37 protein-coding genes (1 of these 37 only partly in view) are annotated in these 43,508 nt (G+C 37.5%); 13 read left to right on the top strand and 24 right to left on the bottom strand.

Annotated elements, in window-relative coordinates; genetic code table 11:
* Nucleotides 1-248: 248 nt before the first annotated feature.
* Nucleotides 249-971 (bottom strand): GntR family transcriptional regulator, encoded by a 723-nt coding sequence (locus AC3G7N_RS13050; RefSeq protein WP_489422599.1) that lies wholly within the window; start codon nucleotides 969-971, stop codon nucleotides 249-251.
* Nucleotides 972-1,142: 171 nt separating this feature from the next.
* On the opposite strand from AC3G7N_RS13050, the gene AC3G7N_RS13045 reads away from it, so the two are divergent.
* Complete coding sequence (locus tag AC3G7N_RS13045) at nucleotides 1,143-1,343, top strand: carboxymuconolactone decarboxylase family protein (protein WP_489422598.1); 201 nt, start codon at nucleotides 1,143-1,145, stop codon at nucleotides 1,341-1,343.
* Nucleotides 1,344-1,460: 117 nt separating this feature from the next.
* On the opposite strand, the gene AC3G7N_RS13040 is transcribed toward AC3G7N_RS13045, so the two are convergent.
* From AC3G7N_RS13040 to bglX, 15 genes are all read right to left on the bottom strand, one after another.
* Nucleotides 1,461-2,513, bottom strand: coding sequence for a galactitol-1-phosphate 5-dehydrogenase (locus AC3G7N_RS13040; RefSeq protein WP_489422597.1), 1,053 nt, complete (start codon nucleotides 2,511-2,513; stop codon nucleotides 1,461-1,463).
* A 264-nt stretch (nucleotides 2,514-2,777) separates the two neighbouring features.
* Complete coding sequence (gene deoC / locus AC3G7N_RS13035; protein WP_489422596.1) at nucleotides 2,778-3,449, bottom strand: deoxyribose-phosphate aldolase; 672 nt, start codon at nucleotides 3,447-3,449, stop codon at nucleotides 2,778-2,780.
* Between the two features lie 26 nt (nucleotides 3,450-3,475).
* On the bottom strand, nucleotides 3,476-4,507 hold the full coding sequence (locus tag AC3G7N_RS13030; RefSeq protein WP_489422595.1) for a zinc-binding dehydrogenase: 1,032 nt from the start codon (nucleotides 4,505-4,507) through the stop codon (nucleotides 3,476-3,478).
* A 226-nt stretch (nucleotides 4,508-4,733) separates the two neighbouring features.
* On the bottom strand, nucleotides 4,734-5,993 hold the full coding sequence (locus AC3G7N_RS13025; RefSeq protein ID WP_489422594.1) for a galactitol-specific PTS transporter subunit IIC: 1,260 nt from the start codon (nucleotides 5,991-5,993) through the stop codon (nucleotides 4,734-4,736).
* A gap of 78 nt (nucleotides 5,994-6,071) precedes the next feature.
* A complete protein-coding gene (locus AC3G7N_RS13020; RefSeq protein WP_489422593.1) occupies nucleotides 6,072-6,356 on the bottom strand; it encodes a PTS sugar transporter subunit IIB in 285 nt (94 codons plus the stop codon).
* Nucleotides 6,357-6,358: 2 nt separating this feature from the next.
* Entirely contained in the window at nucleotides 6,359-6,844 is a 486-nt protein-coding gene (locus tag AC3G7N_RS13015) for a PTS sugar transporter subunit IIA (RefSeq protein ID WP_489422592.1), read from the bottom strand.
* Between the two features lie 47 nt (nucleotides 6,845-6,891).
* Complete coding sequence (locus AC3G7N_RS13010) at nucleotides 6,892-8,946, bottom strand: BglG family transcription antiterminator (protein WP_489422591.1); 2,055 nt, start codon at nucleotides 8,944-8,946, stop codon at nucleotides 6,892-6,894.
* A gap of 318 nt (nucleotides 8,947-9,264) precedes the next feature.
* A complete protein-coding gene (locus AC3G7N_RS13005; RefSeq protein ID WP_489422590.1) occupies nucleotides 9,265-11,649 on the bottom strand; it encodes a beta-galactosidase in 2,385 nt (794 codons plus the stop codon).
* 54 nt (nucleotides 11,650-11,703) lie between these two features.
* On the bottom strand, nucleotides 11,704-12,864 hold the full coding sequence (locus AC3G7N_RS13000) for an ROK family transcriptional regulator (protein WP_489422589.1): 1,161 nt from the start codon (nucleotides 12,862-12,864) through the stop codon (nucleotides 11,704-11,706).
* A 2-nt stretch (nucleotides 12,865-12,866) separates the two neighbouring features.
* Nucleotides 12,867-13,631 carry a sugar phosphate isomerase/epimerase family protein gene (locus tag AC3G7N_RS12995; protein WP_489422588.1) on the bottom strand — a complete coding sequence of 255 codons (765 nt, stop codon included), beginning with the start codon at nucleotides 13,629-13,631 and terminating at the stop codon, nucleotides 12,867-12,869.
* 25 nt (nucleotides 13,632-13,656) lie between these two features.
* Nucleotides 13,657-14,613 carry a hypothetical protein gene (locus AC3G7N_RS12990; RefSeq protein ID WP_489422587.1) on the bottom strand — a complete coding sequence of 319 codons (957 nt, stop codon included), beginning with the start codon at nucleotides 14,611-14,613 and terminating at the stop codon, nucleotides 13,657-13,659.
* 26 nt (nucleotides 14,614-14,639) lie between these two features.
* A complete protein-coding gene (locus AC3G7N_RS12985) occupies nucleotides 14,640-15,431 on the bottom strand; it encodes a sugar phosphate isomerase/epimerase family protein (protein ID WP_489422602.1) in 792 nt (263 codons plus the stop codon).
* Nucleotides 15,432-15,451: 20 nt separating this feature from the next.
* Complete coding sequence (locus tag AC3G7N_RS12980; protein ID WP_489422586.1) at nucleotides 15,452-16,525, bottom strand: Gfo/Idh/MocA family protein; 1,074 nt, start codon at nucleotides 16,523-16,525, stop codon at nucleotides 15,452-15,454.
* A 150-nt stretch (nucleotides 16,526-16,675) separates the two neighbouring features.
* Nucleotides 16,676-20,011, bottom strand: a complete 3,336-nt coding sequence (locus AC3G7N_RS12975; protein ID WP_489422585.1) for a GH36-type glycosyl hydrolase domain-containing protein — start codon at nucleotides 20,009-20,011, stop codon at nucleotides 16,676-16,678.
* Between the two features lie 17 nt (nucleotides 20,012-20,028).
* The gene (gene bglX / locus AC3G7N_RS12970; protein WP_489422584.1) at nucleotides 20,029-22,194 is read right to left on the bottom strand and encodes a beta-glucosidase BglX; all 2,166 of its coding nucleotides are present in this window, start codon (nucleotides 22,192-22,194) and stop codon (nucleotides 20,029-20,031) included.
* A gap of 515 nt (nucleotides 22,195-22,709) precedes the next feature.
* Here bglX and AC3G7N_RS12965 point away from each other — a divergent pair.
* The 5 genes from AC3G7N_RS12965 to AC3G7N_RS12945 all read left to right on the top strand — a co-directional run bounded on the left by AC3G7N_RS12965 (nucleotide 22,710) and on the right by AC3G7N_RS12945 (nucleotide 27,723).
* Nucleotides 22,710-24,026 (top strand): sugar ABC transporter substrate-binding protein, encoded by a 1,317-nt coding sequence (locus tag AC3G7N_RS12965; protein ID WP_489422583.1) that lies wholly within the window; start codon nucleotides 22,710-22,712, stop codon nucleotides 24,024-24,026.
* 79 nt (nucleotides 24,027-24,105) lie between these two features.
* Complete coding sequence (locus AC3G7N_RS12960) at nucleotides 24,106-24,993, top strand: carbohydrate ABC transporter permease (protein ID WP_489422582.1); 888 nt, start codon at nucleotides 24,106-24,108, stop codon at nucleotides 24,991-24,993.
* 10 nt (nucleotides 24,994-25,003) lie between these two features.
* The gene (locus AC3G7N_RS12955; RefSeq protein WP_489422581.1) at nucleotides 25,004-25,825 is read left to right on the top strand and encodes a carbohydrate ABC transporter permease; all 822 of its coding nucleotides are present in this window, start codon (nucleotides 25,004-25,006) and stop codon (nucleotides 25,823-25,825) included.
* Between the two features lie 54 nt (nucleotides 25,826-25,879).
* Entirely contained in the window at nucleotides 25,880-26,665 is a 786-nt protein-coding gene (locus AC3G7N_RS12950) for an alpha/beta hydrolase (protein WP_489422580.1), read from the top strand.
* A 65-nt stretch (nucleotides 26,666-26,730) separates the two neighbouring features.
* Entirely contained in the window at nucleotides 26,731-27,723 is a 993-nt protein-coding gene (locus AC3G7N_RS12945) for a LacI family DNA-binding transcriptional regulator (protein ID WP_489422579.1), read from the top strand.
* Nucleotides 27,724-27,767: 44 nt separating this feature from the next.
* On the opposite strand, the gene AC3G7N_RS12940 is transcribed toward AC3G7N_RS12945, so the two are convergent.
* The gene (locus tag AC3G7N_RS12940; protein ID WP_489422578.1) at nucleotides 27,768-28,568 is read right to left on the bottom strand and encodes an alpha/beta fold hydrolase; all 801 of its coding nucleotides are present in this window, start codon (nucleotides 28,566-28,568) and stop codon (nucleotides 27,768-27,770) included.
* A gap of 157 nt (nucleotides 28,569-28,725) precedes the next feature.
* On the opposite strand from AC3G7N_RS12940, the gene AC3G7N_RS12935 reads away from it, so the two are divergent.
* From AC3G7N_RS12935 to AC3G7N_RS12925, 3 genes are read left to right on the top strand one after another with little or no spacing between them, the layout of a single operon-like run.
* Nucleotides 28,726-29,979, top strand: a complete 1,254-nt coding sequence (locus tag AC3G7N_RS12935) for a hydroxymethylglutaryl-CoA reductase, degradative (protein ID WP_489422577.1) — start codon at nucleotides 28,726-28,728, stop codon at nucleotides 29,977-29,979.
* 2 nt (nucleotides 29,980-29,981) lie between these two features.
* Entirely contained in the window at nucleotides 29,982-30,254 is a 273-nt protein-coding gene (locus AC3G7N_RS12930; RefSeq protein ID WP_489422576.1) for a hypothetical protein, read from the top strand.
* Nucleotides 30,255-30,256: 2 nt separating this feature from the next.
* Nucleotides 30,257-31,609: a tripartite tricarboxylate transporter permease gene (locus AC3G7N_RS12925; protein WP_489422575.1), complete on the top strand. Its 1,353-nt coding sequence runs from the start codon at nucleotides 30,257-30,259 to the stop codon at nucleotides 31,607-31,609.
* 392 nt (nucleotides 31,610-32,001) lie between these two features.
* On the opposite strand, the gene rpoN is transcribed toward AC3G7N_RS12925, so the two are convergent.
* From rpoN to AC3G7N_RS12890, 7 genes are all read right to left on the bottom strand, one after another.
* On the bottom strand, nucleotides 32,002-33,315 hold the full coding sequence (gene rpoN, locus AC3G7N_RS12920; RefSeq protein WP_489422574.1) for an RNA polymerase factor sigma-54: 1,314 nt from the start codon (nucleotides 33,313-33,315) through the stop codon (nucleotides 32,002-32,004).
* Between the two features lie 145 nt (nucleotides 33,316-33,460).
* Entirely contained in the window at nucleotides 33,461-34,945 is a 1,485-nt protein-coding gene (locus AC3G7N_RS12915; protein WP_489422573.1) for an aldehyde dehydrogenase family protein, read from the bottom strand.
* A 14-nt stretch (nucleotides 34,946-34,959) separates the two neighbouring features.
* Entirely contained in the window at nucleotides 34,960-35,853 is an 894-nt protein-coding gene (dapA, locus tag AC3G7N_RS12910) for a 4-hydroxy-tetrahydrodipicolinate synthase (protein WP_489422572.1), read from the bottom strand.
* A gap of 56 nt (nucleotides 35,854-35,909) precedes the next feature.
* Nucleotides 35,910-37,319 carry a Na+/H+ antiporter NhaC gene (gene nhaC / locus AC3G7N_RS12905; RefSeq protein ID WP_489422571.1) on the bottom strand — a complete coding sequence of 470 codons (1,410 nt, stop codon included), beginning with the start codon at nucleotides 37,317-37,319 and terminating at the stop codon, nucleotides 35,910-35,912.
* A gap of 67 nt (nucleotides 37,320-37,386) precedes the next feature.
* Nucleotides 37,387-38,307, bottom strand: a complete 921-nt coding sequence (locus AC3G7N_RS12900) for a proline racemase family protein (protein ID WP_489422570.1) — start codon at nucleotides 38,305-38,307, stop codon at nucleotides 37,387-37,389.
* Nucleotides 38,308-39,345 (bottom strand): proline racemase family protein, encoded by a 1,038-nt coding sequence (locus tag AC3G7N_RS12895; protein ID WP_489422569.1) that lies wholly within the window; start codon nucleotides 39,343-39,345, stop codon nucleotides 38,308-38,310.
* Entirely contained in the window at nucleotides 39,346-40,527 is a 1,182-nt protein-coding gene (locus tag AC3G7N_RS12890; protein ID WP_489422568.1) for an NAD(P)/FAD-dependent oxidoreductase, read from the bottom strand.
* Nucleotides 40,528-40,685: 158 nt separating this feature from the next.
* Between AC3G7N_RS12890 and AC3G7N_RS12885 the strand changes: the two genes are divergently transcribed.
* From AC3G7N_RS12885 to AC3G7N_RS12870, 4 genes are all read left to right on the top strand, one after another.
* Nucleotides 40,686-42,410 (top strand): sigma-54 interaction domain-containing protein, encoded by a 1,725-nt coding sequence (locus AC3G7N_RS12885; protein WP_489422567.1) that lies wholly within the window; start codon nucleotides 40,686-40,688, stop codon nucleotides 42,408-42,410.
* 65 nt (nucleotides 42,411-42,475) lie between these two features.
* A complete protein-coding gene (locus tag AC3G7N_RS12880) occupies nucleotides 42,476-42,748 on the top strand; it encodes a (2Fe-2S)-binding protein (RefSeq protein WP_489422566.1) in 273 nt (90 codons plus the stop codon).
* A complete protein-coding gene (locus tag AC3G7N_RS12875; protein WP_489422565.1) occupies nucleotides 42,745-43,083 on the top strand; it encodes a (2Fe-2S)-binding protein in 339 nt (112 codons plus the stop codon). Before AC3G7N_RS12880 ends, AC3G7N_RS12875 begins: the two co-directional genes overlap by 4 nt.
* A protein-coding gene (locus AC3G7N_RS12870) for an NAD(P)/FAD-dependent oxidoreductase (RefSeq protein ID WP_489422564.1) crosses the window boundary here: on the top strand, nucleotides 43,076-43,508 show its start. The gene runs 764 nt beyond the window's last position; 433 of the gene's 1,197 nt are visible here — the first part of the coding sequence; its start codon is at nucleotides 43,076-43,078; its stop codon lies beyond the right edge, outside the window. The genes AC3G7N_RS12875 and AC3G7N_RS12870 overlap by 8 nt, the downstream gene beginning before the upstream one ends.

Genomic DNA, 43,508 nt, shown 5'->3' with positions numbered 1-43,508 from the left:
GTGCTTTGCCCGCACGGAAGCGAACTGCTTATGTCTCGAGTGTCTAGGCGCTGGAACTAGACAGATAATCGCCAAGATTTTATACTTTCTTTGCTCTTAAAAAACATCCTGACGTCCGTACCAGTTAAGTTGCAGTAATTTCAGTATACGCAATGCAAAGGTTGTTTTCAATATATTTATTAAATTCAGATATTAAAAATCATAATAGGTATTATTAAAAAGAATTATGACTAACACACGAAGTTGATTCAGCCAAATTTTCGCGATAAATTTATTTTAAATGTATACATATCACTCCGGTAAAATGCTTGCTCCAATTCAATGATTTGTCCTGTTTGATCTTTAATAATCCGCTCCGCTATTATGGCATGAGATTCAGGTGGAACGATTACATATTCCTTATCTTCACTCAGTAATTGGCCACTGCTAATTGTCTGATTAGCCTCAGCAAATTGGATACCCAGTTCATTTTCAACCAAATCATACAATGTAGCATTTTCCAGATCATATTCGACTAATTTTTTTCCTAGCTTTACAGGATAATAATGATGCTCCACTCCAATCGGAATATCATCAGCATAGCGGACCCGTTTAATAAAATAAGCTTCTGCAAAACCTGTACATTCCTGGATATAAGCTGATGGCGTAGTTTTATAATGGGTAATTAATTTTGCCCCAGGCTTTTTTCCCATCTGGAGGATAGTCTCGGTTGTACTGCTTAGGTTACCAAGCCAATCATGAATGGGCTTCAATGAAACGAACGTGCCTTTTCCATGTCTTTTTTCAAGAATTCCTTCCCGAACTAAAAGGTTAATGGCCTCCCTGACTGTACTGCGACTAGTATTGTATTCCTCCATAAATTGCCGCTCACTTGGAAGCTGGTCAGTAAAAATCCCCTCCGCTACTTGTTTCTCTATAATAATTTTCAATTGAATATGTAGAGGTATGGAGCTTTTGTAATCAAGTGACACGTCTATTTTCCCCATTTCCGTAGTTTTATTATAGGATAGCAGAGTTTAGAGCTAAATGGAAAAGAACGGGTATTGTTGGAAGGCGGCGTGACTTCTCTCCTTCGTATTAAATTCACCCAATTCTAAAAATTGTGTTATAACATTGTGGTTCTTGAATACACGGAAGAATTGGTGAAAAACATTCAAATTTCGGATGACTTGTACAACCGCCTCTGCCAACATTTTTCGGAGCAAACAATTATAAGCCTTTGTTTCACAAGCGGCATTTCCGGAATTATTAATCGTATTCACGGGACATTCCAAACAGACGTTGATACCGTAACAAAGGAAAATGACTTTGTTAGAGAAAGTGAGAATGTACTGAAAGATTAATTTAATAATAATTAGGGAGTAGGTATATAATGACATAATGCCAACTCCCTTTTTTATATAAGCACAGAAGAACCACAAAGCAAAAAGCGCCCAGTATGGACGCTTTTTGCTAATTCTTTATCCCAGTTCGGGGTAAAAGAGAACTTTCCCGTAGGAACCTTTTCTATTTATTATATTGTCGAAAGTCTTAGGTCCTTCAGCCAAATGTAATCGGTGGGTAATAATTGGTTTAACATTTAGTTGGCCTGTACTCATATAGTGGACAGTCGTACTCCATTCTTTTCCGGGGAATGGGGAGGAGATAGCATTCCATGACCCTAATACAGATAATTCGTTACGCACAATTTTTTCAAAATAGAATCGTTCAATAGTGATATCTGCATACGGGATACCCATGAATACGACTTCTCCACCCTTTTTAGGCAAAGCAAAAACCTGAGCAGATGTAATTGGTGAACCTGCTGATTCAATTGCAACATCGACACCATTACCATTTGTATGCGCTAAAATCTGTTCATGAGCCAGGGTTTCTAGTGAATTTATTAAAACGTCCGCCCCTACAGCTTTCGCAATTTCAAGCTTGGAGTCATCTATATCAATCGCATAAACTTTTTTTGCTCCAAAGATTTTTGCCCATTGAATTGCCAGCAACCCAATATTACCACATCCCATTACAGCGACTTCTGCACCAGGTTGCATACTAGTACGATAAAAGCCATGAACCACAACTGCTGAAGGTTCAATCAGCGCTGCAGTATCATAATCAACCGTTTCTGGAAGTGGAATAATGTTTTCAACTGGTAATTTCACATATTCTGCATAAGCACCGGGATGCCTGGCGCCTATAACAGTCAGTTTTTCACAGCGTGATAGTTCACCTTTTTGACAGCTCGTGCAACGGCCGCAATAAAAAGTTGGACATCCAGCTACTCGGTCCCCTACTTTAATACCATCTACTCCTGATCCAATCCTTGCTACTTCCCCTGCAAATTCATGACCAAAAGTCATCCCTTCTACATAAGGTCCGAGTTTATTGTATCTGGATATATCTGAACCACATATACCAACAGCTTTCACCTTGAGAATGACATCATTTGCATGTTCAATGGCAGGTTCAGATGATTCTTCAAAACGTATATCCTGTTTTCCATAAAGATTCAGGGATCTCATCTAATCACCCATTCTATAGTGTAGTTAATTATTTATATTAGCTTGTTGATTCATTAGAATCTGATTTCTTTTTGTTGAAAATAAGTTTATATAAAGCGAATCCAACTATTAGTGTGTTAAAAATGACTTGGTATTCAAAATAAAAATCACCTATTATCCTGAAGGGTCCCAACATAAAATCCAGTAGTGTATTTACCATTCTCCACCCTCATTTCTAACGATTAAGCTATTTCACTACATCGTTCATTGTTCCATTCTACTAATCTAGTAAGAAGCATTTGATGTTTCACCGGAAATAATCGCGATAGCACCACTTGCACCAATACGATTTGCACCAGCATTTACAATAGTTACCGCATCCTGATAATTACGAACACCACCGGCAGCCTTCACACCGAAATCTGCTCCAACCACCGAACGTAATAACTGAACATCCTCTACTGTAGCACCGCCGCCGTTAAATCCTGTAGCCGTTTTAACAAAATCAGCGCCAGCTTCTACTATTAAATTAGCAGCAGTGATCTTTTCTTCTTTTGTTAATAATGCTGTTTCAATGATAACCTTCGTAAGTAACCCTTCAGATGCTTTTACAACTTCGCTAATATCGTTTTTCACAACATCAAATTCTTTTGATTTCAGTGCACCTAAATTAATAAGCATGTCTATTTCTTCTGCACCGTTTTTAATCGCTTCTTTTGTTTCTTCTACTTTTGTATAGGTTGTTGCTCCACCTAGTGAAAAACCAATTGGTACTCCAACCTTAATGTTATGAGGAGATAATAGACTGTGAGCATAAGAAACATAGTATGGATTTACGAAAACTGTCTTAAACCCATGCTCAATTGTTTCCCCGCAAAAAGTAGTAATATCCTCTCTGCTTGCTGTTGGTTTTAAAAAGGTATAATCTATCCTATTGATCAAATCTTGTTTGTCCACTTAACATCGCCTCCATTCAAAAAGTCTTATTCTACTGGAGTTAATAATACCTTGATTGCTTCCCCACTTTTAATTGCCTCATATGCCGCGTCCCACTCTGTAATATCAAATTCGTGCGTTACCATTGCTTTGGCATTCACGCTGCCATCATTCATTAATTCAAGAGACGGTTCCCAGTCCGCTGATTTTTGGCTTCTGCTTCCGACAACACGAATTTCTTTTTGAATGATTTTTTCAAGGTCAAATTGAATTTCGGGTTGAGCGAAAAGTCCAACCTGACCATATTGTCCTTTTTTGCGTAACAAATCGAGTCCTTGTTTCGCTGCAGGAACCGCTCCAGAACATTCAAATACAACATCTGCACCATAGCCGTTCGTCAGGCTATTAACGAGTTCCTTAATATCTTGTTCCTGCGTATCTACTGCATAGTCAATGCCTAATTCTTTTGCTTTATCCAGACGTACTTTGTCATTCGTTAAACCAGTAATTAGAACTGTAGCACCACGGCTTTTCGCAACCTGAGCAGTAAATAACCCAATCGGTCCTGGACCAATTACAACAACAATGTCGCCTTGCTTAATATCTGTTTTTGAGACAGCGTGATGTGTACATGCTAGAGGTTCTGTCATCGCTGCTGATTGATAATCCACATTTTCTGGAAGTTTATGAACGCTTCCTTCGCGTGCGATTAAATACTTTGTAAAACCGCCATCCTGCTGTGTTCCTAGTCCCTTTCGGTGGTTACATAAGTTGTAGTCACCAGCTTTGCAATAGTCACATTCCCCGCAAATATAGAAAGTAGTTTCTGACGTTACACGGTCACCTGGTTTAAATTCCATAACACCTTCACCAACTTCAACTACTTCACCAGAAAATTCATGTCCTAATGTAACAGGCACTCCAACTTTGTAGTGGCCTTCATAGGTGTGAATATCAGATCCGCAGATACCTGCATACTTCACTTCAATTTTTACTTGACTTTTACCGGCTTGTGGTTCATTCTTATCCTGAATTTCTAAATTACCAAATCCGAGCTCTGTTTTGACTAACGCTTTCATTTGAACTCCACCCTTCGATTATTGTCTAGCTACAGCACCCAGCGACTAGTGGACTTCCCTCACCTCCGTACGATAAGTCAACATCTGTTCGCTACAAAGGAAGGTCGACTAAAACCGGGCTTGCCGCCCAACGTCGACATCCCCCTTTTGCAGGGGCATGTTTCCTTTATCTCCTGCGGTTCAGTCCAGTCCATACGTCGCTATACGGGCGCTTACGCTTTCTCGATTAGTTAAATAGGCTAAAGAATTTGAAGATTAACCAGTTAACGATATTACCACCCTGATCAATACTTGAAATTTTAGCTGAACCTTCAGGCATATCGAAATTAGAATTAACAGCCATTTCTGTAAAGATTGGTGCAACATCTGTTGCAATATACAGTGATATAGCAATCATAATCGTACCAACAATCACCGAATGAACAATGTTACCTCGAGCAGCACCTACGATAAATGCGACAATAAACGGAATCGTCGCCAAGTCACCAAATGGTAATACAGCGTTACCTGGCAAAATTACTGCCATTACTACTGTGATTGGAACAAGGATGAGTGCTGTTGAAATAACAGCCGGGTGTCCAAGCGCTACCGCTGCATCAAGTCCGATATAGATTTCTCTATCACCGAATCGTTTGTTTAACCATTCACGTGCAGATTCTGATACGGGCATTAACCCTTCCATCAGGATCTTAACCATACGCGGCATTAATACCATAACAGCAGCCATCGCCATCCCAATTTCGATTATTTCACCAGCATTGTATCCTGCCAAAGCACCGATTGCTGCCCCTAAGAACAGTCCGATAAATATGGATTCTCCAAAAATACCAAATCGTTTTTGAATCGTATCTGGATCTGCATTCCAGTTCTTAACACCAGGAATTTTTTGCAGTCCTTTTACTAAGAAAATACCAGGCGCATAAGAAATGGTACTACCAGTTGCGATGGAGACACCTGGTAATTCATAAAATTCACTAACCATAGGTGCAGTCCAGTCAGCGACTTTAAGACACACAATCTGGAACAATACAGCTGCAATCAAACCTTGAATAATGCTGTCTGAAATTGCATAGACCATAGCGGCCATGAATGTATAATGCCAGAAGTTCCAAATATCCACGTTCATTGTTTTCGTTGTTTTTGTAAGAAGCATAACAACGTTTACTACTAGACCAAGTGGAATGATAAATGCTGCTACCACGGATGCCCAAGCAATAGATGATGTCGCAGGCCAACCCACATCAATAACTGTTAGTTCTACTCCTAATCGATCAACCATACCTTGTGCGGCCGGTCCTAAGTTATTAACAAGCAAATCGATAACTAAGAAAATACCGACAAAGGCAACCCCGATTGTTAAACCAGAGCGAAAGGCTTTACCTGGTTTTTGTCCAAAAAATAATCCTAATAAGAATATTGCGACTGGCAGAATTACAGTTGCCCCTAAATCTAAAAATCCTTGTATGAAATCAACAAATCCTTGCATGTTTTGTCACCTCGCATTTTAGTAGTAAACCTCGACTTCTGCTACTACAGAAATCGAGATCCTGAACTTTATAACTTTTTATTTTTGAAGCTCTTCCAAGATTTGTTTTTTTGTATCTTCAGTTCCGATACCTGTTAGGAATGAGCGTGCATTGATTACTGGAAATGGATATTCTTTCTTTGTCATTGCAGTAGTTACGAGTAAATCAGCTGTATCTACATAACCGCCTACTTCGGTAATCTTGATCTGAACTAGATCTAATTTAAGATCATGTTCTTTAGCCATTTCTTCAATTGCACCATTTACAACTGTTGATGTTGCAATACCTGCTCCACATGCTACTAATACTTGTTTCTTTTTCATCCTTACTCACCTCCTTCAAATGCTACAAAATCTAACTTATCTTCTAGTAGATTTTTAATACTAGTTTTTTCTTTCTCATTCACTAAGTACTTCAATGTGTCCGGGTCTTGAAAAACCTGCATCAGTTTTTGCAAAAGTGACAGCTGTGAGTGTGCCTCATCCATTGCTAGCATAAAAACGATTCTTACAGGAGTCGTCTCGCTATCATCACCCATAACTCCAAAATCAACAGCATTCTTTAAGACCGCTACACTAATTGTCTTTCTTTTTACATGTTCAACATCTGTATGCGGAATTGCTACAGAAACCCCTGCTGTTGGGAGACCTGTCGCAAATTCACCTTCTCTTTTAATAATTGCAGGAATAAAGCTTTCCTTAACAAGGTCCTTTTCAACTAAGTTGGTACCCATTGCTGTTAACACTTCTTCTTTCGTATCTCCATCTACATCCAATAGAATGATAGATTCATCAAAAAATAACTCGCTCATTTCAACACCTCATTATCCTTATTCTTAGTTGCTCCTCACTCACTCAATCAATCAATGGAATATGATTGTATAATGTCATGAATTTCTTCAATTGAACCAGCATTAATCATACGGTTTCGATCTTTTTCAGAACCAGAAAGCTTCATCAATTGCATTAATGCATGGATATGCTGTTGCTTGTCGACTGCAGCAATCACAATGATCAAATTAATGCTGTAATCGGGGGTGAAGTTAATTCCTTCTTTTAATCGCAGCAAACTCATGCCAACCTCATTAACGCCTTCTTCAGGAGCTGCGTGCGGGATTGCTATATTAGGCCCAATGACGATATATGGATCCTGGTCATAATGATTAATCATTGCTTCCACATAAGCTCGATCAATTTTACCGATTTCAACTAATGGCTGGGCACTTACCCGAATTGCTTCTTCCCAGGTTTTAACAGAATTTCTTACTGTTATATTCTGTAGTGGAATTAATTCATCTAAATTAATATCCTTCAGGTCAACATCTTGTTTTACAGATGATCCCTCATCCCGGTTAATATACATCTGCAGTTCTTCTGTTAAAGCCTTTTCATTTTCTATTACTGCATGATTATTTATGATATCGATTAAATGATTAACATGAATGTCATTTGGAATATACCCATGTAACTCGAGCATTACCTGTTTTCGCAGACGGTATTTTTCTTCACGTCCGAGAAATGCTCTCGAAATAAATAACTTCTTCTCCGTTTCCAGGAAGGTTGGTGAAAATACAATATCGTAATCAAAACGGTAATTCAGGAATTCACGTACTGATAATGAATCCAAAAAAACAAACTCTGGAAATAACTCCCTTAATTCGTTAAACATTAATTTTGAGACTGACACGCCCTGGGGACAAACCACAATTGCCTTCACCTTTTTTTCAATACTGTCACCTTGCCTGGTCATCCACCCACCAATCAGCATCGTGATATAGGTAGTCTCGCTTTCAGGAATTTCATTTCCTATTAAATCTACAAGCGGTCCGATCGATCGCTTTACAAGGTGATGTAATTCCTTGAACTCTTTATTTAAAGATTCTTGAACAGAAACCGTTCCTGTAAGCTGATATTTAATACGATAATAGGCAGGTTTAATGTGCTGCAGGAGTTTGTCCAGCAGCTGCTCCCGATCCTGCAAATAAATACAAGCGCTCTTTTCGAACAAACGCAGCATATTATCAGTTGCTGGAACTAAGTTTGGGATAGATTCCTCCATTAAGAATTCTGACGAGTATACATTTGTCGTCAATAAATGCAACGTAATGAATAAACGCTCCGCAACTGGTATTTCTTTGAAATCATATAAGATTTCCTCTGTTGCTTGATATTCCTTTGTATCCGATAATTCCTCGTATTCAATGGAAAACGAATTTATTTCATTCCCTTTTTCTATTCTACGTAAAATTAAAATTAGAACGTAAGGCATCGTTTCCATTTTTTCATCCGTGAATTTCAAATTTAATTTATTCTCTACTTTTTCAATTCGCTTGGTGAATTCCTCTACTTCTTCACGATGTATACTAGCTACTTCTTTTATTCTGTTTTTACCATGATTCATTTGCAACAATTGATAGGTTACATCAATAAGTAATTTTCGTACCTGGAACTCCTTACCTTCTATTAAGTAACCAGACCTTCTCGAATATCGAATAGACAAGTCAAAATCGTCTAAGTAACCTTGTACGTGTTTCAAATCACTAAGAACAGTATTTTTACTAACATCCAGTTCTATCGTAAAATGACTAAGCGATAGCTCTTCCCCGTAACTCAAAAGCATCATGATAATCAGATGGATACGTTGATTCTCAGAAAGAAGACTTGTGTCAACGGAAACGCTTTTTTCCTCACCATTAAGACGAGTGAAAACAGATTGACTAATAATGAAATGACCCTGCCTTGTTCTTTCTATTACTGGAAGGTTTTTGGTCATGAGCCAATCATTTATCTTATTGAAACTATAACCAAGCTGTCTACGAGTTACGTTATACTTTTTTTCCAAAGCCGTACTAGTAATGCTCGGATTGCTAACTAGTTCATCCAAGATTTTCTTACTTCGATCATTAAGTGCCACTCGTAATCGCTCCTTCACTAGTAATTGTAACACCACATAACCGCACGATGAATGCGTTTTCATCGCAAATTGATGAACAGTTGATGTACAACATTGTGATTTACATAAAAAAATCCATACAAATACATTTTGTTCCCTAGTATGTGCAAGATGCTATTTATAGTTGCGTTTCCATGAGAAAAAACCATTATAATCCTGCTAAACCTTACTCACGTATTAGACTTATACCAAAAAATCCACACTAATTAATACAACCAGAAAAGGAACCGGAAATTAATCCGATTCCTAATTATAGGTGACATAATGAAATCAAAAAGACTAAGAACTTTGAGTATGATTCATGTGAGTAAAATGAATCGTTTCCTCTTCATTCACCGAGGATATTTTCACTTTACAAACTCCTTTGGAAGTAGTCTTTTCCACCTGAACACCACTTTCATCCACGGGAATCCATTGATTTGAATGAAATAAAAACTCTTCTTGATTCTGCTTAATCTTTATTTTTAGCGATAATTCTGTATCCGAATGATTAAGCCCAATTATTTCCCCAGTTCCATATAGTATGGTTAGATCATTTGTAATTTTTATATTCACTGGGAGCATCAAACCACTTTTTGATGGAATTGTAATTTTCTTACCATTGAAAAGTGCTTTTCCATCATAATGAATCGGGGTAACCTTTTTATATTCATCAAAGTTATTTAAAAACACAAATAATCCGCCATCTCGTAACACCCTAACTGAAATATCCAGTTCATCTACTAAGGTAAAACTACTTTGCACTTCAATTTTTGCAGCTAAATCCTTATAAATTTGGTTTTTATATTCGTATTCATTTTCCATACTAACGCCTAACATTACAATTTTTCCTTTGCCTAAGATCTTTTCAAATGCTACAGTTGAATTATTAGGGTCTTCAGACCAACCGAAGGCTCCTTCTTGTACATCATACATTTCCATACTATTAATTTTAACGCTATCAACATTACCAATCTGAACAAATCCGCGACATTTTGAATCTTTTATTTCAACACTTATATAATCTTTCAATAATGTACATTTTTCATTGTTCATATTTTTTGTTGGTATTACTGGGAACATGACTAATTTCCCGCCATCTTCCAAATAGCTAATTAATTTTTGCTGTATAACCTCATCCATCCATTTCATAGAGAACATCCATAAAGAAGGGACTTCAGAAACATTTATTTTTTCTTCCTCTAATAGGTTTAACCCCTCAAAAATGATGTTATTTAATCTTAATCCTCTTGCAAATCCATTAAATATATTGGCATCTCTTTCCTGGTGTAACGTTTTAACCATATGTGAAGTGAACTGATCACTATACTCCGTCATATAGTAGTCAGGATAAAAAGCAAAATGAGTGTTTATTTCCTGCTGAGCGTGAACCAACTGCTTCTGAAAAACATTAAACATTTGACCTAAGTGTTGTATGATACCAAAGTGTGGTCGTTTGTTTCCTTCTAATGACAAAGGTGCCTGCCAATCATGGCGTTTACCTAATAAGCCCATATTCTCATAATTTTCCCCACCAACAAACATATAATAGTTAGCGGCATTCATCCCATTTGCAACACAAAGTCTCGTAGTCAAATCAAATGTACATGGCTGAAGCCTTGGTTTATCCGGAATGGTACCACCTTGGAATTCAGCCGAAAAAAGGGGCTGCTCTTTCCATTGAATAGCTTTCGTGAAGGCATTCGCAAGAACGATATCAATAAAATTGTCGTATTCAATATTTCCGATATAGTAGTCACCAGCTAATAGTACGTCATCCATTTTTGCTACTTCTAACAGTTGAGAAATTCCAATTGGATACATTGTCCCTCTTTTTAAAATATCAACAGTATGAAACCCATGAATATTAACGACGTAAGGTACACAAATTCCTTCATCATTAGCGAGGTGTTTCAAATGCTCGAGATAACTAAGATAATGTTCTCTCATAAACAAACTGTATTCATTTTTTAATACAATGCTGTAATGTTCTTCTGGAGATTTTAACTTAGTTTGAATAAATTCGTCTATAGCCTTTACACGAACGCGGAAAGTCTTATTAAACTCATCTAGCGTATATTTATTTTCTAAGTAATTTTTAAACTGTTTTAGTGTCTCATCATTATAGTCACCTTGATTTGTAACCCAATGAAACATCCCTACTTCATTATCTAGTTGAAACAGAATTACAGGACCACCATTTTGAATCTGATATGGCTCAATGATGCTACAAACAGAATGATACCAAATAGCCACCTTTTCTAAATAAATAGGATGCATGTAGCTAGCAACTCTCGACGGGTGATTATCCCCATCCTGAGTTTTTGCTACTGCCTCCGGATAATGGTCCAAAAACCATGTAGGCACACCATGATCAATAATTTCAGCCATCACATATGGACCAGGACGAACTAGGCAATACATTCCTTCGTCTTTTACAATTTGAAGAAATGTTTCAAGATCGCGTTCCTCTCTTGATTTCCCTGTTAAATCGATCTTTCCTTCTTCGTGTTCATGGAACATCCATGGTACATAGGTGCTAATCATGTTTATTCCCGCTTCTTTTACTTGTTTGATACGGTTTCTCCATTGGCTTTTTGGCACCCTAAAGTAGTGAAGTTCCGCACCAAAAATCAAAACGTCTTCGCCATTAATGATAAGTCTTTGATCCTTAACCTGAATCATCTTGACCCTCCCTGAATGAACAAACTATTGCATTAATATTTTTTTTCATTTACGTTAAGATTGCTCTTGTATTAGTAAAAAGCCATATATAAATGCCAAACTAGCAGCTCCAATTAACCCAACATCTTCCCCTAATGCCGAAACTTCAATTTTTACATTTTTTTGTCGTGCCAGGAATGATCGTTGATTTACTATACTAGATACTTTTTTGGTAACTGGAAAATCAATACTAGACAGCCTACCACTTATAATCACTTTTGGAACATGAAGCATATTAATCACAGAAGTCAAAGCAGAACCAATTTGCTCACCTGTTTTTTCAAGTTTTTTTATGACATTTTCATCTCCAAACTGCACTTTGCTTTGAAGTTCCGAAAAAGAAAGGTGTAAATGTTCGAGTACAGCTTGTTCAGAAGCATAACGCTCTAAACATCCTTTATTTCCACACCAACAGGCTTCACCTTCGGGGACATAAGTCGTGTGACCAAATTCTCCTGCTCCAGTTATACCTCCACGAAACAACTTATCATTTAAAACAATTCCAGCCCCAATCCCTTGCCCTAAAAAAACTGTTATAAAATCGGAGTGGTATTTACCCTTGCCAAATATTTGCTCAGCCAATGTCATTGCCCGTACGTTATTATCTAAAAAAACAGGTAAATTAAATTGCTTCTCCAGCTCAGCCGCCAAATCAATATCCTTTAACCCTATATGATCCGCATTCAATAACTTACCTGCCTTATAATCGACTAATCCAACGGAACCAATTCCAATAGAATGTATAGAGACATCAACGGTAGTATCTATAAAAGACTGCAATTGCTCGATTAGCAACTTTACAAAAGAATCGTTCGTCAATAATTTTGGAAGTTCTACTTTGATATCTTTCTTCACTTTTCCTTTTAAATCTATTAAGCCCAAGTGAATTTCTGACAAACTGATGTGAATACCAAGGACATGTGTTGAATTCTCATTTAACTCTAGGGCAATGGATCGCCTCCCTGCTCTTGATTCCTCACCTTCGATATTCCCTAGCACATTAACATATCCTGCTTTTATTAGTTCTGAAGTAATATTAGTAATAGTTGCCCGGGTTAGTTTTGTTTTCTCCGCGATTTCCTGCCTGGAAATTGGTTGGTATTTCATTAAAGTTTGTAATACAAGCGATTGATTAAGTTGCTTTGTTCTTGAAGTGTTTTGTCCTACTAACACCATTGTTATCCCACCATTTGTCTCATTTTATGGACTGCTTTTATTACTTCGTTTTTTGTAGATAAGTGTTCAAATTGGAATGTTAATGCAATACCTCTTTCTTCTAGTTTAGAAAAAATAGTACGATAATCTATTTCACCTTCACCAAGTGGTACTTCTAAACGCTGATCTGTTCGATATACACCATCTTTTATATGAGCTCCAATAAATAAATGCCCCCATTTTTTGATTGCTTCAAACGGATCACTCCCATTAACATGCATGTTAGTAGGGTCAAAATTTAACATTAAATTCGAATGATCAACCAAACGATATAATTTTTCGAACCGTTCAAGCGTATTCACAAAACACGGAGCATGGTCAATTTCTATAGCAAACTGCACCCCCTCGTTAGCACATGTTTCAGTGATCTCTCTTGTAAATTCCGCGAGATAGCTCCACGTTTCATGCTGGGATTTGCCTTTGGGAGCATTCATCGTACGGCTAAATAAGGGTATATCCCCCAACATCTGAGCTCCTTCAATTACTTTCTTCAATTTATCACGTGTTTCAACTTGGCTGTTTGGATCGCATAATTCAATTCCTATACCAGCTGTTGTTATTGTAAGTCCATTTGATTCAGCCATTTGCTTCCAGTGCAACGTTTCCTGAGAATCGATTAACTCTGAAGCTGATAATTCAATCGAATCTAGCTCACAACTAACAGCTAACTGCACTTTTTCCTCTATGGTCATGTTTTGTAAATCTGATATTCTCAACCCTAAATTCATTCCTACACCTCCTATATCTTTGTGATTAACAATCTACCTTAGAAAGGCGCAACTCATGTGATCCGTCTTCACGTGTATATTCATAATAATACCAAATTTGATCATGATGTTTTATTGCATCAACGTATCTGACTGCATTACCAAGAGCTGTTTCAATTGCAGGCCCAGAGTGGCTTACTTTCGCAAAAGTTTTCAGGTCAAATGTAACTGCAACCGCAGCTTTTTCTTCATAGTTTTGTTCTACCCCAACGCTTCCGTCCCATAAAACCGTATAACTTTCACCATGTGGAATAATCGAGGTTAATCGAGATTGGTATTGATCCCAACCTGACAATCCCACCGGTAATACAGTATCAGTCCATTTAAAATTTAACCCATCCTGGCTGATCGCTAACCCAGTTGGTGCCACTGCCATTCCTGTATTATGAACATCCCCGGTACTATGCATTTTTTCTTTAGAGATTCCTTCTACCCCTTTCGCATAGACAAAGTACATATAGTATTGATTTTTCACTTGAACGATATAAGGATCCTTCACGCCCTCCGCATTAGGTACATCAGAAGCTGTTAAGATCTTGCGACGTGTATGAACATCAAAACTAGTAGGGCTATCGGATTCTATCACATCAATTCTCCACCTGTTATCAGAAGAATCTACGTAGCTAATATATAGTCTATACAAATGATCATTTACTTTCATTAAAGAGGAACGCTCTATTGAACTTGAATGTAAATCTTTCTTATGGAGAGTCCATACATCTGTAAAGTTTTCCCCGTCCCTACTTTTAGCTATACGTACTTCGAAACCTCTTTCATTTTCTCCAAATCCTCTTGGTTGCCTCACCCTATAATACAAATAAAATGTGCTATCCTTACTATCGAATAAAATGGTAGGTGCCCCTGCCCAATAGCCAGTCCCCGATCCTGTTGGTTCTATTACTGTCTTTCCTTCTTCTGGATTAAATAAGCTAGCTAATTCCATGCTTTTTCCCTCCTGGTATTTTAAAATTAATTTAAGGATTTAATATGTTTTATCGATTCAATAACCATCTCATCTAATGTATCTAACTTCCCGGAATAATCATCGTTCTTCTCCATTTCAACAATATGCCAGCCTGTGTACTCCATTTCACTGGCATAAGATAAGAAAAGTTGATAGTCAATTTCTCCTCCGCCAACTTCGATAAACGTTTTTTTCCGTACATCACGAATGTGGGTGTGGTGAATTCTACCATTATACTTTTTAAAAAAATCTACAGGATCCACCCCGGCAATATACATCCAGCCAACATCTATTGCGAAAAAAACAGTAGTTGGATTTGTCATTTCAATTAAAGCCTTTTCAACTCTAGCTTCATGTAAGAATTCATGATCATGGTTATGGTAAACAAACTCTAGACCGTTAAGATGACATAAGTCTCCTATTTCGTTCAAAAAGTCGACAGCTTTGGTTAGCGTTCTTTCGTTAATATCTTGCTTACAGGCACTGCTTACTATAAGACGTTCAGCTCCAGCCTTGTTTAACCGCTCAACTTCTAATTTAATCTCATCAAAGTTTGGATAGAAATCTGGTTCGAACATCGGAAATCCTGTATGCGCTGCTGCTAATGTTAAATTTTTCCTGGCCAATAATTCATTTACCTCTGCTTCCCTTCCCTTTGGTATAAAACGCAAGCCTGTTTCTATTGCATCAAATCCATTTGCAGCAATCCAGTCCAATAGTTTTATAGTTTTTCGTCCTAAAAGTCCATCCTTTTCTAAAATAGAATTCCACGGAAAAAGATGACAGCCTAATTTCATCCTCACACATTTAGCTCCTTTCATTTATCCTTAAAGTTTAGTTTGATACCTTTTTGATAGGAATCTATAGCTGTTTCAATCACACCTAGAATCTCAGCCCCATAGGAAAAGTCAAGTTCATATGAAATTCCATTATCTATAATGTCGTAAAATTCACGATATTGTTTCCCTCTCGCCAAACCTATAAAACGATGTCGCTCTTCAATCGTTACAGGAGCTAATTCGTTTTCCCATTCTCCTATCTCATTACGTTTGCGTAAGAATACGTTTTCATTTCCATCCATCCAAATAGCAGATTTCGTTCCAACAATTTCTAATCCATGACCATCCGGCGGTAAAATACGTGAGTTATTCAAGTTAACAATGGCGCCATTTTCCAGTTTCCCTATTATCGCGCCAATGTCATCATTCGTTACTTCTCCTGACTCTTTACTGCCTATCTTTTGACGACTTTTTATATAGGTCCCTAACTCAGCTTGTATTTCTTTAAACTTTCCAGCATAGTCTTTTAAAAAGTAGTAAAGTAAGTCCACCTGGTGCACACCGAAATCGGCAGCAGCACCTGCTCCGGACGTTTCCTGCTTCATACGCCACTCTAATTCCAAATTAGAATTTCCGATTCGCCATCCCCCAATACGGTGACGATAAAACACAAGATCGCCAAGCGCACCTGAATCAATAATCTCTTTTATAGCCTGAGCATAAGGGTGATACCTATATTGCATTCCCATATAATTCGGTACATTGGCATCCTTAGCTTCTGCGGACAGTTGCTTAGACTCTTGATAGCTGATAGAAAGGGGCTTCTCACATAACACTGGAATATTCTTTTCAAATGCAGCTCTGATAATTTCTCCATGAGATCGGTTGTCTGTGCATACTACTATCGCATCCACCCGTCCAAGTAGCTCATCTAAACTAGAGCTAATAATATTTTTGGACAGTTCATTCAATCGTACAAAATTCTCAGCGTTATCTCTTACTAGATCATATACTGCTTCCAACTTCCATTCCGGCACAGCTTGTATACCTTTCAAATGATCATTTGCTACGCCTATCGATCTACCTGTCCCTACAATCCCGATTCTTTTCATTCTTTCAACCCCTCCATTTGATTAATTCATTTAATTAATTAATTAATAATTAGTAAAATAATATCTGAATACATACTCTTTGTCAATGTATAGGATTAGTATATAACCCCAGGCCATACTAATCCTTATTATAAATGTGCAAGAAAATGTTTATAAATAAATCTCTATCTTATTTTTCTCGTATATTAATAGCTTTTCCAGTTTATTACGTCCTACAATAAATCCTCCTCCACGATACGGATTAATCACTTCTTCTGTTTTTACCACACTACCATTTACAACTACCTGTTTTTTCTTTTGATTTAGACGGTAAATGAACGTTATTGGTAAATTCATAAATGTAAAGTCAAACTGCAACCCATCCAGTTTTCCCGGAAGGACTGGATCGATAACAAGGTTACCAGCTTCACTACGAATTCCTAATGTATTTGAAATTAGTTGATTCATATAGATGCCTGGTCCGCTTGAATAAATGCGCCACCCACCCTTAACTGGGACAGTGCCTTTTCGTAATTTATCGAAGTGTTCTTGTGCTTCATAACGGGTATTAAATTTGCCATCTGAACTGCTAAAATACGTATTGCTTTGACGGATTTCTGCATTTGGAACGACTTTCTGGATACCGATAGGATTAATGATAGATAAACCATTCCATGTCTCGTCTGAATTCCCTAGCTTTGCCATTGCTTCAACATAACGAATGTGAGCATGGACATATTGCAAGCCTATTTCACGGCCAAAGTTGGCTGCTTGTTCTGCCCGTTTAAAATGGGTACTTACTCCACCTGTATAATTAGCAGGTCGATTCATTAAGCGAACACCATCCGGAAAAGATAGATGTTCTTTAATTATTTGATAATGATGTTCTGCTTGTTCTGAAGTAAAAAGCTCGCTAATAATGCTTTCCTGCATCGGCAATAGGCGATAATCTATACCTGTTTTCATATCAGTTGGGTGTAACATAAGCTCTACTTCGTTTGGATCTTCCATATAGATGAACCCAGGAATAACATCTGACTGTAGAATGTATTTGTTAAAGTCCTGTTTAATCCCTGAAACCAAATCCATAAGTCCATTTGCTTCTTTTTCTTCCACTTCTGTTAATACAGTTGCCATTTTACGAAGGGTTTGATACGTCAATGCCACCGTCCAGCTGCTAATCATATATTTTTTTAATTGTTCATTTGCTGGTTGAAGTGTATCATCCCAGTCCCCGTCATCGTAGGAAGATAAAAACGTGTCATGCAAAAAGTGCTTTTTAATATAGGAAACTTCTTTTTTTACATGATCCAGTATTGTTGCAGTTTCTGTCGTGAAAGCAAAATTACTGCGATTCGTATATGGGACTTTTTCTTTTAATATTGAATAGTCCTGTGTTGCTTCTAAATAGTCGCTGATTGCTTTGAGGGGCCATACAATAATGTCACCATGACTATCTTCTTGCTGAATGGCAGCATATTTATCAAACATGAACCATTGTGGCCAGCTGCCAGTGTCCTCGTATTGATGCGAAAAAACAGTTTTGATAATGTCACGAACAGAGTCATAATTTTGTGTGGCCATAAAGTATTCAGTCGGCCCTTGGCAAACATCACGTGTCCCCCACGCAGCTCCACCATATTGTTCAAGACCATGTGGAACAGAGAAATGAACTAGCATATTATGCGTGTACCACCAGGAAAGTGCGTTAACTTTTTCAAGTTCTTCTGGGTTGCTGTCCTGCTTAGATAATTCGAAACCGCGCATAACATTGCGGTAATATTCACGGTAGCGTTCAATTTCTTTCATGATTTCTCGTTTCTTAAAAGGTTTAGCTTCATTATGAAGAAGTCCTTGAATTGTCATCGTCCATTCTGAGGTGGAACTGATTGTTAACACCACCAGTGAAGCAGCTCCTGATTCGATATTGGAAGCCAATATTTGCTCATTATCAACCTCCATATCTGCACCTGTAACCTGCAAACGATAGGTTAAATCAGGATAGGTTTTTGCGCTATCCGATCCTGTATTTGCAGAAAAGGAAATTGTATTTTCTTCCTTTTCCATTTTATATGGCACTTCATATTCGTTGTTGTTCATGGTCACTTGATTCGAAACAAGATATGCATAAGATTTACCGCTTTTAGACCGCACATGTAATTGTACTTCTGTTGTGTCAACAGTCGTAAAGTTTGAAATAATTAATACATCATTTTCTGTCTTGTAATACCACCGAGCATAGTTAAATCCTAATTCAAACATGGATGGCATGGTTAATAAATGATACGTACCATCTATTTCGACATAAATCCTTTGCCCGGATGTTTTCATAATGTTTAACGGGTTTCGTGCGTTCGTCATCATTTTATTCATGTTTATGTTACCTACTACTAGCTGGGAATTGAACATACCATACATATAGGAGGTTGATGTTATTGTATTTTCCTGTACATTATCATTATGGCCGCTCATTAATATATGACCATGTGGACGTTCGACAAGCTCTTCCTTTTTCTTCAAAATCACATGCTCATACGTTTTCGTAAAGAAAGAATGCAAAGATGCTTGATCACGTTCCTCCAAATGACGGTCAGGAAAATAGGCGTCGATTTCCTTTTCTGTCATTTCCAATGTTTGGAGAGGATCTCCAATAGAAGAAGATATGCGCACCCTATCTATAGACTTACCGTGAATTTTATCTATTCCTTTTCTTTGCTGCCACGCTTCCGATATCTCATTTTCATATTCTAATACAGTTATTGCGTCAGAATGATTTTGCTTAAATAGTCCATAAAACACAAATTGCTCATTACCTGCTAACTTCACTCGTTTTGATTGCAAAGCTGTATAGGCAAATTCATATTGATAAACTTCGTTAGCTAGCATATCTTTTGTTAATACTTCAGGCTTATTTGTTGTTTTGTAAGATAGGCCAAAAAATTGAAACCCATCCGTAGAATAACCGACCGATTTACCTAATGAGCCTTGTTGTAAGTAAGGAAACCCCTTCTGCTGAGGTTGATTCTGGCGTGTACAAACAACAAAACCCCTTTTTTCATCGTCAAAAACAGTATGATCCATGTATTGGGACATATATGCTTCGTTTGATCGAACTGCCCCTTTATCAGCAAGACCTAGATCTTGACCGTAAATAACATCAACCTCTACATCATTTCCATCCAGTGTGATGTCCCAAAACCATATCCCCTTCTCTGTCATATGGAAAGTAACTTGATAGTATACACCATCAGTTGACCCTTCCCACATTACTTGTGAATCAAAAATGGACAAATTGCTGTTGGAGTGGACCCCAATTAACGGAACTACTTTTATTCCATTATCGTGGTGAAGACGTAAATAGATATTATTTAAAGCTCCATCTATTGGATTGGACATCCATTGATTAATCATGGTATTTTTATGTGTTATTTCATAGATATCACCACTATTTAGGAAAGTAAAGTTAACATCTCCCGCTTGGATTAAAAATTTGGATTTTGTAGTCATAAAGTAGTCTCCTTCTATTAGTTATTTAATTTGAAAGGCAGAGCTGTTACATTCGTACTGCTATTTCCAACGTAAACAATGAATTTACCATTATCACTTTTATATTGAAGATCTGCATGATGGTAACGTAGCTGTTCCTCTGTTAAGGTGAATGATACTTCTTTTGTATCTCCTGGATTTAATGAAATCCTTTGGAAGCCTTTCAATTCTTTCAATGGACGTACAACTTCCCCTACTACATCTTGAACAAAAAGCTGTACGACTTCTTCTCCCGCAACATCACCAGTATTTGTGACGTTTACAGATACAGTAATTGCTTGCTCATCTGTCATTGTTTCTGAAGAAAGTCTCAGGTCATTAAACGTAAATGCCGTATAGCTTAAACCATAACCAAATGGAAATAGAGCCTCGTTTGGACAATCTAAATATTGGGAGACGAATCTTTTCTGTGCATCAGGAGCACCTTTCGGACGGCCAGTATTGAAGTTATTATAGTAAACTGGAACTTGACCAACTGAATAAGGAAATGACATCGTTAGTTTGCCAGATGGATTCACGTCTCCATATAACAAGTCCGCAATTGCAACTCCACCCTCCGTTCCAGGATACCAAGCTTCTAATACAGCATCTGTTTTATCAAAAACACCATGCAAATCAAGAGGACGACCATTAAATAGGACAGCAATCGTTGGTTTGTCTAATTGGTTTATTTTTTCTATTAAATGAAGCTGTGCCTCTGGTAATTTGATAGTTGACCGAGATCCTGCTTCTCCGCTCATTTCTGAGTCTTCGCCAAGTGCTAATACGATAATATCGCATTGTTTTGCAACTTCTAGCGCTTCCACTAGGTCATCTTCTGTCCCTGATTCTATATCACAACCTTTAGCAATAGTTAGTTGTGATGTACCTATTTTCGTTTTCATACCTTCATACATTGTTACAGCATCATTTTTTGAACCTAACCATGACCATGGACCAAGAATATCGTTATTTTCAGCAAATGGTCCGATTAACGCGACTTTTTGTATTGCTTGAAGGGGTAAAACATCTTCATTTTTCAACAATACACAGGACTTTGCTGCCAATTCACGTGCCGTTTGTCTATGGGATTCACACATAACAATTTCTTTTTCACGTTTTTCATTTGCACCACGATACGGGTTTTCAAATAAGCCTAGCTTTTGCTTTAATTGTAAGATACGAAGGACAGATTCGTTGATTATTGATTCATCTACATCACCATTTTCAACCAACTTTTTCAAGTTTCTCACATAACATGTGGTCATCATTTCAATATCCACACCAGCATTTATAGCTTTACGTGCTGCTTCTGATTCATCTTCAGCAACCCCATGTGGTATTAATTCTTTAACAGCACCCCAATCAGAGATAATAACCCCGTCAAAGTTCCATTCATCACGGAGTAAATCACGCATTAATTGCTTATTCCCAGTTGCAGGAATCCCATCTACTGTATTAAATGCGGTCATAACCATTTCACTACCGGCATCAAGTGCAGCCTTATATGCTGGTAAATATGATTCCCTTATTTGACGTTCAGACATATTCACCGTGTTATAGTCACGCCCGCCCTCTGGAGCACCATATGCCGCAAAATGTTTGACACAAGAAGCCACCCGGTCATAATCATTTGTTAAATTCGCACCTTGAAAACCCTGTACTTGTGCCTTGCCAAATTCACTATTTAAATAAGAATCTTCTCCTGTAGACTCCATTACCCTTCCCCAGCGAGGGTCACGTACCAGATCAACCATTGGGGCAAAGGTAACGTGAATACCAGAAACCGCTGCTTCTTTAGCAGCGATTTCCGCACTTCTTTTAGCTAAATCCAAATCCCAGGAGCATCCTATAGCTAACGGAACAGGAAAAATGGTTTTATATCCGTGAACAACATCCGACATAAACAGCAACGGGATACCTAATCTGTTTTCCTTTAGATGTTGTTCTTGTATCGTGCTAATTTCTTTTGCACCAGATGCACCCAACACAGAACCAGTATTATGTATCATATTATCTGTAATTCCCATTTCTTTCATTGGTCCCGTTATCTGTCCTTGTTTTGAAGCTCCTTTGAAAAAAGGTGTAGCTAATTGCATGAGCTGAGCGATTTTTTCATCAATTGTCATTTGTTTTACTAAGTTTCCAAGAAAGTTCTTATCCATTTTCATTCCTCCAAAATAAAATAAAAATAATTCAGTAACAGAAATTTTCTTTCTCAACTGAATGTCAGTCCGTGCTTGTTCCAATAATGAAAATTATATAACCCTAATAAAATTAGTTATTGCAATCGGTTTCACAACTAATATAATCTATTTATAGAAACGTTTCAATGAAAAAGAAGAGAAAATTTCATTTGTAGGCGTTACTCTCTATTTGCCATATTTGTTTACATGAATGAATAGCCCCATAAACTTCTTATACGAAAAGGTAACCAGAATGATTCTGACCCCAAAGTTTAAGCGCAATAAAGCGCCATCTAATGCTATATCTTTTAACCTATTTATAACAAAATAATAAAATTTTAAATCTTTCACAAGTATAGTTTCCAATATTTTTCTAAAAATTTAAAAATAGTATTGAAAACGCATACAAAATTGAATATAATAAAAAGGTGAAACGTTTCGCCTTAAAGTTTTAACTGATTGCAATGGAAATATGATGTTATTTTTGTTCCACCATGTTCCGCCATATTAATCAGTTCTTTTCAATTCAGGCAGTAAAGGTTATCGTTTTTTTAGAATCTAATAATAAACAAAGGGGTGTAGATGCAATGATGATGATGAAAAAAACAGGATTTTTGGCTGCGATGATGGTTGGTCTTTTGCTTGTTCTCGGTGCTTGTTCATCAGATGAGGCTGATTCAGAGGACACATTAAAGGTATGGACAATGACACCGGCACTTGAGGAGTTTGTGAAAGAATATGAAACTGAAAGTGGGGTGACTGTCGAGGTTCAAGCGATTCCGTGGGAAAATGCACATGATAAGTTATTAACAGCTGTCGCATCTGGAGATGGTCCAGACGTATTGCAAATTGGTACCACATGGGTTGCAGAATTCGCAGAAGCTGGTACTTTTCTCGACTTAACAGAGTATATTGCTGATTACGAAAACTTTAATCCAGATAACTTTTTCGAAAGCGCGATAGAGACTACTCAGTATAATGACCAAACAATTGGTATACCTTGGTACGTGGACACGCGTGTGCTTTTTTATCGGACAGACTTGTTAGCTGATGTAGGTTATCCTGACGGTCCGGATACATGGGAAGATTTAGTGGATGCTTCGAGACAGCTTGCAGCACGCGGAGAGGATCAATATGCTATTGATATACCACAAACTGATCCACAGTTCCCATTTATGCTCGCTTGGGAACAGGGTTGGGATTATAAAATTGGTGAAGGGGCAGCCAATTTTGAAGGCCAAGCTTTTAAAGACGCAGTAGAACTATATAGTCTCTTTTTTGAAGAAGAACTAACTCAGTTAGAAGCAGGAAAAGAACTCACCCAAGCATTTAGTGATGGTTCGAAACCGATGTTTTTCAGTGGACCTTGGACTATCCAAACAATTAAGGACGGAGCGCCAGAATTAGATGGCAAGTGGAATGTACGAGTAATGCCTAAAGCTGAAAATAATAATTCGATGATCGGCGGATCACACTTAGCTGTCTTCAACAACTCGGATAAAGTTGATCAAGCACTCGATTTTATCAACTGGATGGCTAAACCAGAAACACAAGTTGCTTGGTTTGAAGCAAATGGTGAACTACCTGCCAATGTGAACTCTTGGGAAAATCCTGCATTGACTGATGATCCAATGGTTGCCACATTTGGAAAGCAATTAGAGTCAACTAGGGCGGTACCACTCATTCCAGAATATGAAAGAATGGCGCAGGAATTATTGAATACATTACAACAAATTATTCGTGGTGATGCGGAAATAGATCCAGCATTAACGAATTATCGTGACAAGGTGACAAGCATTCTATCAGAATAACAATGATTAAACAAGTGAGGGTGCACGCATTATTACGCTTGCACCCTCCTTTATTTTATATGGTTATGGGAGGGCTTTGATGAACAAATTTAAAACCAAGATAACGCCGTTCTTTTTTATAGGACCAGCTGTACTATTACTAATTGTTTTTTCTTTTTTACCGATTATTGTGGCGCTTGGTATCAGTTTTACGGACATGAATTTGACTGGGTTAGCCAACTGGTCACAAATTAGCTTTATTGGGCTGGATAATTATGTGGAACTTTTCCAGGATAAAGTTTTTCTGAAATCAATTGGGAATACGTTTTTTTATGTCATCATTGGTGTACCCCTTGCAGTTGCAAGTTCATTCTTGATTGCATTGTTATTAACCTTTGTTAGTAGTTGGTTGTCTTCTACTTTTCGGGTTATTTACTACATGCCATCCGTAACTAATATAGTTGCGATTGCTGTGGTATGGGGTTTTTTGTACAATCAGGAATATGGTTTATTTAATTATATACTCTCTTTAATTGATGTGGATGCAGTGCCATGGCTAGAAGACCCGTTTATAGCAAAACTTTCTCTTATTTTGATGGCGGTTTGGAAAAGTAATGGAGTAAGTATGCTTATCTTCCTAGCAGCATTGCAATCAATTCCAAGAATGTACTATGAGGCAGCAGATATTGACGGAGCCAACAGATGGCAAAAGTTGACTAAAATTACTATTCCTTCTATGAGCTTTGCAACCTTTTTTGTTACAGTTACGACTTTAATTGGTTGGTTACAATTTTTCGAGGAGCCGTTTGTCATGACGAACGGGGGCCCGCTGAACGGTACAAATTCTATTGCCTTGTTCATTTATCAGGAAGGTTTTCAATATAGTGAATTCGGCTATGGTGCTGCTGCATCGTTCATACTTTTTGCAATTGTTATTATTGCTACTCTTGTTCAATTTAAATTTAAGAAAACAGACCAAACTATGTGAGGTGACTGCTATGCAATTACAGAATAATTTTGAGAAAACAATTATAACCTTTATACTTTTTGTTGGTGGTATGCTAGTCTCACTGCCGTTTATTTGGATGATTCTTAGCTCATTTAAAACAGATAGAGAAGTATTAAGTATACCGCCAACATTGATTCCGAATAACCCAACTTTTCAACATTATATTGAACTCTTTCAAAACCTTAACTTTGATGTTTACTTGATTAACACGCTGATTATTGTCTTTTTCTCTATGTTTGGACTAATGTTCAACACAATGGCTGGTTACGGATTCGGCAAATTTCAGTTCCGAGGCAAGGAAACGTGGTTTATTATTGTTTTAATGACTATGATGCTCCCTGGTCAAGTGACAATGATTCCGACATACTTAATTCTTAATGAAATGAATTTGACAAACACGATGGCAGGGATTATATTTCCTGGGCTAATTGCTGCATTCAATATTTTTCTAATTCGACAGTTTATGGTAACGATACCTGACGATTTGATTGAAGCAGCACGACTGGATGGTGCTGGTGAATTTTACATCTTTTTCAAATTGATTTTACCACTGTCTAAGCCAATTCTAGCGGTGCAAGTCATTTTAACTTTTATTGGCTCTTGGAATAGCTTTTTATGGCCTTTGATCGTTGCTAATGATCAATCACTTTATACGTTATCCGTCGGATTGGCACTTTTACAAGATCAAAATGTTACCAACTATGGACTACAAATGGCGGGCTCAGCAATCATGGTCCTCCCAATAATTATTATGTTTATCATATTCCAGAAATATATTGTTGAAGGATTTAATGTCTCTGGCATCAAATAATTCTGTCATATTAAAGGATTTAATTAAATTATTAATAAATATGGAGTGTGAGAAATGGCGCTTATTCAATGTGAACTATTTTCAGATGTTCTATCAAAAAGTGTCTCCATGACTGTGATTTTACCACAAAGATCATTTGCAGAAGAGAATAAGATATTTTTAGATAGGAAGTACCCAACTTTATATCTTCTTCATGGATTTAGTGATAATCATTCAGTATGGACGAGAAATACGTCTCTAGAGCGTTATGTTTCAGATCTTGAAATTGCCATCATCATACCCTCTGTCGATAATAGTTACTACACAGATATGAAGTACGGAAATAGTTATTGGACGTTTCTTACAGAAGAATTACCTTTTGTTGCCAGATCTTTATTCCCCTTATCTGATAAGAGAGAAGATAATTTTTTAGCAGGAAATTCAATGGGAGGATTCGGGGCATTAAAGTGGGGCCTTAATCATCCCAACCAATTTTCAGCAATCGCAAGCCTATCAGGAGTGACTGACATGGTGTTTCACTTGGACAGAATCCGTAAAGAGCAAGGGTCTAAAAATAGATCATTGTCCCTTGTTTTTGGAGAGGATGATATCACACATACTTCCAACGATCTAATGTGGAAAGTGGAACAATTGGTTAATTCAACTGACACCAAGCCGATGGTCTATCAAGCATGTGGAACTGAAGACTTTTTATATGAACATAATATACGCTTTTTTAATAAATGTAAGAAGACAGAGTTAGACCTAACAACTAATTTTGGTCCAGGTTATCATAATTGGGAATACTGGGATCAGAGAATACAGGATGTATTACGGTGGTTACCTATAAATAAAAAATAAATGTAACACCATATTTCTTGTGGTATTATAAATTGAAAGTTCCGGAACCATGGAGGCAATTAAATATGGCAACAATCAAAGATGTGGCAAAGCTTGCTGGGGTGGCAATTTCCACTGCTTCATACGCATTGAACAACAGCACTAAGATTAGTTTGACCACAAAGAAAAAAGTTGAAGATGCTGCAAAAACATTAAACTACATGAAAAATGGTTTTGCATCCGATTTAAAAAGAACAAAAACCAATACGATAGCGTTAATTTTGAGTGATTTATCCGGTCCTTTCTATTCTGAACTAATTCAAGGTGTCCAGGATGTGACAACTTCAAATGGTTATGATTTAATAGCATGCAGTTCAATAGGTGGACCCCAATCAACTGCAGTAAAGTTCTTAAGAGAAAAACGAGTAGACGGTGCCATTATCCTTGCACATAACATTAGCGATGAAATTACATTGGAATCAGCAAGAGAGGGCTTCCCACTTGTTGTTTTAGACCGGAAGCTAAAAAGCCAATTTGTATACCATGTGGAGGTTGATAACGTACACGGTGGATACCTTGCAACGGAACATTTAATAAAAAATGGTCATAACCAAATTGCATTTATAAGTGGCCCCCATAATTCTCATGACAATAATCAAAGGTTTCAAGGTTATATGGATGCTCTTAATGATTATGGCATTACTTTTCAACCTAGATGGAAACTTTCAGGCGACTTTACGCGGGAAGGTGGATACAGAGCAACTAAAATGTTGATTGCACAACGTGATCTACCTCAAGGTATATTTTATGCAAATGACGAAATGGCTATTGGTGGACTGCGGGTCTTTAAAGATAGTGGTATCGATGTCCCCAACGATATTTCCGTCATAGGCTTTGACGATATTCAATTATCTGAGTATGTCTCACCATCCTTAACAACAATAAAACAACCTAAATACGAAGCCGGTGCCTTATCTGTCCATTTAATTTTTCAATTACTGGCAGGAGATAGCGTCGATCATCATTATAAATTATCTACGGAATTGGTTGAGAGAGAATCCGTAAAAATAAGGAAATAGTCTAAATAAAGTTACAGCTCACGCATTAGCGTGAGCTGTTTTTTTCACAAACCAACAAAAAACGCATCCAATTCCCGATTAAACTTCTCCGTTTCCTCTAAAAACAACAAGTGACTGCTATTTTCAAAAGCCACCAGTTTTGAACCTGGAATTCGTTTTTGAATATACTCTCCTGCTTCTATTGAAAAAAATCCAACAGTTCCAAAACAGATTAATGTTGGTACATCGACATTCGAAATCGATTCACGATAATCAACCGCAGTTTGATTAAATACAATCGTACTTTCAATGGATGCTGGTAGCTTATTCATTTCGGCTAAAATCCATTCATGTTCTTTTGGATCTGGTTTTTCCTTAAACATGCCATGAATGAATTCACTATTGAAACCATGTTGATCCTCCTGTATTGCCTGCATAACCCCTTTAATTGCCTCAAAATCAAATGCCCCAAATTCCCAATCTGGCCATATATAGTCTGAAGGAGATTGATCTACGATAGTTAACGCTTTTACATTATCCGTCCCAAACTGATTCACATAATCCCATAGTACGAACGCTCCCATTGACCAGCCGACCAAAATGACATCCTTCAACTTAAGTTTTTCAATAAAGTGCTTCAAATCCTTGGCATACTGGGCTAACGTATGACCAAACTCCACTTTTGACGACTGACCATGTCCACGAAGGTCTACTGTTACGGTGCGATATTTCTCACTAAAATAAGGAACCTGTTTATGAAAAAATTTGCTGCTCATCATAACTCCATGAACGAAAATAACAGTCTGACCTTCCCCTTTATCTTCGTAATAAAGCTTTGTTTGTGAATCAATCTCAACGTGTGACATTAATATCTCTCCCTTTTAAATTATTTGAATACTCAAACTATATCACAAGATTAAGGTCCTTACCAATTAATGAAGTACCATACACCTCTTTTCATAAATTCGCTTTTTAAATAATATTATAATTAAGTAAAGGGCCAAGTTCACAAGGAGGGATCTCATGAATTCTCAAATCTCAAAGTTCTATCAGCAGTCTGTACAAGAACGGTTAGACAAGGTTAAAAATGAGACAAGTTTATCAGAGGAAGAAGCAAATTTATACAACAACTTTGGTTCATTAGGTCAGGAGATTGCTGATTTATTAATCGAAAACACGATTGGTGTCATGGAAATTCCACTTGGTGTAGCAATGAATTTTATCGTTAACAACAAAGATGTTTTGGTTCCCATGGCAATAGAAGAATCCTCCGTTATAGCTGCTGCCAGTAACGGGGCTAAGCTTACACGACCATCAGGCGGTTTCACTGTTACCACTACTGGATCCAGACTATTTTCCCAAATTCAGTTAACCGGAATTGAAGATGTGTTTGGTGCAAAAATGAAGATTCATGAACACGAGCAGGAAATTTTAGAAACGGCTGCTTTACAGGACCCAACACTAGTGAACCTTGGTGGTGGACCTGAGGGTATCGAAGTCAGAGTGTTCGAGAATATGAGTATGATAGTCGTCCATCTACTTGTTAATACATTGGATGCGATGGGTGCTAATGCTGTTAACTCAATGGCCGAAAAGATTGCTCCTATCCTGGAAGACAAAACAGGTGGAAAAGCATACCTTAGGATTCTATCAAATCTTGCGGACAAACGTCTTGCCAGAGCACGTTGCACCATAAAAAAGGAGGATTTATCTGATGAAACAATTGATGGGATTATCAGCGCATACCGTTTTGCAACTGTAGATCCTTATCGTGCCGCGACACACAATAAAGGCATCATGAATGGAATCAGCGCGGTCGTATTGGCAACTGGTAACGATACACGAGCAGTTGAAGCAGGTGCGCACGCTTATGCTGCAAGGTCAGGACAGTATACATCACTTACAACTTGGGAAAGAAATCAGGAAGGTGATTTAACAGGTACATTGGAACTACCACTAGTCGTAGGAATCATTGGTGGTGCTACATCCATTCATCCTAAGGCTAAAAGCAACTTAAACATGATGAATATCAAAACAGCTAATGACCTTGTTCAAATTATAGCCTCAGTAGGTTTAGCACAAAACTTAACTGCCCTTAAAGCATTAGCAACAGAAGGAGTACAAAAAGGTCATATGAAACTTCACGCAAAAAACATTGCCCATATGGCTGGAGCAAAAGGGACAGAGATAGACAAAATAGCAAAGCAACTCATCGAAGAAGATAACGTCAGGATTGATAGAGCGATTGAACTATTAAATTCAGGAAGGAGGAATTAGTCATGCGTGATCAAGCGGAACACAATTCTATCGATGATCAAACAGATCCAAAGACGAATGTTGCAGTTTGGGAAGATGTCGTGAATATTAAGGATTTGGTCCTGTCATTGGTTATTTGTACCGTAACAACATTAGGGGGTTACCTACTTGCTCCAAATGAACCACCAAAACCATTATTTTTTGGACTTGTTGGGGCAATTATAGGTTTCATCATTTGCAGCATAATTATTAAGCCTAAAAGAACTTTTAATTATATTGAAGAGGAGGATGAATAATAATGGATATCGTTTTAATCCTTGAAATGATAGTAGGATCTGTTCTGGGTGCAGTAGTCTACACACTAATTGGTGTTGCCCCTGGTACAGATGAGACTGCAGTTTTGGCTCCTGTAACCCTTGTATTAGTTTTAACTGGAGTACCCGCAATTGTCATCCTATCTTTTTTCATATCTGCAATCGTTGCCAAAAAGTTAACAGATTCTATACCTGTTGCTGTTGCAGGAATTCCAGGTGGTGTGATGGCTGCACCGATGGTAGAACACGGCATTACCTTAAAAAAACTCGGCGTACCAGATCTTAGCATACGAAAGATGGCTTCTGGTTCTGTAATTGGAACATTAGTCTCTGTTCCGGTTAGTTTAATACTTGCAAATATATTGGTACCTTTAGCTGATGTTATTATAAAATACGCGGAACCGATCTTTTTCATAGGTGCAATATTCCTAGCCTTAATGTGTAAAAATAAATGGTTAGCTTTAGCATCAATTCTTCCTTTTGCTATATTAATTCAGGCACTTAGGCATCTGTATTGGGGAATTGACGCTATTCCAGATGATAAAACTGTATTTGTATCGTTCTTTCTGGGCATTACAATTGGTCCTGTCATATTAACGTTATTTGAACTATTAAATAAGGATAAACGAGACAAGATGGAACGGTTTGGTAAAAAAACAATTACGATTAATAAATCGACAAATATAAAAGGGTTTCCGAATCCTTTCAAGATACTTGATAAAAAAGAAGTAGGAACAAGTGCTTTTGCATCATTAATAGGGTCTATCACTTTCTTTATGAGTCCTGTTGGAATGACCATATTCCTTGGCGAAACTTTATCAAGTAGAATAAAAGATCCAATAAAAAAAGCATGTCGTGCCATTTCTAGTATGGATGCCCTAACAAATGCCGCTTATATTTCAGGTACATTAATTCCGTTAATTGCTTTAGGAATCCCTTTATCACCAATGGCAATTGGCCCAGCAAATGCTCTGTTCAATGCACCGCCCGTTTACACATTAGAGCACAATATGCACCACTTGCTTTCCATGTCCGAATTCGTCTTAGCGACAATCATCGGAGCAGTAGTAGCCCTTGGAATAACCTTCTTTATTACAATAAAATATTCACAGCAAATTTGTGCATTCGTTTTTAAATGGATACCACATGAAGCAATGTTAGGCCTCTTTTTTGGACTAGTATTGATGCTGGCATATATGGACGCAGGGTGGATTAACGTTGCTGGAGTTTTCCTAGTTAGCTTAGTAGCAGGAATCTTTCACCGATGGGGAATTAATTATGGCGTACAATTTATGACTCTCTATGCTGCCCCATGGATTATGGTAAGTATTTTTTAGTCGTCACTAGTACTCGGAAAGAAATCAGAAAAGGAATCGGGTTTGAATTAAGAAGTTGGAATGAAAGGTAAACGCGGCGTTGATGGTGAGGGGATTTGCGACACTCCTCCGTATATTCGAGATGCTAAGTTAAGGTGAACAGTTGAATTTTTAAAATCCACTACTTTTTCAGCGGCCACCGAGGCACGAATGAGGAGGCCTGACCGTTCATCCGCGGAAAGGGAGTGAATTTCCTCACCATCAACAGTAGACCTCCTTGCTATTTAACATATAAATTCGATTACAAGTTCATTTAAGGGTACAAATTTCGTTTTTGTACCCCAAAATTGAACTACTTAGGTTTGAATCCGATTCCTTTATTTTATTCTTGAATACAAGTATTGAATTACTACTTATAATTTAACCTCTTTACGTTTACTAGAAGACGAAATTTTTAATTCTTCACGGTATTTCGCCACGGTTCTGCGTGAAATGGTTATGCCTTTTTTCGTTTTAAAATAATCAGCGATTTTCTGATCTGAAAAAGGTTTATATTTATTTTCTTCTTTCACAATATCCTCCAACAGTAGTTTTACTTTAGTCTGTGACATAGAATTGCCATCTTGGGTGCCTAACTTTGACGTAAAAAATATACGAAATTCAAACGATCCATTTGGTGTTTGGATCACTTTATTCATCGTCGCACGACTTACTGTAGACTCATGCATATTAATCTCTTCAGCAATTTCCTTCAACGTGAGTGGTTTAAGTTCTGAAAAACCATTTAAAAAGAATCCTTGCTGTTTTTGTAAAATAGCTTGCGTAACTTTCAATATTGTTTGTCGCCGCTGTTCGATACTGTTTATCAACCATTGATAGCTTTTGAATTTATCATGTACATACGTATCTAGGCCGCTTTTATTATTTAATTGCTCAGAGTATTGATTATTAAAACGGACTTCCGGTAAATAACCATCATTCAAATAGACGACAAACTTACCTTCCATATTTTCTACAATCACATCTGGATTTAGATATTCAGTAAACTCAGTAGAAAGCGGGCAAGGTTTTGGGTTGAGAGATTGAATACAGTCATAAGCCATCTTTACTTTTTCTAAAGTTATCTCTAAAGTCTTTGCAATACCATGCCATTTCTTATTTGCAAGTGAATCTAAATGATCCATAATGATCCGTTCTGCTGCCTCTTCTTCTGGATTATAATGTCTTATTTGTAACAATAAACATTCCTTTAGATTTCTGGCTCCTACTCCAATTGGTTCCAGTTGCTGAAGTAACTCGATTCCCCTACTAACTTTTTCCTTTTCAACCTTTAAAAACGATGATATTTCTAATTCACTCAAAGTTAAATATCCGTTCTCATCTAAATTGTGAATTAAATAATGGATAATATTTCGCTCATACTCTTCAATATCCAACCACTGTGTTTGTTCCATTAAATGACTGCGTATGCATTTTTCATTACTTGCTATAAAATCAACAGGATCTACCCGCGACGAAGGATCCACTTTTATCCCCTTAGTGCTCTTCCCCTTGTATGAAGAATGATCGTCTTTATTTTCTAATTCTATTAATGGGTTTTCCAATTGTTGTTCTTGTATAAACTGATATAATTCGTACGTCGAATACTGTAATAAAGCTATTGCTTGTCTTAACTCCGTAGTCATCACGAGGTTAAGCGTTTGTCGCTGTTGAAGTTTAAGTTCCATTATATTTCCCCCTACGAACTCCAAAAAATATGTATCCGCTTACAATATAGTATAATATGATTCTATGAATTTATCGAGGGAATAATTAAACTATTTAGTAAATAAATAAAAACAGCTGCCCTGACGAAGGACAGCCGTTCCTATTTCATTGTAAATTAACCCAAATACTTTTCACTTCTGTATAATTATCTAATGCATAGCTTCCCATCTCACGTCCAATTCCAGATTGTTTATAACCTCCAAATGCAGCTGCAGGATTTTCTACGTTATAATCATTAATCCACACCGTTCCAGCTTTTAAACGATGTGCTACTTTATGACCCGTCTTTATATTTTCCGTCCAGACTGCTGCGGCTAAGCCATACAAACTATCATTCGCCCGTCTAATAACTTCTTCTGTTGTGTCAAACGGGAATACAGTAACAACTGGGCCAAATATTTCTTCACGGGCAATAGTCATATTATCTTCTACATCAGCAAACACAGTTGGGGTAATAAAATACCCTTTATCAAATGGTCTTTCTCCCCCTGCTACTAGTTTTGCACCTTCTTCTATTCCTTTTTCAATATATCCATAAACCCTATCATATTGTTTCTTTGAAACGAGTGGCCCCATGTCAGTATCTGGATCCATTCCGTTTCCAAGCTTTACATTGTTTGCGCGAATCACTAATGCTTCTACAACCCTATCGTAATGTTTGCGGTGAACATAAACACGTGAACCCGCGCTGCAATTTTGACCATGGTTATACATAATTCCATCAAATGCACCCTCGATCGCTTTCTCAATGTCAGCATCTTCTAGAATAATATTAGGTGATTTCCCTCCAAGTTCAAGGGTTACATGCTTCACTCTTTCAGCCGCTTTTCGCATAATAGATTTACCTACCACTGTCGAACCAGTAAAAGCTAGTTTATCGATGCTATCATGGTCAACGATTGCCGCCCCAGCCGTATCTCCAAATCCTGGAACAAAGTTAACAACCCCATCAGGAAAACCTGCTTCCTTAAATAGCTTTGCTGCATAAAGCAAAGAAAGAGGTGTTTGCTCTGCTGGTTTCAATACGATTGTACAACCAGTAGCAAGCGCCGCTCCAAGCTTCCAGGATGCCATGGACAAAGGGAAGTTCCAAGGAATAATTTGGCCAACTACACCAACAGGTTCATGTACTGTGTAATTTAAGTAATCTGGGGAAATCGGTACCGTTTGCCCAAGTACTTTTGTAGCCCAACCCGCATAATAACGAAAGTGTTCTGCAGTACCATCAATATCATCCTCTAAGGCAACGGAATATGGCTTCCCATTATCTAAGGCTTCCAGTTGTGCAAGCTCTTCTCTATTTTGGTCGATTAGATCAGCCAGTTTATAAATAAGATGCGAACGTTCCGCTGCACTTAACTTTGGCCATTCCCCTTCTTCAAATGCATTCCTTGCTGCTTTGACTGCTTTATCAATATCTTCTTCATGGGCCGAACTGACTTCAGCAAGAATTTCCTCTGTAGCAGGATTATAGACTTCGAATTTCTCCCCGTTAACTGAAGGGACAAAATCACCATTTATATACAATTCTTTTTTTTCTTCTAAAAATGCTTTTACCTTTGGTTTCCATTCAATTTTTGAAGTAATCAATAGTATGCCTCCTCTTATTTTTCTAAAGCAAACAGGTTATTTAAAATTTCCTGTAGCTGTGTATCTTCTTCTTTTGTTAGTGGAAGTCTAGGTTTTCGTGATGGTCCACCTGCCAAACCTTGTATATCCATTACTCGCTTCACAATCTGAACAAACTTACCTGATCCTTCGATAAAGTTACAAAGCGGAAGTATTCTATCATATAGTTCCCAAGCTTTTTCACTATCGTTTTCTTTTACACAATTGTATAAGTCTGTAACAAGTTTTGGTGCAATATTACCCGCCACAGAAATCCAGCCGGTTGCACCTACTAAAAACGACTCAAGCGCTATATCATCTGAACCACAAAACGTTTTAACGTAACCTTTGCCTTGTCTAGAAATATCACGGACCTTGGTGATATCCCCACTTGATTCTTTAATATGAGTAATATTCTCAACATCCCGTGCAACTTTTAAAATCGTCTCTGTACCAATATCTACACCTGAGGTAAATGGATTATTATAAATCATTACCGGAAACGTTACAGATTCCGCTGCCGCTTTAAAATGCTCATAAATTTCTTCGTCTTTTGGATGTGCGTAATACGAGTTAATCAACAAGGCAGCATCAGCTCCAGCATCCTCTGCCTGTTTGGTAAAGGCAATCGCATCTTCTGTAGTTTCAGCAGCAGTACCAACAACAAGAGGGATTCTCCCATTTACCTGCTCAACTGCTACCTCAGTTACTTGATAACGTTCTTCTTTTGTCAAACTTACAAATTCACCTGTACTTCCGTTAACAACAATCCCTGCAACATTTTCATTGATAAAATGTTCGATATTCTGTTTTAGTCCATCCCAATTGATTTCTCCATTTTCATTCATAGGTGTAATAAGTACCGGAAAAGTTCCTTCTAATTGTTTCATTTTAGTATCCTCCTTGATTTATCATTATTATTTTTTCACTTTAAATTATTCTGAAATTAACTAGCCTTTTCTTCATCTTTACCGCTTGGCTTTGTATACCAAATAAATTTATTGGTAAATCCATAAAGGATGGATATAGCTACAACCAAAAAGTTAAACCATAGAAACGGTAGGTAAGCAAATGTTGATACTCCAAGTGTTGCAGCCATAAATACACCGCCATCTGACCACGGTACCATTGGCGTGGTTACTGTTCCGCCAGCTTCTGTATTTCTGGAGAGGACTCGACGATCAATGTTTAAGCGATCATAGTTTTCTTCTGTAATTTTACTTGCTGTAATGATGGAAACATATGCTGCTCCCCCAAAAAAGTTACCAAAGAACCCGGAAATTATAGTAGATAGGGTAGTCTTTCCTGCATTATCGGCCCATGCAAGCATCTTGAGACAAATCACCCGTAGAATTCCTGTTTGTTCCATTAAACCACCAACACCAAGAGCAAACAGTATTAACACGATTACATCAAGCATAAAAACAATGCCACCACGGTTTAGTAAATTGTCAATAAAAGCAACACCTGAAGCTATTGAATTACCCGAATATAGGCTATTAACTGCATCTAAGAGAGGTACATTTTGAAATAAAAATGCCCAAACTGAACCTAGTAATGCACCAAATAAAATCACAGGTATGGATGGTTTCTTCATTGCCAGCAAGATAATTACAACAACAGCTGGAATTACCATATACCAACCAATATTAAAGAAACCGTTTAATGAAGTCATCGTTGCTTCGGCTTCACTTAAACTGCCACTACTGTCATGAAAGAAGAAACCTGTAATAAGAAATAACAGTCCTGCTATTAAAAAAGCCGGCGTACTGACATAAAGCATAGATTTTATGTGATCAATTAAATTAACCTTTGATAAAGATGCAGTCATTACAGTTGTATCTGATAAAGGTGAAAGTTTATCGCCAACATAACAACCAGAAATAACTGCTCCCGCAACTAATGCAACTGGAAATCCGAAACTTATTCCAATTCCCATCATCGCAATTCCAGCCGTACCTGCTGATCCAAAAGACGTTCCTGTAGCTACAGAAGTAACTGCACAAATGATAAAAGCAGCTAATAAAAAGATGTTCGGATTAATAATTGACAGTCCATAATAAATGATACTGGGGACAATGCCTCCAGCAATCCAAGTGCCAATCAATGCCCCGACAGCAATTAATATTAGTACTGCTTCCAGCCCATCCGTAATCCCTTTCAAAATTCCCTTTTGCATTTCCATATAGGTGTAGCCAATTTTAAGTCCCACTAACATGATCATAAACCAAGTAGTTAGCAATGCCAGTTGAATAGGAATACCGAACTGTACTACAAAAAAGAACATAATTAGCACAAAACTAATTAATACAAATAATACTTCTCCCATTGTTGGTAATCTCTTATCTTCACTCATCATTCACTCTCCTCTTTTATTAAATAATATTGCCTAATCATTACAGAAAGCGTTTTCATTAGTTGTATTATTTTAGTAAAAATCCATTTTTTAATGGGTCTTCCTGATCATAGATAAATTGATGGATCCCGGTTGTAAAGCCCTGTGTCTCAACCGAAAAACGATGGTTTGTTTCAGGTATCAACTTAGCTGTAAGTAAACTGTTAAAAATACTTCGATTCGTAAATTGATCATATTGAGTTGTTGTATCCAGTAATGCCTTAAACAGCGCAAATGTACTATCCATTCCGGGTGAGCCCAAGATGCTTCCATCTTTTTCAAAAGTGACGGAACGAACCTCATTTGCTAGATTATCCTGGGGTTCCGAAATAATAATGCCATCAAAGATAACATTATCTTTCGTTTGTTTTTCTGCAGTGTCTTTCCCCCATTTTTTAATAGAAGACAAATGTTCAGAATCAATGCCAGGTATTGTATCTGGTAACGTAAAGATTAGGTAACTTCGAGATCCATCAACTTCTATCAACTGGTAATCCGATTTTTCTTCAACAGTCCGGCATTCATTGCTTTCAAAATAGATGGATGTAACCTCTTGATTGTCAAAGGCTGCTCTTACAGCGTAGATTCCGTTAACTGTTTCTATCTGATAACTATCATTTGTTCTCTTTACCATATTGCCTGTTTCTAATAAAGCAGTAACTGAAGTAACCAACCCGCCATATTTAAACTGAAGCTCACTATCATGATTAAAAAATAATAAGCCAAAATCAGCTGTTTTCGATGGAATTACTACACACCCATGCATCCTTCGATGACCTCTTGGTTCGTTTAGTAGAAATGTTTTCTCATCCTGATAGGTGCTCTGCAATAGATCATGATTCGATTTAACGTTCTGTTCTTCCAGATTAATTGATGATTGAACTACAATCCTGAATGCCTCACCAGCAACATGGGTATCTATCGTCGTAAACATCCTTTCGAAATTCATTTAAACACCTTCTTTTGAGTGGTTTTCCATAGGTGGAATAAGCAGAAACCCTTCCCTCAGTGGATCTTTTTCATTATAGAAAAAGCGATGCATACCCATCATCCAAGCAGACCCTGTAACCTCTGAAATTACTGCATCATACTGATTCACTTTTGTTGTTTCTAGCACTCTAGCTTTAAACATCGAACCGACGATACTTTCATGAACAAATAATTCATCGATTTCAATTTCATTTTTATCAAACAAAGTAGCTAGTTTCGCCGAAGTACCTGTTCCACACGGTGAACGATCAATTCCACCTGGAGGAACCACAACTGTATTTTTAACATCCGCTTCCGGGTGAACAGGATCTGTATAAAACTCAATATGTGTCAGCCCATTAATAAATGGATGTTCCGGATGCACAATATCTTCCGATTCATTAATTGTGTTACGAATTGTAATGGCCTTTTCAATTATGTCCGAAGCATTGTCTGTACGCAGCTCTATACCTAGCTTTTCAGCGTCAATTATTCCGTAAAAATTACCACCGTAGGCAATATCACATTCCACTTTACCAATTCCGTCTACATCAACAACGATAGTCTTCAGTAGGAATGAAGGTACGTTTGAAAAAGTAACTTCCTTTGCTTTCCCGTTAGTGACTTTTACTTTAACGTGTATTAAACCAGCTGGAGTATCCATTTTCACATTGGTATATGGCTCAACTACCTCAATTAATCCCGCTTCAACAAGGGCCGTGCAGCAGCCAATCGTATCATGTCCACACATTGGTAAGTAACCACCGGTCTCAATATAGATCACACCTACATCCGCATCGGGATGACAGGGTTCAACCAGTAACGCTCCGGACATTACATCGTGTCCTCTAGGTTCATTCATTAAAAATTTACGTATCCAATCATAATGCTCTTGCATATAAAGCATTTTTTCAGACATGGTATTTCCTTTTAAAGGAGGGAGTCCGCTTATTACTGTTCTCGTTGGATTTCCTCCTGTATGTGTATCAATTGTTGAAAATAGCCGTTGGAAATTCATTTAACTGATCACCCTCTCTTTAAAACGATCATAACGAAGTGGTTCAATTGGAATACATGTTTCTTTGTCAGAAATCATTTCTTCCATTACCTTACCGGTCACAGCAGCTAGACTTATTCCATCTCCCTCGTGTCCTGCTGCTACGTAAAAACCCGGAACTTCGTCAACACGCGAGATGATTGGCAAATGATCTTCTGTCCAAGGACGCAACCCTGCGTATGTTCGAATAACCGTCATATCAGCCATCTTAGGGTAAAAACGCAAGGCCCTTTTTGCGATATACTTGGTAACTTCATGGTTTACCTTTGTATCAAACCCGGCGAATTCTCTACTACTGCCAATCAGGAAGTTTTGACTTTCAGTAGGCTCAAACACTAAGGCAACACCATATTTTTCAGTCAAGGCATCTACATTTCGTTCCCCACCAAACTTTGAAATAAGATAGCCAAATTCCATTACTTTTCTTAATCCAACAGGCTGTTGTCTTGATGCAACAATTAGCTGACCTTTTCTCGGTTTTATTGGAATGTTAACATCTAACATCTCTCCAATAACGGGGGACCATACACCACATGCATTCACAACTTTGTTAGCTGTAAATGTTCCATTATTCGTTTCTATTACAAATTGGTTTGCATGATTTTTAAAAAGATTTTTCACTTCCGTATTGGTATGTACTTTTGCACCAAGTTGTTTGGCACTGTAAAACATGGAATACGTTAACATATATGGATTTACTGTAGAATCTGTTTTACATTCCAGTCCCCCAAAGAGATCATCCGCAAAATAGTTGGATTCATTACGTAAATCCTGGCGATCCAACATTTTAAATTCAAGTCCTGCATTTTGCTGCTGGTAAACCCATTTTTGAGCAGCTTCCATTTCAGTATCACTTTCACAAACTAAGATACTACCTGGATTTCGATACTCAAATGGTATTTCAAGCTCTTTACTTAGTTGATGAACAAGCTGTTGACTTTTTAGTGACATCTGACTATCGAAACCAGGATCTTTATCAATCGCCAAAATGTTCCCATCACATTTGGACGAAGTACCACTAGCTAACTCATTTTTTTCGAGCACAGTAATGTCCAACCCTGCCTTGGAACTATAGTAAGCAATTGCCGCGCCAATAATACCCCCACCAATAACAACAACATCCCGGTGTAATGCACCTTTCACAAAATCCCTCCTCTCTTCCCGTGCAATAATAATAGTTGCAATTTCCATGCCAAGACAAATTTAATGATTATTCTAAGAATAGATTGCATCTGCGAGTAAAGTGTGTAAAATTAATTTAAATACTGTAAAATATTTTATACACTTCGGAAGGTGATTTAGTGGAACTTTTTCAATTAGGAATTAAAGAATTTATAAACGACGATTTTATCTTGCTATACGAAACCGAAAAGAAAGAGTTACACTCAATTATAAAATCAGAGTCTGCTAAGAAGGTTTTTCTTAATAAAAATGGTCAGATTTACGCAGTAGAAAGTTCCGATAATACGCGGCAAATTACAAACTTTCCATGTAAAGAAGTCTCTGTGAATACAACACTTGCGGATGTTAGTTATTTCTTTGAAGAATATGATACTTTATTAGTTCATGATAAAGGTAAATGTATCGGCTATATAAATGCTATGGATTTCTCGAAACAACTACTAAACACTTATCAGGAAATGCAAGCCTATTTTCAAACAATACTTAACACGATAGATGCATCCTGTACCGTAATTGATTCTAATGAGAACGTTTTAATTTGGACAGCAGGCGCTGAGAAAATATTTTCAGTCCCAAAACCTGAAATAATCGGGAAACCAATTACTAACTTTTTTAATACAGACAACCTAGCGTTGTTAAAAACCTTAAAAGACGGAACTTCTCTTCACCACAGTCAACATAAAGCAAGAGAAGATCTAGTTGTACTGATAAATTCGAGCCCAGTGTATTTAAACAAACAAATTATTGGTGCAGTTGTGTCAGAAACAGACATTACTAGTCAGATTAGATTAAATAATGAATTATACAGTGCGACAGAAAAAGTATTTCACTTAGAGAAAGAAGTAAATAAGTTAATGCCTACAGACGATCCTTTTAAACCTATTAGAGGAAACAGTTCAACATTAAAACGAACGATTAATATGACAAAAAAAGCTGCAACGACAGAAACAAACATACTGATTCATGGCGAAAGCGGAGTAGGAAAAGAACTGTTTGCAAAAGCGGTACACAACATTCGTGAAGGTCAAAATGCACCATTTGTTGCCATAAATTGTGGAGCAATACCTTCTGCACTTTTCGAAAGCGAAATCTTTGGATATGAAAGAGGAGCATTTTCCGGTGCCAATCAAAAAGGGAAACAGGGGAAGGTAGAGCTAGCTAAAGGTGGCACATTGTTTTTGGACGAAATTGGGGAAATGCCGTTGGAGATGCAAGTAAAAATACTTCGGTTATTACAGGAAAGAAAGTTTTATCCTGTTGGAGGTACAAAAGAAATAGAAGTTGATTTTAGAGTTGTAGCCGCAACAAACCGTGATCTAAAGGAACTTATAAAAGATGGCAAATTTAGAGAAGACCTATATTACCGATTAAATGTAGTTAGCCTGGAAATACCTCCATTACGGAAACGTCCAGAAGATATAATCGAATTAACCCATTACTTCCTTTATGAAGTCTCCATTAAATATAAACGACCAATTCACGGAATCTCACAGACAGTAATGCAAGCACTACTCCAACACCATTGGCCTGGAAACATTAGAGAGTTAAAAAACGTTGTGGAGCGATTAGTTGTTTTCTCTGAAGATGGAGAAATAAAAATTGAGGATTTACCATTTGAAATCGATGGAATGGAGCTACCTAATGGAAAGAAAACTTTACATCCACCAATATATCATGAGAATGACGGACGATCCTTAAATGAACGACTGCAGGAATTTGAAAAAGAAATAATTACAAAAGAACTGGAAAGCGAAAATGGCAATAAATTATCATGTGCCAAAAACCTTCAAGTAACGAGAGCCACCCTTTACAATCGGATGAATAAATTAGGAATTAAAATTTAAATTATTAATATTGGCTTCATTCTTGCATGTCATAACGATAAGACAACAAAGTTAGGGTGAATCAAATGAAGGAAACTGACATGATTATCTGTAGATGTGAAGAAGTTACTTATCAAGAGTTAGTCGAAACGGCATCAAAATACCATTGCACAGCAAGGGAATTAAAACTCCGAACTAGAGCTGGAATGGGTTACTGTGGCGGAAGATCCTGTCGCAGTATGGTAGAAAAAATTACTTCTACACCTTTGCAAAACCAAAATAATACGAGCGTATCTTTAAAATACCAACCTCCAATACGTCCAATCAGTTTTGCAAATTTAGGAGGGGACGACAAATGAGTCAACGAATCTTAGACCATCCTATACTTGGAAGACGAGAAGATAATAAATATGTTTCATTTACATTCAATAACAAGGTTTATGAGGGTTTAGAGAATGAACCAATAGCGGCTGCACTTTTAGCTAACGGTATCAGAACCCTCAGGTACCATGAAGAAAGCGGATCACCGAGAGGGATCTATTGCAATATCGGGCATTGTTATGAATGCAGAGTAACCATAGATGGAAAGCAAGGTATCCGAGCATGTTTAACACCAATAAAAGACGGTATGACAGTAGAAAGTGGGCATCAATTACCTACATCTGTGAAGGACTGGTGGCCAGAAAATGAATAGAGTTATCATTATCGGTGCTGGCCCGGCGGGTTTAACAGCAGCTGTCACTTGTGCAGAAAACGGTATAAATGTGTTAGTAATTGATGAGTATATGATTGCAGGCGGAAGGTTATTAGGACAGCTTTATGAACAACCTGATGGAACTTGGTGGAACGGAATTAACGAGTCAAATCGACTACATCAACAAGCCATTGACCTTGGCGTGCAATTCCATTTGAACACACCTGTATCCAATATAGAAAAAACGGAAGAGTTATGGATGATTTACACGGAAAAAGAAACATTTCATACTACCAATCTGTTATTAGCCACTGGTGCCGCGGAATCTCCCGTACCTGTTCCTGGCTGGACCTTGCCAGGGGTGATGTCTGTCGGTGCTGCGCAAGTAATGACAAATGTCCATCGAGTTAAACCTGGGGAACGAG

Source organism: Virgibacillus carmonensis (assembly GCF_057836705.1).
The sequence above is the reverse complement of the archived record's forward strand: the minus strand, read 5'-3'. Positions and strand labels throughout refer to the sequence as shown.

Excerpts from the sequence above, each read along its gene's own strand:
- AC3G7N_RS12950 (WP_489422580.1), top strand. The coding sequence starts at position 25,880 with ATGGCGCTTATTCAATGTGAACTATTTTCAGATGTTCTATCAAAAAGT.
- AC3G7N_RS13015 (WP_489422592.1), bottom strand. The coding sequence starts at position 6,844 with ATGAGCGAGTTATTTTTTGATGAATCTATCATTCTATTGGATGTAGAT.
- AC3G7N_RS12925 (WP_489422575.1), top strand. The coding sequence starts at position 30,257 with ATGGATATCGTTTTAATCCTTGAAATGATAGTAGGATCTGTTCTGGGT.
- rpoN (WP_489422574.1), bottom strand. The coding sequence starts at position 33,315 with ATGGAACTTAAACTTCAACAGCGACAAACGCTTAACCTCGTGATGACT.
- nhaC (WP_489422571.1), bottom strand. The coding sequence starts at position 37,319 with ATGAGTGAAGATAAGAGATTACCAACAATGGGAGAAGTATTATTTGTA.
- AC3G7N_RS12995 (WP_489422588.1), bottom strand. The coding sequence starts at position 13,631 with ATGAATTTAGGGTTGAGAATATCAGATTTACAAAACATGACCATAGAG.
- AC3G7N_RS12875 (WP_489422565.1), top strand. The coding sequence starts at position 42,745 with ATGAGTCAACGAATCTTAGACCATCCTATACTTGGAAGACGAGAAGAT.
- AC3G7N_RS12990 (WP_489422587.1), bottom strand. The coding sequence starts at position 14,613 with ATGGAATTAGCTAGCTTATTTAATCCAGAAGAAGGAAAGACAGTAATA.
- AC3G7N_RS13025 (WP_489422594.1), bottom strand. The coding sequence starts at position 5,993 with ATGCAAGGATTTGTTGATTTCATACAAGGATTTTTAGATTTAGGGGCA.
- AC3G7N_RS12985 (WP_489422602.1), bottom strand. The coding sequence starts at position 15,431 with ATGAAATTAGGCTGTCATCTTTTTCCGTGGAATTCTATTTTAGAAAAG.
- AC3G7N_RS13030 (WP_489422595.1), bottom strand. The coding sequence starts at position 4,507 with ATGAAAGCGTTAGTCAAAACAGAGCTCGGATTTGGTAATTTAGAAATT.
- AC3G7N_RS12880 (WP_489422566.1), top strand. The coding sequence starts at position 42,476 with ATGAAGGAAACTGACATGATTATCTGTAGATGTGAAGAAGTTACTTAT.
- AC3G7N_RS13020 (WP_489422593.1), bottom strand. The coding sequence starts at position 6,356 with ATGAAAAAGAAACAAGTATTAGTAGCATGTGGAGCAGGTATTGCAACA.
- AC3G7N_RS12895 (WP_489422569.1), bottom strand. The coding sequence starts at position 39,345 with ATGAATTTCCAACGGCTATTTTCAACAATTGATACACATACAGGAGGA.
- AC3G7N_RS12955 (WP_489422581.1), top strand. The coding sequence starts at position 25,004 with ATGCAATTACAGAATAATTTTGAGAAAACAATTATAACCTTTATACTT.
- AC3G7N_RS12975 (WP_489422585.1), bottom strand. The coding sequence starts at position 20,011 with ATGACTACAAAATCCAAATTTTTAATCCAAGCGGGAGATGTTAACTTT.
- AC3G7N_RS12940 (WP_489422578.1), bottom strand. The coding sequence starts at position 28,568 with ATGTCACACGTTGAGATTGATTCACAAACAAAGCTTTATTACGAAGAT.
- AC3G7N_RS13005 (WP_489422590.1), bottom strand. The coding sequence starts at position 11,649 with ATGATTCAGGTTAAGGATCAAAGACTTATCATTAATGGCGAAGACGTT.
- AC3G7N_RS12945 (WP_489422579.1), top strand. The coding sequence starts at position 26,731 with ATGGCAACAATCAAAGATGTGGCAAAGCTTGCTGGGGTGGCAATTTCC.
- AC3G7N_RS12980 (WP_489422586.1), bottom strand. The coding sequence starts at position 16,525 with ATGAAAAGAATCGGGATTGTAGGGACAGGTAGATCGATAGGCGTAGCA.
- bglX (WP_489422584.1), bottom strand. The coding sequence starts at position 22,194 with ATGGATAAGAACTTTCTTGGAAACTTAGTAAAACAAATGACAATTGAT.
- AC3G7N_RS12935 (WP_489422577.1), top strand. The coding sequence starts at position 28,726 with ATGAATTCTCAAATCTCAAAGTTCTATCAGCAGTCTGTACAAGAACGG.
- AC3G7N_RS13040 (WP_489422597.1), bottom strand. The coding sequence starts at position 2,513 with ATGAGATCCCTGAATCTTTATGGAAAACAGGATATACGTTTTGAAGAA.
- AC3G7N_RS13000 (WP_489422589.1), bottom strand. The coding sequence starts at position 12,864 with ATGGTGTTAGTAGGACAAAACACTTCAAGAACAAAGCAACTTAATCAA.
- AC3G7N_RS12930 (WP_489422576.1), top strand. The coding sequence starts at position 29,982 with ATGCGTGATCAAGCGGAACACAATTCTATCGATGATCAAACAGATCCA.
- AC3G7N_RS12960 (WP_489422582.1), top strand. The coding sequence starts at position 24,106 with ATGAACAAATTTAAAACCAAGATAACGCCGTTCTTTTTTATAGGACCA.
- dapA (WP_489422572.1), bottom strand. The coding sequence starts at position 35,853 with ATGAAACAATTAGAAGGAACTTTTCCGGTACTTATTACACCTATGAAT.
- AC3G7N_RS12900 (WP_489422570.1), bottom strand. The coding sequence starts at position 38,307 with ATGAATTTCGAAAGGATGTTTACGACGATAGATACCCATGTTGCTGGT.
- AC3G7N_RS12965 (WP_489422583.1), top strand. The coding sequence starts at position 22,710 with ATGTTCCGCCATATTAATCAGTTCTTTTCAATTCAGGCAGTAAAGGTT.